Raw genomic sequence first — 57,671 nt, forward strand, 5'->3', positions numbered from 1 at the left:
GAGGCCAGCACGACGATCGAGGACCAGACCGCGGAGCAGGTGCAGGTGCGCGACGAGGCCGGCACCACGACCCGCAGCGTGTACGAGAAGGGTGTCGGCCTCGTCGGTGTCGAGGACCTCGACGCCGGCTGGACGGCCGTGCCGAGGGACTGACTCAGGGCACCGGCTCAGTCCGGGCGGCGCACCTGGGTGCGGCCGTCGTCGTCGCCGTCCGGGTTGCCCCAGTGGCCGGGCGCGCTCTGGCCGGGCTGCTGCTGGGGCTGCTGGGGTGCGCCCCACTGACCGGGCTGCGCCGGCGGCTGCTGCGGGGCGGGCTGGCCCCACTGGCCGGGCTGCGCCGGCGGCTGCTGCGGCGGAGCGGCGTACGGGTCGGGCTGCTGCTGCGGGGCGGGCTGGCCCCACTGCTGCTGCTGGGGCTGCTGCTGGGACTGCTGCGGGGGAGCGCCCCACGCGGCGCCGGGCTGGCCCCAGCCGCCCTGCTGGCCCTGGTTCCACTGGGCCTCGTAGTTGCCGGGGACGAACTGGTTCTTGCGCCCGCCGCCGAAGTTGAGGCCGGAGCCCGCGACCGGCTCGGCGCCCTGGCCGAACAGGATGGGGTAGGTGAGGCCGGCGATCGCCGCGCCCACCAGCGGGGCCACCACGAACAGCCAGAGCTGGACGATCGCGTCGGTGCCGGCGAAGACCCCGACGCCGATCGAGCGCGCGGGGTTCACCGAGGTGCCGGTCGCGCTCATCGAGGCGAAGTGGATCATCGCGAGGGCCAGGCCGATGGCCAGCGGGCCGAGGGCGACGTTGATCGCGTTGCGCTCGTCGGTCACCGCGAGGATGACCCAGAGGAAGACCGCCGTCATGAGGATCTCGAGGAGCAGCGCGGCCCACCAGGCGAAGCCGGTGCCCTGGTCGCCGAAGAAGTTCTGCGCCATGTTGCCCTCGGCGCTGAACCCCTCGAAGCCGTGGTTGAGGCCGAACAGCGCAGCGCCGGCGAGGAGGCCGCCGAGGAGCTGGGCGGCGAAGTAGATGCCGACCTGGTTCCAGGGGAGCCGGCCGCCGAGCACCGCGCCCAGCGTCACGGCCGGGTTGAAGTGCCCGCCGGAGATACGGCCCACGGCGTAGGCCATGACGACGACCGTGAGGCCGAAGGTCAGCCCGGTCGCGACGTAGTCGCCGCCGCTGCGCATCGCGGCGCCGCAGCCGAAGAAGACGAGCACGAAGGTGCCCAGCGTCTCTGCGGTGAACTTCTGCCCGGTGGTCGGTGTGTCTTCGACGGTGTCGCTCATCGCGAGTCCCCTCCAGAGTCGTGTGGCCGCCCCCCGGCGGCCACGGTGACTCTAGCGGCGTGGGGGACGGGGTGCGAAGGTAGGCGAGTCGCAACCCTTCCCCCGCATCAGGTATCTTGACATCAAGAGTTATGCCCGGATCAGATCGCGATCTACAGGAGCTGTCCTACCCATGGCCAAGATCATCTACACCCACACCGACGAGGCGCCGCTGCTGGCGACCTACTCGTTCCTCCCGATCATCGCCGCCTACGCGAGGACCGCCGGTGTGGACGTCGAGACGCGTGACATCTCCCTGGCCGGTCGCGTGATCGCCCAGTTCCCCGACCGGCTCACCGAGGAGCAGCGCCTCGACGACGCCCTCGCCGAGCTCGGCGAGCTGGCCACCAAGCCCGAGGCCAACATCATCAAGCTGCCCAACATCTCGGCCTCGATCCCGCAGCTCAAGGCGACCATCGCCGAGCTCCAGTCGCAGGGCTACGACCTGCCCGACTACCCGGAGAACCCGGGGACCGACGAGGAGCGCGAGACCCGCGCCCGCTACGACAAGGTCAAGGGCTCCGCGGTCAACCCGGTCCTGCGCGAGGGCAACTCAGACCGCCGCGCGCCCGCGTCGGTGAAGAACTACGCCAGGTCCCACCCGCACTCGATGGGCGCGTGGAGCAGCGAGTCGAAGACGTCGGTCGCCACGATGGGCCACGACGACTTCCGCAGCAACGAGCAGTCGGTCGTCATCGAGGGCGACGACACCCTCGCGATCGTGCACGTGGGTGCCGACGGCACCGAGACCGTGCTCAAGGAGGGCCTGGCGGTCCTCGACGGCGAGGTCGTGGACGCGACGTTCATGAGCGCGGCCAGGCTCGACGAGTTCCTCGAGGCGCAGGTCGCGAAGGCGGCGGCCGACGGTGTCCTGTTCTCCGCGCACCTCAAGGCCACGATGATGAAGGTCTCCGACCCGATCATCTTCGGCCACGTCGTGCGCGCCTACTTCGCCGACGTCTTCGCCCAGTACGGCGAGCAGATCGCCGCGGCCGGCCTGTCCGCCAACGACGGGCTGGGCGCGATCCTGTCCGGCCTCGACAAGGTCGAGAACGGTGCGGAGATCAAGGCGGCGTTCGAGAAGGGCCTCGCCGAGGGCCCCGCGCTCGCCATGGTCGACTCCGACCGGGGCATCACCAACCTCCACGTGCCGTCCGACGTCATCATCGACGCCTCGATGCCGGCGATGATCCGCACCTCCGGCCAGATGTGGAACGCCGCCGGCGAGCAGCAGGACACCCTCGCCGTCATCCCCGACTCGTCCTACGCCGGCGTCTACCAGGCCGCGATCGACGACTGCAGGACCCACGGCGCGCTCGACCCGGCCACGATGGGCTCGGTGCCCAACGTCGGCCTGATGGCCAAGGCGGCCGAGGAGTACGGCTCGCACGACAAGACCTTCGAGATCCCCGCTGCGGGCACGGTCGAGGTCCGCAACGGCGCCGGCGACGTGCTGATGTCGCACGACGTCGAGGCGGGCGACATCTGGCGCGCCTGCCAGACCAAGGACGCCTCGATCCGCGACTGGGTCAAGCTCGCCGTGACCCGCGCCCGCGCCTCGGAGACGCCCGCCGTCTTCTGGCTCGACGAGACCCGCGCGCACGACGCCAACCTCATCCGCCTCGTCCAGCGCTACCTGCAGGACCACGACACCGACGGCCTGTCGATCGACGTGATGGCACCCGCCGACGCGACGGCGTACTCCCTCGAGCGGATCCGCCGCGGCGAGGACACCATCTCGGTCACCGGCAACGTGCTGCGCGACTACAACACCGACCTGTTCCCGATCCTCGAGCTCGGCACCAGCGCCAAGATGCTCTCGATCGTCCCGCTGATGAACGGCGGCGGCCTCTTCGAGACCGGTGCCGGCGGCTCGGCGCCCAAGCACGTGCAGCAGCTCGTCAAGGAGGACTACCTCCGCTGGGACAGCCTCGGTGAGTTCTTCGCGCTCGCGGCCTCGCTCGAGCACCTCGCCGGGTACGCCGACAACGAGCGCGCGCGCATCCTCGGAGAGACCCTCGACAAGGCCACCGAGACCTTCCTCAACGAGGACCGCTCCCCGGGTCGCCGGCTCGGCACGATCGACAACCGCGGCTCGCACTTCTACCTCGCGCTCTACTGGGCCGAGGAGCTGGCGAAGCAGACCGACGACGCCGACCTCGCCGCCGCGTTCGCCGCCCTCGCCGGCTCGCTGCGCGCCGACGAGCAGACGATCGTCGACGAGCTCCTCGCCGTCCAGGGCAAGCCGGCCGACATCGGCGGCTACTTCCGTCCCGACCCCGAGAAGGCGGCCGCGGTGATGCGTCCGTCGGCCACGTTCAACGAGGCGCTCGCCTCGCTCTGACTGCCTCACTGAGGGGCGCGTCACAGGCGGGGCCTCCGGGGAATACCTCTCCGGGGGCCCCGTCTTGCATCCTGTGATGACCATGACGACCGCCGCCACCGACCGCCCCGACCAGCCGTCGGCGGCCGACCTCGACGTCCCCGCGGTCACCGCCCGCCACTTCACCCTCGCCGTCGTGGCGCTGGCGATGGGTGGCTTCGCCATCGGCACCACCGAGTTCGTCACGATGGGACTGCTGCCGCAGATCTCCGCGGGGGTCGCCGTGTCGATCCCGACCGGGGGACACGTCATCTCGGCGTACGCCGTGGGCGTGGTCGTGGGCGCCCCCGTCCTGGCGTTCCTCGGTGCCCGGCTCCCGCGCCGCGCGCTGCTGGTCGCGCTGATGGCGGCCTTCGCCGTCGGCAACGGGCTCAGCGCCCTCGCGACGTCCTACGAGCAGCTGATGCTCGCGCGCTTCGCGGCCGGGCTGCCGCACGGTGCCTACTTCGGCGTCGCCTCCCTCGTCGCAGCCAGCATGGCCCGCCCGTCCCGCAAGGGGCGCGCCGTCTCGCAGGTGATGCTGGGGCTGTCGGTCGCCAACGTGATCGGCGTCCCGGCGGCCACGGTGCTGGGACAGGCGCTCGGCTGGCGGGCAGCCTTCTGGGCCGCTGCCGGGCTCGCCCTGGTGACCCTGGCGATGGTGACCTGGTTCGTCCCGTCGTGCCCCGGCGACGGCGAGGCGAGCGGTCGACGCGAGCTCGCGGCGTTCCGGCTGCCGCAGGTGTGGCTGACGCTGCTGGCCGGCGCGGTCGGCTTCGGCGGCATGTTCGCCGTCTACTCCTACATCGCGCCCGTCGTCACCGGGGTCTCCGGGCTGGGCGAGGGCGCGGTGCCGGTCTACCTGCTCTCCTTCGGCCTCGGCATGATCGCCGGCACGTGGCTGGCCGGGATCATGGCCGACTGGTCGATCTTCCGCTCGCTCATCATCGGCGGCTCGGGCATGGCGGTGACGATGCTGCTCTTCTGGCTGGCCGCGCCCCACGGCTGGGCCGCGCTCCCGGTCGTCTTCCTCATCACCACCCTCGGCTCGGTGCTCGTCATCAACCTCCAGCTGCGGCTGATGGACGTCGCCGGCGACGCCCAGACGCTCGGGGCGGCGATGAACCACGCCTCCCTCAACATCGCGAACGCCCTCGGCGCCTGGCTCGGCGGCGTGGTCATCGCGGCCGGCTGGGGCCTGCGGGCGCCCGCGCTCGTCGGCCTGGGGCTCTCGCTCGCCGGGGTGGTCGTCCTGCTGCTCTCGGCGCGGCTGCACGTGCGCCAGCGCGCCTGACCCCTGGTCCACGTCCTCGGGATTCCCGTTCGTGTTGCACGGTGTTAACACGAACGGAACGGTTGTGTAGCCCACGCTTGGAACGATCCAATCAACAGAGGGCGGATCCGCCGCCCGAGATCTTCCGGAGGTGGAGTCATGGTGGACGAGAGCAAGGTCGTGCAGGAGGTCGAGCGCCGTCGGCAGCTCGCCGACCGCAACGTCGGGGACGTGGTCAGCCTGCTCCAGCGCCGCCAGGAGCTGCGCGGGGTCTACCCGGCCGCCGACCTCGTGGCCGACAACGTCGGCTGGGTCGTCTGAGCGGGCCCGGCCCGGTCAGACGAACCCGGGCAGGGGCTGGCCGCCCCACGTCGTCCCGTCGTCGGGCGAGCAGCTGAGGCGGTCGACCCGTCCGGCCTCGGCCACGACGCAGACCCGGTGGGACACCCCGAAGACCGAGCTGTCGTGCTGCGACTGGCGCACGGACGTGACGTCGCCCGTGGCGTCGACCCGCACCACCCCGGCTCCCGTCGCGACGTCGACCGAGTCCCCCTCGGCGACCTGCACCGTGCCGGTCGAGCCGGTCGTGAGGTAGGCGGAGCCCTCGTCGGAGACCGCGAGCCCGGACAGGTCGGCGAGCCCGTCCACCCCGCGCGCGGTCGTCCAGGTGCGCCCGGCGTCCTGTGAGGACGCGACGCCCAGGACGGGCACGGAACCGTCGGGTGCGTCGCCCAGCAGCGCGATCGCCACGCCGTCGTGGTGGCCGGCCATCTCCACGGCGGCGACCGCCCCGCCGCCCGGTCGCGACACCAGGCCCTGGAACCACAGCCCGTCACCGGTGGTCCACCTGACCTCGACGCCGCCCGTCCCCTGGGGGAGGGCCACGACGAGGTCCCCCGCTGCCGTGGCGTACGCCGCGAGGACCGGCGTGCCGTCGGGCGATGGGACGGGCAGCAGCGTGGTGCCGCGCAGGATCCGCAGCCCGTCGGTCGTGCGCACCACGACGTCGCCCGGCTCGGGCGGCACCGGGGTGCCGCCGGGGTCCACCACCGGGTCCCGCCGGCCGTCCGGGGAGATGCGGAAGGTGTCGCCGCCGTCCTGCACGAGCCAGCCGCCCGACACCTCCGCGATGGTGGGGGAGTCGCCCTCGAGCAGGGTGCCGTGCACGCGGTCCCCGAGCCGCGTCACCAGCGCGAAGCGGCAGCCGTCCGCGCAGTCGCCCCACACCGCGGCGACGGCGCCCGTGGATCCGACGACCTGCCACGGGTGGAGCATGTCGGAGGCGAGGACGTCGCGGACGTCCGCGGGCAGCCGGGGGTCCACGCCCGGGACCTGCTCCGACGGGGTGGGCGCGGGCGTCGCGGGCGCCGGGCCGGTGTCCCGCCCCGGCGCCACGCCCCAGGCCAGGCCGGTCACCGCGCAGGCGGCGAGGAGTCCCGCGACGGTCGTCGCGCGTCGACGCCGACGTGCCGCGCGCGCCCGGTCGAGGACGACGTCGAAACGGGGCGGGTCGACCCGCTCGGCGACCTCGCGGTGGAAGTCGGTGGGGAGGCTCATCGGGTGCTCCTCGCGCTCGGTCGGTAGGCGTCGGTGTCGGCGTCGGTGTCGGTGAGCAGCACGGCGAGCGCGGCGCGACCGCGGGCCAGCCGCGCCTTCACCGTCCCCACCGGGGCGCCGACCGCCTCGGCGACCTCGTGCACCGGCAGGTCGGCGAGGTGGTGCAGCGCGATCGCCTCACGCTGCGCCGCGGGCAGCGTCCGCAGCGCGGCGAGAAGGGCCACGCGATCGGCCGGGAGGTCGGCGTACGCCCCGTCCGCGGGCCCGTCCGCGAGCCGGTGGCTGACGTCGCGGAAGAAGCGGGCGCGACGCCAGCGCGTACGACTGACGTTGACCGCCACCGTGCGCAGCCAGGCCTCGGGGTTCTCGGCGGCCAGGAACGAGCGCGAGGAGTTCACCGCCCGGGCGAAGGCCTCCATCACCGCGTCCTCGGCCTCCACGGGATCGCCGGTCACGCCGGTGAGCTGCCCGACCAGGCGGCGGTAGGAGGTGGCGTAGACCTCCTGCACGCGGTCGACGGCGTTCGGTCGGGCCATGACCCACCTTCCCACTCGCCGCGCTCCGGGTGCTCTCGCCAGGGACGACTCGTGGGGAGGCCGTCCGGTTGCACCCGCACGCGAGCGATCCGTGCGTCAGCCCTTCACCGCACCGCCGCTCGTGTTCATGATGCGCTTCTGGAAGACCAGGAACACGATCGCGACCGGGATGGTCATCACCGCCGCGGCGGCGAGCTTGAGGGGGTACTTCGTGCCCTGCCCGAGCTGGTTGGAGGCGAGCTGGGCCACCCCCTTCGTGAGGTTGGTCAGCTCGGGGTCGTTGGCCGCCACGATGAAGTGGCTGAGCTCGTTCCACGAGCCCTGGAACGACAGGATGACGATGGTGACGAGCGCGGGGCGCGCCATCGGTAGCACGATCGACCAGAACATCCGGAACGTGCCGGCCCCGTCGATGCGGGCCTGCTCCTCGACGGCCACCGGGATGGACTCGAAGAAGTTCTTCATGATGAAGATCCCGGCGGCGTCGACCAGCAGCGGCACGATCAGCCCGGCGTAGGAGTTGTAGATCCCGAGCTGGTTGATCACGAGGAACTTGGGGATCAGCAGCACGACGTTGGGCACGGCCATGATGGCGACGAGGATGGCGAACATCAGACCCCGGCCGCGGAACGGGATGCGGGCCAGCGCGTAGCCGGCGAGCGAGTCGAAGAAGACCCGGCCGGCGGTGACGAACAGCGTGACCACGACGGAGTTCTTGAACCAGGTGGGGAACGCGACCTCGGTGAACAGCCGCTCGTAGGCGGCCGTGGTGAACGTCTGCGGGATCAGCGAGATCGGGTTGCTGGCCGCCTCGGGCTCGGTCTTGAACGACGTTGCGACGTCGATGAGGAACGGCAGGATGTAGAGAACGGCGAGCAGCACGAGGACGACGTACAGCCACCAGGCGGGGCGACGCGCGGTCATGACGGCCTCCTCATGACTTCTCCCTCAGCGCCCACCGCTGGAACAGCGTGAGGAGGACGATGATCGCGAAGAGGATGAACGCGATGGCCGCGCCCTCGCCCCAGCGCTGCGAGTTGAACGAGGCCTGGAAGGACAGGTACGCCGGGGTGAGCGTGGTCTTGGCCGGGCCACCCTGGGTGCCGGTGTAGATCTGGTCGAAGACCTGCCACGTGCCGATCAGGCCGAGGGTGAGGACGGTGAAGACCGTCGGGCGCAGCATCGGCAGCGTCAGGTGCCAGAAGCGCTGCCACGCGCCGGCGCCGTCGACCATCCCGGCCTCGTCCACCTCCTCCCCGATGTTGTTGAGCGCGGCGATGAACAGGAGCATGAACGTGCCCGAGGTGGTGAAGACGGCGAGCAGGATGAAGGCCGACATCGCGAACGACGGGCCGGCCAGCCACTCCCACCAGCTGATGCCGAGCATCCGGTGCTCGGTGAGCGCGGCCGGCGCGTCCACGCCGACCGCGCCGAGCGCGGTGTGGAAGATCCCGCGGGCGTCGCCGAACCAGTTCGGCCCGTCGATGCCCACCCAGCCGAGCGCCGCGTTGACGGCGCCCGAGCTGTTGAAGAGGAACAGCCAGAGCACGGTGATGGCGACGGCGCTGGTCACGGACGGGAAGTAGAACGCCGTGCGGAAGAAGCCGCGGCCCTTGAGCGCCCTGTGGTGCACCAGCACGGCGAGGGCGAGCGCGAGCGCCGTCTGGATCGGCACCACGAACAGCACGTAGTAGACGTTGTTGCGCATCGCCGTGCCGAAGTCGCGCTGCTGCAGGCTGCCCCCGGTCAGGATGTTGGAGTAGTTCTCCGCCCCGACGAAGCCCACGTCTCCCGAGAACGGGCTGCCCACGCCCCGCCAGTCCGACACGCTGACCCACAGCGCCATCAGGACCGGGAAGGCGAGGAAGACCGCGAGCAGGACGAACGCCGGAGCGACGAAGAGCCACCCGTCGCGCGTACGACCGCTGTTGATCGTGCGGGCCATCAGCAGGTCACTGCCCGACGACGGCCTGCATCGACTGCTGGACCGACTGGAGGATCGCCTCGGGGTCGCCGTCCTGCAGTCCCTCGAGCTGGGCGTTGAAGTCGCTGATCACGTCGGCGGCACCCTCCTGCGACGGCGGGTTCTGGGCGTACTCGGCCCCGTCGACGAACGGCTGGAAGGTGGGTCGGCCGTCGGCGTACTCCTGCGCGGCGCTCTGCACCGACGGGATCACGCCGAAGGCGTCGGCGAAGGCGAGCTGCTGGTCGGCGGAGGTGAGGGCCTCGACGAGCGAGATCGCGTCCTCCTGGTTGTCGCTCTGCTCGGCGATGCCCCAGCAGTTGGTGAAGGCCAGCGTGCCCTTGCCGGCCGGACCCTCGGGCAGCTCGGCCACGGTGTAGTCGACCTTGGGGAAGTCGTTCTCCATCGCCCCGGCGATCCAGTTGCCCTCGATGGTCATGGCCGCGAGCTCCTTGCCGAAGGCCTCGCCGCCCCAGCCGGCGCCGAGGTCGGAGGAGTAGGCGGCGACACCGTCGCGCATCATCCCCTGCACGAACTCGAGCGCCTCGAGGTTCGCCGGGCTGTCGACGGTCGCCTCCGTCCCGTCCTCGCTGACCATCGCGCCGCCCGCCTGCGGGAAGAACGAGCCGACCCGCTGGTACTCCGGGCCGAACGTCAGGCCGACGACGTCGCCCCGGGTGAGGGTCCCGGCGACGGTCTCGAGCTCGTCCCACGTGGTCGGGACGTCGGCGTCGGTGAGGCCCGCCTCCTTCCAGAGGCGGGTGTTGATGACCAGGCCGAGGGTCGAGAAGTCCTTGGGTGCGCAGTAGAACTGGTCGTCCACGGTGAAGGCGTCGACGAGCGTGGGGTAGAAGTCGTCGGCGTTGGACAGCTGGTCGCCGTACGCCAGGAGCGAGCCGTTGGCGGCGAAGCCGGCGAGGGTGTCGGTCGAGACGTAGAAGACGTCGGGCGGGTTGTTGGACGTGAAGCCCTGGCTGAGCTCCTGCGGCAGGTCGGTGGCGGCCTGCACGCTCGCCTCGGTGCCGCTCTCCTCCGACCACGCGGCGACGGCGTCCTGGACGGCCTTGGTCTCGGCGTCGCCGGACGAGCCGATGAGCACCTTGAGGGCACCGCCGCCCTCGGAGGAGGAGTCACCGGAGTCACCGGAGTCCTCGAAGCCGCTCCCTCCGCCGCACGCGGCGAGCGCCAGCGAGGTGGCGAGGGCCAGCGCGATCCCGGGAACGGCGCGGTGGGTGGTCTTCATGGTGTCTCCTCCTGGAAGGGGGCGGGTGGGGGTGGGGGTGGGGCTGGGGGTGGATCAGCCGGCCGGGCCGCGCAGGCTCGACTCGCGGACGACCAGCTCCGGGGGGAGCAGGCTCCGGTGGGGGTCGGTCTCGCCGTCGACGAGGGCCTCGACGGCGGCGACGAGGTCGTGGGCGACCTGCTCGAGCGGCTGGCGCAGGCTGGTCAGCCCCGGGGTGGTGAGGGCGGCGCCGGGGGAGTTGTCGAAGCCGGTCACCGCGACGTCCGCACCGGCGCGCAGGCCGCGCTCCGCGAGGGCGCGCAGGACGCCGAGGGCGAGCGTGTCGGACGCGCAGGTGATCGCCGTGGCCGGCTCGGAGAGGTCGAGCAGCCGGTGCGCGGCCGTACGACCCTGGTCGAAGTCGTCGGACACCCGGACGTGCAGGTCGTGGTCGAGGCCGAGCTCCTTGCAGGCCTCCTCCCAGCCGGCGGCGCGGTCGCGACCGGTCTCGGAGCCGTCGGGCCAGCCGACGTGGGCGACCCGGCGGTGCCCCTGGGCGGCGACGTGCTGGGTGGCCATCTGCAGCCCGGCGCGTCCGTCGACGTCGGCCCAGGCCAGGTCGGGGTCGCCGTCCCACGAGCGTCCGAAGGTCGCGAAGGGGACGCGCAGGTCGCGCAGCGCGGCGACCCGGGCGTCCGCGGCGTGCGCGCCGGACAGCACGAAGGCGTCGACCGAGGTGGTGCTGAGCAGCTCGCGGTAGGCCGCGATCTCCTCGGACTCGTCGTCGGCCTGGCAGAGGATCAGGTGGCACCCGGTGGCGGCGGCCGACTCGGCGAGGGCGTGGAGGAACTGGTCGAGGAGCAGCGCGGCGCGGTCGTCGCGCGAGCGCTCGACCTTGACGCCGATCAGGCGGGAGCGCTGGTTGCGCAGGGCGCGGGCCGATCGGTTGGGCCGGTATCCGAGCTCGTCGACCGCGGCGAGGATGCGCTCGCGTGTCTCGGGAGCGACCCGGCGCGGGTTGTTGAGGGCGTTGGACACCGACTGCGCCGACACGCCGGCACGGCGGGCGACGTCGCTGAGGGTGACGTGGCCGTGGGGGAGCGGTCCACGGCCGTCGGTGCGTCCGTCCACGGTGCCTCCTCACGAGCGTGCCGGAGCGACGTGCTTGCCATCCGGGCTGTGTTTAGCGATAAAATCATGAACGTGACGGAGGTTACACAGACCGACGAGGCGACGACAACCCCCCTCGGTGCGCCCGATCCGCAGCCCCACCTCCAGCCGCTGCTGCACGACCTCGCGTCGTGCGTGGCGGCGCCGGGCGTGCTGCTGACCGGCCTCGACGGGCAGCTGCGGCGCGGCGGCGTCAGCGGCTGGTACGTCAGCGACACGCGCCTGCTCGACCGCTGGGAGGTGTCGGTGGTCGGCTCCGCGCTCGACGTCGTCCGGGCCGAGCGGCGCGGCACGGCGCGTCACGCGTACAGCTGTGTCGCCCGGTCCGTCGGGGACCTCTCGACGCCCGACCCGACCGTCCGCATCGACCGCGTGCGCCGGCTCGAGGAGGACCACCTCGTCGAGGAGCTGACGGTCGAGTCGACCGGCGGTGAGCCGGTCGAGGTGCATCTGTGCGTCGACCTCGGCACCGACCTGTCGCCCATGGCCACGATCAAGCAGGGCCGGGCCGGGGACCCGGTCGGTGCCGCGGCCGTCCCGGACGGCCTGGAGTGGACCGCTCCCGAGGGCGCCGTCCGCGTGGTCGCGGAGGCCGGGGTCGAGACGGACGTCGACGCCGGCGCCGGGCGACTCTCCTGGCGCCTCGCCGTCGGTCGCGGGTCGCCGCAGACCGTTGCGCTGCGCGCGACGACGTCCGTGCCGGCGCTGTTCCCGGGTGGTCGTCCCCAGCCGTGGTCGACCGCGGTCGACGCGACGGACGTACGCCTGCGGCGGGTCGCGCGCCAGGGTCTGTCCGACCTGGCCGGCCTGCTCCTGCGCGACGGTGACGACCGGTTCCTCGCGGCGGGCAGCCCCTGGTTCCTCACCCTGTTCGGACGCGACTCCCTGTGGGCTGCGCGGATGCTCGTCCCGCTCGACACCGACCTCGCGCTCTCCACGCTGCGCACCCTCGCGCGCCGGCAGGGACGGACCGACGACCCGGCGACCGAGGAGCAGCCCGGCAAGATCCTCCACGAGGTCCGCAAGGAGACCCTCGACCTCGGGGAGCAACGGCTCCCGCCGCTCTACTACGGCAGCGTCGACGCCACCCCGCTCTTCGTGTGCGTGCTGGCCGACGCGCACCAGTGGGGCGCGGACCGCGCACAGGTGCGCGAGCTCGTTCCCGCGCTGCGCGGCTGCCTCGAGTGGATCCTCGACCAGTCCGCCGCGACCGGCTGGCTGACGTACGTCGACCACACCGGCCAGGGCCTGTCCAACCAGGGGTGGAAGGACAGCCACGACAGCATCCAGTTCGCCGACGGCCGGCTGGCCGAGCCGCCGATCTCGCTGAGCGAGGTGCAGGCCTACGCCCACGAGGCCGTGGTGCGCGGCGCGGCGCTGCTCGCCGACCTGGGCGCCGAGCCCGTGCCCGGCCTGGACGGGTGGGCGGCCGACCTGCGCGACCGCTTCGGCCGGGAGTTCTGGGTCGACGACGCCGACGGTGGGCACGTCGCGGTCGCGCTCGACCGACGCGGCGACCGGGTCGACTCGCTCGCCTCCAACCTCGGTCACCTCCTCGGGACCGGCCTCCTCGACGAGGACGCGACCGACCGCGTGGCGAGGCTGCTGGGCGACCCCCGGCTCGACTCGGGCTTCGGGCTGCGCACCCTGTCGGCCGCGTCGCCGCGCTTCTCGCGGCTCAGCTACCACGGGGGCACGGTCTGGCCCCACGACACCGCCATCGCCGTCCGCGGACTCGCCGCCGAGGGACGCTACGACGAGGCCGCCGCAATGGCCGCGGGGCTGGTCCACGCCGCGGAGGCCTTCGAGGACCGGTTGCCGGAGCTCTACGGCGGTGACGCCGCCAGTGACGTCGACCTGCCCGCGGCGTACCCCGCCGCCTGCCGCCCGCAGGCCTGGTCGGCCGCCGCACCGATCGCCTGCCTCGTCGCGCTCGCCGGGCTGCGGGCCGACGCGGCGAGTGCGACGCTGAGGCACCCGCCGCACACCAGCGCGCGACTCGGTGCCTGGTCGCTGCGCGGACTGCGACTGGGGGAGCACCCCTTCGACGTCGCCGTGGAGCCCGACGGCCGGGTGGTCGTCACCCTGCCGCCGGGCAGCCCGCTGCGCGTCGAGGTCCTGTAGCCCTCCGGCGGGGATCGCCTAGAGCAGCCAGCAGTTGCCGACCTGCGGAAGGCCGGCGAAGCGCGCCTCGAAGAACGGCAGCGCCTCGGCGGTCTGCGGCACGATGCCACCGACGTGGAGGGGCGCCAGGTTGGGCGAGAACCGGACGTTGGCACCCTTGGCGCACCACGACCTCGCCATCGACCGGCCGACGGCGTAGGGGATCACGTCGTCGAGCGTGGAGTGCGTGACCAGGACCGGGAACGCCGGCCTGATCGTCCCGATCCGCTGGGCCTCGACGATCGAGCGGAACGGCTCGCGGGCCATCAGCTCCGACATGGGGCGGCCGTCGGCGCTCAGCGTGGACGACCTCACGAAGGCGTGGTCGAGCAGGTCGAAGACGCACTCCTGCTCGACCTGGTCGCTCGTGGCGCGACCTCGCGCGTTGAGGTACGGCGACAGGTCGAGGTCGTAGCTCGCCGACAGGCCACGCAGCGCGAAGAAGGCGAACGCGGAGTAGAGGCCGCCGTCCAGGGTGGTCGCCACCCGTGACAGGTCGGCCGGCACGGCGCCGACGACCGCTCCCCGCACCCTGAGGTCCGGTGCGTACGACGCGGCGAGCTCGGCAGCGGACGCTGCCGCCCCGCCGCCCTGCGAGTAGCCCATGAGCCCGACGGGGCTGGCGCTGCTGAGCCCGGTGCCGGGCAGCCGCTGCGCGGCGCGGACCACGTCGAGCGTCGCGTGGCCCTGCGAGACGCGGTCCATGTAGGTGTGGACACCGGCCGTGCCGAGCCCCTCGTAGTCGGGCATCGCCACGGCGTAGCCGCGCAGCAGGAGGCCCTCGATGCCGATGCCCTCGTACTCGATGCCCTCGGAGAAGAGACGCGACGGCGCGCAGCGGTCGGCCATGCCCTGCGTCCCCGGCGCGTAGCCGATCACGGGGCGCGACCCGACGCCGACCCACGGCGCGTTCGGCACCAGCACCGTGCCCGACGCGGCGATGGCCTCGCCCGTGCGGTCGGTCGTGCGGTAGAGCACCCGCTGCGCGTTGCGGACCAGGCTCGTGGCGTCGAGGGGGTCGAGCAGGAAGCTCATCCTCTCGCTGCGGATCACGTCGCCGTCGGCGGGCGGCAGCGTGGCGGGCGCCTCGTAGAACGCGGGGCGCGGTGGCTCGTCGACCGCGGCGCCCGCCGCGGTCGTACCGGTGGCGACGACGGCCGACGTGATGGAGAGCGTGGCGGCGATCAGCGTGACGAGCGACGTGGTGGCACGACGGAGCATGGTGGGGTGTCCCTCCCTCGGGCCGGACCCGGACCGGCCGTTGGGGGGAACCTACTCGCGAGTAGTGTCAGTGGACATGTGACGTGCGTCACACGCGGACGTCAGGCGTAGACCATGCCCATCGCCGTGCGCACCTCGCCGAGCGTGGCCTCGGCGACCTCGTTGGCACGGTCGTTGCCGCGGCGCAGCACGTCGTCGAGGTAGCCCGGGTCGGCGAGCAGCTCGGCCCGCCGGGCCCGCAGCGGTGCGAGCTCGGTGTTGATCGCGTCGGTGAGCCGGCCCTTGAGCGCGCCGCCCCCGCCGTCGCCGATCTCCTCCGCCACGGCTGCCGGGTCGACGCCCTCGCAGAGGCCGATGAGGGTCAGCAGGTTGGCGACCTCGGGGCGGTTGTCCGGGTCCCAGGTGATGTGGCGGTCGCTGTCGGTCTTGGCGCCCTTGAGCTTCTTGGCGGTCTCGTCGGCCGTCATCCGCAGCTCGACGACGTTGCCCTTGGACTTGCTCATCTTGGTGCCGTCGGTCCCCAGGATCAGCGGCGCCTCGGAGAGGAGGGCGCCGGGCTCGGGGAAGACCTGGGCGTAGCGGTCGTTGAACCGGCGCGCGATGACGCGGGTCTGCTCGAGGTGGGGGAGCTGGTCGCGGCCGACCGGCACGACGTTGGCCTTACAGAACAGGATGTCCGCAGCCTGGTGGACCGGGTAGGTCAGCAGCAGGCCGCCGATCGTGGTGATGCCGGCCGTCTTAGCCTCGTCCTTGACCGTGGGGTTGCGCTGCAGCTCGGCCACGCTGACGAGGCTGAGGAACGGCAGCATCAGCTGGTTGAGCGCCGGGACGGACGAGTGGGTGAAGATCGTCGCCCTGTCCGGGTCGAGGCCGGCGGCGATGTTGTCGACGAGCAGGTTGCGCACGTTGCCCGCGATGTCGCCGGCGATCTCGCGGTCGGTGATGACCTGGTAGTCCGCGATGAGCTGCCAGATCTCGGCGCCGCTGTCCTGGAGGCGGACGCGGTTGCGGATCGAGCCGAAGTAGTGGCCGATGTGCAACGCGCCCGTGGGACGGTCCCCGGTCAGCATGCGCAGCGAGGCCGGGTCCTTCGCCATCTGTTCCTCGATGGCGTCGCTGCGAGCCTGGGCGGCGCGGAAGGTGTCACTCACGGCGTCGATCCTAATCAGGGGCGTCTCGGCGTCGCGAACGGGTTCTGTAGGGTTTCGGAGGTGCCCACCATCGGAGTAGCCATCGCGATCCCGGAGCCGTGGGCGAGCGATCTCCAGGACTACCGGACGAGCGTCGGCGACACCACCGCGACGCAGATCCCGACGCACATCACGCTCGTCCCGCCGGTCGAGGTGGACGAGCCCGACCTCGCCGCGGTGACGTCCCACCTCGAGGACGCGGCCACGACCGTGCAGCCGTTCGACATCCACCTGCGCGGCACCGGCACCTTCCGCCCGGTGTCGCCGGTGGTCTTCGTGACCCTCGCGGAGGGCATCTCGGCGTGCGAGCTCCTCGCCGACGCCGTACGCCAGGGGCCGCTCGCGATGGACCTCGACTTCCCCTACCACCCGCACGTGACGATCGCCCACCACCTCGACGACCCGACCCTCGACCGGGCCTTCGACGAGCTGGCCGGCTTCGACTGCCGCTTCGCCGTCGACTCCTTCAGCCTCTACGTCCACGACCAGCAGTCCGGCTGGCAGCCCACCCGCTCCTACGGTCTGGGCTGATCCGATGCCTCTCGTCCAGGACCTCAAGCAGCGCGTCGAGGACGTGCGCGAGCGCCGTCCGTTCGTCGACCACGTGGTGCGGACCGTGCAGCACTACGGCAGCGTCAAGGGCAGCGCGCTCGCGGGCGCGGTGACCTACTTCGGATTCCTGTCGTTCTTCCCGATCCTGGCCCTCGGGTTCGCCGTCGTCGGCTGGATCGCCGGCGTCTACCCGGACGCGAAGGACCAGCTCGTCGAGGGCGTCCAGTCGGTGCTCCCCATGGTCGTCCAGGGCGACGCGGGGTCGGGAGAGATCTCGATCGACGCCTTCGAGTCCGGCGCCGCGGCCGCGGCCGGGATCGGTCTCGTGGGCGTCCTCTACTCCGGCCTCGGGTGGGTCTCCGGCCTGCGCGACGCGCTCCAGATGACCTTCGAGACGCCGCAGCTCGAGCAGCCGAGCTTCGTGGTCGGCAAGGCCAGGGACCTGCTCTCCCTGGTCCTCGTCGGACTCACGCTGGTCGTCAGCGTCGCCGTGTCCGGCCTGGTCAACGCGATCTCCGGGCAGATCCTCGGCTGGCTGGGCCTCGACGCGGCCCTCACGCCGCTCCTCGCGGTGCTGGCGATCGTCGTCGGCCTCGGGGCCAACTCGCTGCTCTTCTACGCCATCTTCAAGATCCTGGCCGACCACGAGACGCCGAACCGCTCGCTCTGGAGCGGCGCCCTCCTCGGTGCGGTCGGCTTCGAGGCGCTCAAGCAGGGCGCGACCCTGCTGCTGGTCTCCACCCAGAACCAGCCCGCGTTCGCGGTCTTCGGCATCGCCCTCGTCCTGCTGATCTGGATCAACTACTTCTCCCGCGTCGTGGTGTACGCCGCGGCCTGGGCCCACACCACTCCCGAGGCCCGCGCCTTCCGCGAGGCCCGGACGGTCGCCGAGCAGACCGTCGAGGGCCCGCAGATCGACCTCGCGGCCGCCGCCGCGGTCGTACGCCCCGCCTCCTCGTCCCCCCTCGCCCCCGCCTCGCCCGCGTCCTCGCCGAAGGCCGCCTTCGCCGCGGGGGCCGCCGCGATGCTCGGGTTCGTGGCACTCGTCCGCCGGCGGCGGTAGGTCTGCTGCGGGAGCGGTCCTGCGGTGGAGCGGTGCGTGAGACACGTTCTGCGCCGTTGCAACCTGCCTCACCCACCGCCGGGGTGGCCGGCCACTGTCCACAGGCACCGTGACGCGGACGTCGTCCACAGCCCGTACGGCGACGATGAGCGGGGCGGGGGCCGAGGTGGCTCGATGGACCGATGTACGCCGTGCCCGAGGAGTTCCGCACCCGGCCGTTCCTCCGCGCCGAGGCGCTCGCGCGAGGGCTGCCGCGGGGCGTCCTCCAGGGCCCACAGTTCCGCAGGATCCACGAGGCCGTCTACTGCCACGTCGACCACGAGCCGTCCTTCGCGGACCGCGTCACTGCCGCGCGGCTGGCCCTGCCGGACGCGGCACGCACGACCGGCATCACGCGGATCCAGGAGCTCGGTGTCGACCACGGGCCCCGGCACCCACTGCACTTCGTGGTGGAGGGTGACCTGCACCTGGCGATCGACGGCGTGTTCCTGCACCGGACGGTGAAGGCCCCGCCGCAGGACGACTACAGCGTCACGGCCGCGGCAGCACTGGTGGCCTACTGCACAGGCGCCGTGGCCATCGACGCGATCAAGGTGGGGTGCGAGCTGCTCCGGAGCGGACTGCTCGACCTCGGCGAGTTGGAGGAGATCCTCCGGGAGGAACCGTGGCGCCGCGGCGTCCCCGAAGCGACGTACGTCCTGCCGTACCTCACCGACCGGTGCCGTTCCATGCCGGAGGCCGGGCTGCTGACGTACGTCACGGCCTGCGGGCTGCCGGTGCCCGAGGTCAACGTCCCCGTCGAGGTCGCGCCGGGGGTGCTGGTGACACCGGACCTCTGGTTCCGCCGCTGGCGGGCTGCCGCGGAGTACGAGGGGAGCCACCACCAGGAGGATCGCGCCCAGTACAACGCCGACATCGATCGCTACGCCGCCTACCGTCAGCACGACGTCGCCTACGCACTCGTCACCAAGGAGCGGTTGCGCACCCCAGCCGCGGCCATGCGGACCCTTCACGCTCTGCTGGCCAGCCGGGGGTACGACGGCCCGCGGGCGGTCTTCGGCGCCGAGTGGGACGCCCTGTTCCTCCGCCTGCCCGAGGTCGTGCGCCCGTCACCCCGTCGTCGGCGGTGAGTGACGCACGTTCTGCGGGCCCGGAACATGTCTCACGCACCGCTCGAGGGCCGGACGACCTGTCGGCGGTGAGTGACGCACGTTCTGGAGGCCCGGAACATGTCTCACGCACCGCTCGAGGGCCGGACGACCTGTCGGCGGTGGGTGACGCACGTTCTGCGGGCCCGGAACATGTCTCACGCACCGCCCGAGGGCCGGACGACCTGTCGGCGGTGGGTGACGCACGTTCTGCGGGCCCCGAACGTGTCTCACTCACCGCCCGAGGGCCGGACGACCTGTCGGCGGTGGGTGACGCACGTTCTGCGGGCCCGGAACATGTCTCACTCACCGCCCGGCCCGAGACGCACGAAGGGCCCGGGGGATCACCCCCCCGGCCCTCGGCGTGCGTACGTCCTCAGTGACCGTTGCGGATCGCGGTGCGCAGGTCCTTGTTGAGCTGGGAGATCACGTCGAGCGGGATCTCCTTGGGGCAGGCGGCGGTGCAGGCACCGATGTTGGTGCAGCCGCCGAAGCCCTCGTGGTCGTGCTGGGCGACCATGTTGACGACGCGCTCGTCGCGCTCGGGCTGGCCCTGGGGGAGCAGGCCGAGGTGGGTGACCTTGGCGCCCATGAAGAGGGAGGCCGAGCCGTTGGGGCAGGCCGCCACGCACGCGCCGCAGCTGATGCAGGTCGCGACGTTGAAGGCGCGGTCGGCGTCGTCCTTGGGCACGGGCACCGAGTGGGCCTCGGGGGCCGAACCGGTGTTGACCGAGATGTAGCCGCCCTGCTGGATGATGCGGTCGAACGCGCTGCGGTCGACCACGAGGTCCTTGATGACGGGGAAGGCGTCGGAGCGCCAGGGCTCGATGGTGATGGTCTCGCCGTCGGAGAACGAGCGCATGTGCAGCTGGCAGGTCGTGGTGACCTCCGGCCCGTGCGCCTCGCCGTTGATCATCAGGCCGCACGTGCCGCAGATGCCCTCGCGACAGTCGGAGTCGAACGCGATCGGCTCCTCGCCCTGGTCGTTGAGCTGCTCGTTGAGCACGTCGAGCATCTCGAGGAACGACATGTCCTCGGACACGTCGGCGAGCTGGTAGGTGTGCATCGCGCCCGCGGACGCGGCGTCCGGCTGCCGCCAGATCTTCAGGGTCAGGTTCATCACTTGTAGCTCCGCTGCTTCATCTCGATGGCGGTGTAGACGAGGTCTTCCTTGTGCAGGATGGGGATGCTGTCCTCGCCGGCCCACTCCCACGCGGAGACGTAGGCGTACTCCTCGTCGTGACGCAGCGCCTCACCGTCCTCGGTCTGCGACTCGCCGCGGAAGTGGCCGCCGCAGGACTCGCGCCGGTTGAGGGCGTCGATGCACATGAGCTCGCCGAGCTCGAAGAAGTCCGCGACGCGGCCGGCCTTCTCGAGCGACTGGTTCAGCGTCTCGGCGCTGCCGAGGACCTTCACGTTGCGGTAGAAGTCCTCCTTGAGGCCGCGGATCAGGTCGATGGCCTTCTTGAGGCCGGTCTCCGTCCGCTCCATGCCGCAGTACTCCCACATGATGTTGCCGAGCTCGCGGTGGTACGAGTCCACGCTGCGCTCGCCGTTGACCGTGAGGAAGTGCTCGATGCGGCTCGTGACGGACTCACGCGCCTCGACGACCGCGGGGTGGTCCTCGGAGATCCGCTCGAACGGGCCGTCGGCGAGGTAGTCGCGGATCGTGTGGGGCAGGACGAAGTAGCCGTCGGCCAGGCCCTGCATGAGGGCCGAGGCGCCGAGGCGGTTGGCCCCGTGGTCGGAGAAGTTGGCCTCGCCGGTCACGAACAGGCCGGGGATCGTCGACTGCAGGTCGTAGTCGACCCAGAGGCCGCCCATGACGTAGTGCACGGCCGGGTAGATCCGCATCGGGACCTGGTAGGGGTCCTCGCCGGTGATCCGGGCGTACATGTCGAAGAGGTTGCCGTACTTGGTCTCCACGGCCTGGCGGCCCAGGCGCTCGATGGCGTCGGCGAAGTCGAGGTAGACGCCACGGCGGGTGCCGTCGACCTCGGGGCCGACACCACGACCGTCGTCGCACTGGTACTTGGCGGCACGCGAGGCGATGTCGCGGGGGACCAGGTTGCCGAACGAGGGGTAGATCCGCTCCAGGTAGTAGTCGCGGTCCTCCTCGGGGATGTCGCGCGGGTCCTTGTCGCAGTCGGCCTGGTTCTTCGGCACCCAGATGCGTCCGTCGTTGCGCAGCGACTCCGACATCAGGGTCAGCTTGCTCTGGTGCGAGCCGGTGACCGGGATGCAGGTCGGGTGGATCTGCGTGTAGCAGGGGTTGGCCATGTAGGCGCCCTTGCGGTGCGCGCGCCACGCGGCGGTGACGTTGGAGCCCATCGCGTTGGTCGAGAGGTAGAAGACGTTGCCGTAGCCGCCGGAGGCGAGCACCACGACGTCGGCGAGGTGGGTCTGGATCTCGCCGGTGACCATGTCGCGGGCGATGATGCCGCGGGCCTTGCCGTCGACGACGACGAGCTCGAGCATCTCGTGGCGGGCGTACATCGAGACCGTGCCGGCCGACACCTGGCGCTCGAGCGCCTGGTACGCACCGATCAGCAGCTGCTGGCCCGTCTGGCCGCGGGCGTAGAACGTGCGCGAGACCTGCACGCCGCCGAACGAGCGGTTGTCGAGCAGGCCGCCGTACTCGCGGGCGAACGGGACGCCCTGCGCGACGCACTGGTCGATGATGTTGGTGCTGACCTCGGCCAGGCGGTAGACGTTGGACTCGCGCGAGCGGTAGTCGCCGCCCTTGACGGTGTCGTAGAAGAGCCGGTGGACGGAGTCGCCGTCCTCCTTGTAGTTCTTCGCCGCGTTGATGCCGCCCTGGGCCGCGATCGAGTGCGCGCGACGCGGGGAGTCCTGGTAGCAGAACGTCTTCACGTTGTAGCCGGCCTCGCCGAGCGTGGCCGCGGCCGAGGCGCCGGCCAGGCCGGTGCCGACGATGATGATGTCGAGCTTGCGGCGGTTGGCCGGGTTGACCAGGCGGGCCTCGAACTTGCGGTTCTGCCAGCGCTCGGCGATCGGGCCGGACGGCGCCTTGGCGTCGACGAGCGGCGCGCCCGGGGTGTAGTAGCCGGCGGCGTCGTCGTAGTCGCCGTCCAGCGACCCGCTGGCCGAGGCCTCCGTCGAGGTGACGGTGTCGGGCATGTCCATGTCGTGGCTCACGAGCGGTGACCCCTTACTTGGTGATGATGCCCGCGAGGACGGCGAGCGGGACGAGGGAGTAGCCGAGCGAGATGATCACCGCGGTGACGAAGCCGATGACCTTCCAGCGCTGGCGCTTGGCTGCGGTGCCGGTCCAGCCCAGCGTCTGCGCGGCGCTCCAGATGCCGTGGTGCAGGTGGGCACCGAGGGCGAGCATCGCGACGAGGTAGATGATCGTCATCCACCACACGTCGAAGGTGTCGACCATCAGGTTGTAGGGATCGTTGGTGGCGCCGCCCTGCGGGTTGACCTTGCCGATGGTGAAGTTCAGCAGGTGCCAGACGAGGAACACCAGGATCGTGACGCCGCCCCACCGCATCATCAGGCTGGCCCGCGTGACGCCGGAGTTCTTCTTCACGACGTACTTGGTCGTCCGCGCGCGGGCGGCCCGACGCCACAGCAGGACGCCCGTCGTCACGTGCACGACGAGCGAGATGATCAGGCCGAGGCGCAGGATCCACAGCGCGCCCTCGTGGGGCAGCAGCGGCTCGCCGAGCTCGCGCAGGTGGTGGGCGTACTCGTTGAACGCGTCGTGCCCGGCGAACGCCTTGAGGTTGCCGTACATGTGCGCGAACACGAAGGCGACGAAGATGAAGCCGCTGGCGGCCATCGCGAGCTTGAGCGCGACGGTCGTGCGCGAGGCCCGCGCACCCTTCACCAGCTGCGGCCGCGGGGGAGTGAGTTGGGTTGCCACCCGGCCACGGTATCGCGCGGTCCGCGCGCACGACGCGCCGAGGCGGTGTGAGGTTTCCCCGGGTGCGGTGTCTTCCGCTCAGGCGTGACACAGGTCATAGTCGGGAGCGTTGACCGGACCACGTGCCGGGCTGCCGGATGACCTTCACGGAGGACGCATGGCATCGACCGACCTGCCCACCGACCTGCCCACAGATCGAGGCGTGACGAGCCCGGCCCGCGCCCGCATCGAGGCGCGGACCCTGAGGCAGGACCGGTGGTGGCTCCAGCCCCTGGCGACGTTCGTCGTCTTCTCGGCCTTCATCGTCTACGCCACCGTGCGGGCGTTCATGGGGCGCGACTACTACGCCTCGCCCTACCTCTCGCCGTTCTACTCGCCCTGCCTCGGCGACTGCGTCGAGGGGGCGTCGGACTTCGGACAGCCGTTCGCGTGGTGGCCCCTGTCGGCGGCGCTGATCATCCTGGTCTTCCCGCTCGGCTTCCGGATGACCTGCTACTACTACCGCAAGGCCTACTACCGGGCGTTCTGGCTGAGCCCCCCGGCGTGCGGCGTCGCCGAGCCGCACCGGTCCTACTCCGGCGAGACCCGCTTCCCGCTGATCGTCCAGAACGTCCATCGCTGGTTCTGGTACGCCGCGGTGCTGGTCGGCCTGGTGCTCACCTTCGACACGCTGCTCGCCTTCCGCCCGATGCCGGCCGAGTACGCCGTGGGTGACGGTGAGACGAGCGGCGTCCACATGGGGCTGGGCACCCTGCTGATGATCGCCAACATCGTCTTCATCTGGCTCTACACGCTCTCGTGCCACTCGTGCCGCCACATCGTCGGCGGGCGGCTGCGGCACTTCTCCAAGCACCCGGTGCGCTACCGGCTGTGGACGTGGGTCTCCCGGCTCAACGAGAACCACGGCCGCTGGGCGTGGTACTCGCTGTTCTCGGTCGCGATCGTCGACCTCTACGTCTTCCTCCTCGCCACCGGCACGATCCAGGACGTGAGGTTCTTCTAGTGACGGAGACCAGGCACCCGATGACGGGCAACGAGATGTCCCCCGAGTCCGCAGGCGGGATGGAGCGCCACGCGTACGACGTCGTGGTCGTCGGCGCCGGCGGGGCCGGGCTGCGGGCCGCGATCGCCGCACACGACGCGGGCGCCCGGGTGGCGGTGGTGTGCAAGTCCCTGCTCGGCAAGGCGCACACCGTGATGGCCGAGGGCGGCATCGCGGCCGCGATGGGCAACCGCTGGCCCGAGGACAACTGGGAGGTCCACTTCCGCGACACCATGCGCGGCGGCAAGATGCTCAACCACTGGCGGATGGCGCAGCTGCACGCCCAGCAGGCGCCGGAGCGGGTGATGGAGCTCGAGGACTGGGGCGCCCTGTTCGACCGCACCGACGACGGGCTGATCAGCCAGCGCGACTTCGGCGGCCACAGGTACGCCCGCCTGGCCCACGTCGGCGACCGCACCGGCCTGGAGATGATCCGCACCCTCCAGCAGCGCACGGTGCAGCTCGGCATCGACGTCTTCATGGAGCTGACGGTGACCGACCTGTTCCAGGACGACGGCCGGATCTCCGGGGCGTTCGGCTACTGGCGCGAGACGGGCCGCTTCGTGCTCTTCGAGGCGCCCGCGGTGATCCTGGCGACGGGCGGCATCGGCAAGTCGTTCAAGGTCACGTCGAACTCGTGGGAGTACACCGGCGACGGCCACGCCCTGGCCCTGCGCGCCGGGGCCAGCCTCATCAACATGGAGTTCGTCCAGTTCCACCCGACGGGCATGGTCTGGCCCCCGTCGGTGAAGGGCCTGCTCGTCACCGAGTCGGTGCGCGGCGACGGCGGTGTCCTGAAGAACTCCGAGGGCACGCGCTTCATGTTCGACTACATCCCCGACTTCTTCCGGGCGGAGACCGCCGACACCGAGGAGGAGGCGGACCGGTGGTATGACGACAAGAAGAACAACCGCAGGCCACCCGAGCTGCTGCCTCGTGACGAGGTGGCCCGTGCGATCAACTCCGAGATCAAGGCCGGTCGCGGCACGCCCCACGGCGGGATCTACCTCGACATCGCGTCGCGGCGCACGCCCGAGTTCATCCGCAAGCGGCTGCCGTCGATGTACCACCAGTTCAAGGAGCTGGCCGACGTCGACATCACCGCCGAGCCGATGGAGATCGGGCCGACCTGTCACTACGTGATGGGCGGCGTCGAGGTCGACCCCGACACCCAGGAGAGCGCGGTCACCGGCCTGTACGCGGTGGGCGAGTGCTCCGGCGGCATGCACGGCTCCAACCGGCTGGGCGGCAACTCGCTCGGCGACCTGCTGGTCTTCGGCAAGCTGGCGGGCGAGGCCGCGACGGCGTACGCCACGGGGCTCGGCCGGGCGCGCCCGGCCGTCGCGGAGGACGACCTGAGGGCTGCCTCGCACAGCGCGGTGGCGCCCTTCGAGGTCGAGGGCGGGGACAACCCGTACGCCATCCAGTCCGACCTGCAGCAGTCGATGAACGACCTCGTCGGCATCATCCGCACCGCCGGCGAGCTCGAGCGGTCGCTGGTCGAGATCGAGGCCCTCAAGGAGCGGGCGCGGTCGATGGCCGTCGAGGGCCACCGGCAGTACAACCCCGGCTGGCACCTCGCCCTCGACCTCCGCAACATGCTGCTCGTGTCGGAGTCGATCGCCCGGGCGGCGCTCGCGCGCGAGGAGTCGCGCGGTGGCCATACCCGCGACGACTTCCCGCAGACCGACCACGAGGTCTGGGGCAGGAAGAACCTCGTGGTCAGCCTCGATGCCGCGGGCACGGGTGTGGAGCTGAGCGAGAGACCCCTGCCGGAGATGCCCGACGAGCTCAAGAAGTACTTCGACGAGCCCAGGAAGGAGTCCTGATGGCCTACGACCTGAAGATGCGTGTCTGGCGCGGCGACGCGGACGGCGGCGAGCTGACCGACTACACCGTGCAGGTGTCCGACGGCGAGGTGGTGCTCGACGCGCTCCACCGGCTGCAGGCCACCCAGACGGGCGACCTCGCGATCCGCTGGAACTGCAAGGCCGGCAAGTGCGGGTCGTGCAGCGCGGAGATCAACGGGCGGCCCCGGCTGATGTGCATGACCCGGCTGTCCGACTTCGACCAGGCGGAGACGATCACCGTCACGCCCATGCGCACCTTCCCGGTGATCCGGGACCTCGTCACCGACGTGTCGTTCAACTACGAGAAGGCCAAGCAGCTGCCGTACGCCGAGCTCGGGCCCCGCGACGCGGACGGCAAGCGCCGGATGATGCAGGTCGACGTCGAGCGCAGCCAGGAGTTCCGCACGTGCATCGAGTGCTACCTGTGCCAGGACGTGTGCCACGTGGTCCGCGACCACGAGGACAACAAGCAGCACTTCGCCGGCCCGCGCTTCTTCATCCGCTACGCCGAGCTCGACATGCACCCCCTCGACACCCACGACCGCCGCGCCCTGGCCCAGGACGCCGCCGGGCTCGGGATGTGCAACATCACGAAGTGCTGCACCGAGGTGTGCCCCGAGGGCATCCACATCACCGACAACGCGATCATCCCGATGAAGGAGCGCGTGGTCGACCGCAAGTACGACCCACTGGTGTGGCTCGGCAACAAGATCGGCCTGCGCTCCCAGGACGACGAGGGCCGTACGGAGGTGTGAGGGCGGGCGGTCAGCCCTTCACCTTGCGCGCGCTGGGGCGTCGACCGGTGTGCCGGACCGCGATCCGGCTGCTCTCGCTCTCCGCGGCTGCGCCGGAGACGGTGATGGTCACCAGGCCGTCCTCGAAGGCGGCCTCGATGTCGTCGGCGGACACCGCCTCGGGGAGCGTGATCGCGCGGCGGAACTCGCCGTAGTACCTCTCCCGGACGAGGAACACCGAGCCGTCCTCGCCGTCGGCCTCGGCGAACCGTGCGCCCGACACGGTGAGCACGCCGTGGTTGAAGCGCAGGTCGACGTCGTCGGGGTCGACGCCCGCCAGCTCGATGCGGATCAGCAGGTCCTCGCCGCGGGCGAGGATGTCCGTGCTCGGCACCCACGCCGAAGCGTGCGTACGCTCCGCCGTCTCGGCGCTCTCCGGCGCGCCGTGCACGCCGAGCGAGCGCAGGCGCGACAGCTCGCTGACGAAGTCGGTCACGCCCTCGAACGGGTTGCGACGGTCGGGCATCGGTTCCTCCTGGGTCGGTGGTCGCAGTCTGGTCTAGCTGCGCAGTGGCGTCATCAGGCCGACGCGGCGCAGGAACGACCGCGCGACCTCGCCCTCGCTGCGGCCGTCGGTCACCTCGGCGTTCAGGTCGACCATCGCGTCCACGCTGAGCTCGGCGTTGACGGCGTCGATGACCCGCATGAAGGCCTCGGAGTCGATCGAGTCGAGCTTGTCCTCGTCGACGACCATCACGACGTTCTGCGACCCGAACAGCAGCTCCGGGTCGTTGAGGAGGGTGTAGCGCCCGCCCCGCAGCTGCGGGTCGGTGGTGAACGCGTCGACCGCGTCGGCGTCGCCGTCGTCGAGCATCGCGTACTGCGTGCCGAGCTCGGCCGGGACGAACTCGGCGTTGTCGAGCCCGTAGACGTCGCGCAGACCGGCCAGGCCGAGCTGCAGGTCCTCGAACTCGGGTCGGGCGCCCAGGACGAAGGAGTCGAGGTCGGCCAGGTCGGCGATCGAGTCCAGCCCGTTGTCCTCGGCGAACGCGTCGGTCACCGCGATGGCGTCCTTGTTCTCGAACGGGGTCTGCTCGCTGACGACCATGCCCTGCGACTCGTACCAGGCCTCGACCGCGTCGTAGGTCTGGTCCGGGTCGAGGCCCGAGACCTCCTCGCCGGCGACGATCGAGAGCACCGTGCCGGTGTAGGCGACGTAGCCGTCCACCTCGCCCTCGCGCAGGGCGTCGTCGAGGTCCTCGGCGGGACCGACGCCCTTGCGCAGGTTGACCGTGTAGCCGTTGACGGCGAGGGCCTGTCGCCACAGCTCGCCGAGCACCAGCGCCTCGGGAAACTCCTGGGTGCCGATGGTGATGCGCAGCGTCGCCCCCTGGGGCTGCTGCGAGGCGTCGCGCTCGGTGTTCTCGCCGCAGGCGCCGAGCAGCAGCGTGGCACCGGCGACCGCCACGAGCACCGCGCGGCGCATCCGGGTCACGAGGAGCCCCCGGACCGGGCGCCCTGCTGGGACCTGTCCCGCGGGCGTACGTCCGGCTCCGGAGCGCCGCCGGTCTCCTCGCGCAGCGCCTTGATCCAGCACCAGGCGACACCGACGAGCACGAACGTGAAGGGCACCGAGCCGAGCACCGCCGCCTGCTGGAGCGCGGTGAGCCCACCGACGAGCAGCATCGCGCACGCGATGCCGCCCATGAGCAGGCCGAGCACCACGACGACGAACCTGGAGGGGTTGATCGAGCCGCGCGAGGCCATGGTGGCCATCACGACCGAGGCGGCGTCCGCGCCGCTGATGAAGAACAGGGCGATGAGGACGATGCACAGACCGGTGCTGATGACCGGCAGCGGCAGCACGTCGAGGGCCGTGAACAGCGACAGCTCGGGGGTGGAGAGGGAGCCGACGATGTCCGCCTTGCCCGAGCGCTGCAGCTCGATGCCCGTGCCGCCGACGATCGCGAACCAGAGGAAGCCGAAGCCGGTCGGGGCCGCCGCCACCCCGATGACGAACTCGCGGATCGTCCGGCCGCGGGAGATCCGGGCGACGAACATCCCGACGAAGGGCGCCCACGAGACCCACCAGGCCCAGTAGAAGATCGTCCAGCCCGCCATCCACTGCTCGTCGCCGACGCCGGTCTGCAGCGACATCGGCAGCACCTGCAGGACGTAGTTGCCGATCGACTCGATGCCCTGGGAGATCACCAGCACCGTCGACCCGCCGACGACGAGGAAGAAGAGGAACAGCCCGATGGTGGCGAAGGCGCCGAGGTTGGCGAGGAAGTTGATGCCCTTCTCCACCCCGGACGTCGCCGACACCACGAAGAGCAGCGTGACCACGACGATGATCGTGACCGCGACGGCGTTGGACTTGGGCACGTCGAGGAGGTAGTTGAGCCCGCTGTTGAGCTGCAGCCCGTTGAGGCCGAGCGCGGTGGCCGTGCCGAACAGCGTCGCCACGATGGCCAACGCGTCGATGAGCCGGCCGACCGGGCGGTTGGACGCGTCGGGGCCGAGGACCGGCGTGAAGGTCGAGCTGACCAGGACGGGCAACCCCCTGCGGAAGCTGAAGTAGGCCATCGCGCCGCCCATGACGGCGTACATCGCCCAGCCGTTGAAGCCCCAGTGGAAGTAGGTGTAGCGCAGTGCCACCAGCGCGGCCGCCTCCGACTCCGGCTCGGCGAGGCCGTGCGGCGGGGAGGTCCAGTGCGAGACGGGCTCGGTGATGCCGTAGAACAGCAGCCCGGCCCCGAGCCCGGCGGCGAACATCATCGAGACCCACGAGAACGTGCCGAACTCGGGCCGGGAGTCGTCGGGGCCGAGCCGCAGCCGGCCCCACGGGTGCAGCACCAGGAAGATGCACAGCACCAGCACCGAGAACGCGATCAGCACGAACACCCAGCCGAAGTTGCCGATCACCCAGCCGAGGGCGGTGCCCATCACCGAGCCCAGGCTGGCGGGGCCGAGCAGCCCCCAGCCGACGAAGGCGGCGATCAGGAGGGCGGAGCCCCAGAAGACCACGGGGTCGACGTCCTTGAGGGTGCGCTTCACGTGGTCTCCCGCCCGCTGCACGGGCGACGACTCACCCGAGGTCGATCCACGATCGTGGCGTGCGGGCCACCCTGTCAACGGCATTGGACCGTTTGTACATCACTTTTCACCAGTTTGGGACGGCTCCACGGGGTCGACCCAGATCGGCGAGGACCAGGCCATCTCGCCGTCCACCTGGAACACGCGGGCGTAGTAGAACGCCGCCGTGGGCCGCTGAGGCGCGGGGTCCGACCACGTCAGGTCGAGCGAGGTCGAGCCCAGCGACGACAGCCCGCCGATGCCCGGCTGCAGGCGCAGGTGCCCGGGCCCGTCGCCGGGGACGTCGTGGAGCGGCGTCTCCCGCAGGTCCGACAGCGTCACCTCCAGCCGTCGCTCCCCGACCTCGACGACGACCACGGCGTCGGGTGGCCCGACGACGGTGACCTCCACGCCCCCGCGCTGCGAGCCGTAGGGCTCGCCGAAGCTGGCCGTGGTGCACGCCCAGCCGACCGAGGTCTCGCCGACCTCGACGACCTCCGGGCTCCAGAACGGCGCCTGCACGACGCGGCCGCCGCGCACCTCGAGGGTGCCGTCCCACGCGGTGGTCCGGTCGCTGCCGCCCCACTCGACGCGGACCGGGACCGCCACCTCGCCCTCGGCCACGTCGTGCCCGTCCACGGCGTGGACGACCACGCCGTCGCGGAGGATGTCGACGCGGGCGAGGTCGGCGTAGCCCTCGGCGTGGATCGACAGCGTGACGGGACCGTCGACGGTGACCTCCTCGCCCATGAGCGCGTCGTCCAGCCGTACGTCGAGCAGCACGTCGCGTGTCGTGGCCGCGAAGGTCCGGCGCGCGTGGAGGGCCTCGAAGACCGAGGCCCGGTCGAGTGACTCGGCGAACGCGCCGACGTAGCTGGCACCGTGGCCGTGGTCGGAGGAGGCGATGAAGCCGAAGCGGTGCCCGCGGTGCAGGCCGTCGAGGACGAACGTGCCCTCCTCGGTGGCGTCGCTGTACTGGCGGAACGCACCGAGTGCCTCGTAGTTGCCGCGGCAGGCCTGGAAGATCTCGACGAGCCGGCTGTAGTCGGGGTGGTGGTAGTCCCAGTCGTTGTGGACCATCGCCGAGCCCGGGTGGTGCGGGATGGTGATGGCGGGGAAGTCGGGGTGCTGCTCCATCCGCTCCCAGAGTCCGGCCGGGTCGGTCGTGCCCTCCGCGAACGCGGAGAAGATGGGGGCTCCGCGGGCGACGTCGCCGAAGATGACGTTCTGGTGACCGGTGTCCGCAGAGGTCCACTCGAAGCCGTAGAGCGGCACGAAGCGGTCGTCGACCTTGAAGAGGTCCGCGATCTTCTGGATCGACCACCACTGGTGGTCCGAGGAGTTCTCCGAGTGGTCGGTGACCGCCCAGAAGTCGTACTCGCAGACGTCCCACGCGTAGCGGTAGAAGTCCTCGAGCGAGGGCTCGTCGCCGGCGGTGCAGCGGCTGACCAGCGAGTGGCGGTGCAGGTCGCCCCAGTAGAGCTGGTAGGTCCGGTCGCCGGAGGTGACCGTGTAGCGCTCACGGCGCCCACCGCGGGCGGTCGGCTCGGCCCAGCGGCGTGCGTCCGCGCGCTCGCCGGCGTGGACGCGGGTGGTGCGAGATCCCGACGGCGCGGGTGCGCTCGCGGCGCCGGCCGACGCCGTACGGCCGAGCACGACGGTGCCGATGCCGTGCACGCCGTGCCAGACGACGGACCCGTGGTGCTCGTGGAGGTAGGGGCACTCGCGCCCGCCGAAGCCCTCGGTCCAGTCGAGCGCGACCTGCAGCCGCTCGTCGGTCTGCGCCGCGACGACGACCTGCGAGCCGGGGCCGGCCGCGGCGGAGACCTCCTCGAGGGTGCCGTCGGTGCCGCTGAACGTGGTCGGCGGCAACCAGCCCCCGGGGCCGAGGGCCTGCGCCGCGACCTCCCAGTAGTAGGTCATCAGCGGCAGCCGCCGGTGGATGCGGTAGGCGACGACGAGCCCGCCGTCCTCGGTCGCGACGAGCTTGGGCAGCCCCGCCGGGACCACGTCGAGCGTGGGGGACAGCTCGCCGGGTGCGTCCAGGATGCCGTGCTCGGTGACCGCCACGACCCGGATGGAGGCAGAGACGTCGGGCAGGAGCTCGGGCGGCACGTTCTCGCTGCCGGGGCGCATCCCCTCGACCACGGCGGGGGCGGCGCCGACCTCGGCCAGCGGGCGCAGCTTGGTGGGGCCGCTCCCGCCGTGGCCGACGACCGTGATCAGGTCGAACGCGCACCACAGCTGCTGGTCGCGGGTGACGGCGAGGTGCGGGTGGAGGGCGTAGTCGCTGCCGGACGTGAGCCGCTGCGGGTCGCCGAGGTCACCGTCCGCCGTGCGACGCCGCACGACGACGCGGTAGGCGCCGTCGGCGTACTCCGACCACGCGTACGCCGTCGCGCCGTCGGCGAACGCGGCCACGCTCGGGTCCCACACGTTGGCCTCGACGCCGCTGCTGACCCGGGTGGTGTTGCCCCAGCCGCCGGTCGGGGACCAGCGGCGCGCGAAGATCGCGAAGCGGTCCTCGTGACGGGCCTGCCAGCAGACCTCGAGGCCGCCACCGGGGAGCGCGACCGCCTCCTGGTTGAAGGCCGGGTGCCCGCCCTCGGTGACGGGTTCCGGTGCCGTCCACTCCTCGCCGGTCCAGCGCACGCCCCAGACCGCGACGTCGCCGTCGTCGCGCCGGCCGAACAGCACCCAGACGACGCCCTCGGTGGTGATGACCGCGGTGGGGCGGTAGACGTCGGCGAGATCGCCGGACACCACGGTGGATCCACCGGAGCGGACCTGCTCGCCGAGGGCGACGTGGACCTGCTCGCCCCGGTCGGGCACCCACTCGGTCCACGCGACGACCTGCGTGCCGTCGGGGCCGACCGCGACCGTGGGGCGAGCCGCGTCGTGCGCACCGGGCAGGGCGTCGACCCCGGCGCGGGCGTGGCCGTCGTGCCGGGGCGCCTGGTCCAGCACGGCGTGGGCGGTCGCGATCATCTCGGCGACCCGCCCCTTGCCCTCGTCGACCCACATGAAGCGCAGCGGGTCGGGGTCGAGCACCTCCTCCACGGCCCGCACGTCGAGGCGGGCGTTGATCGCCTCGGACATGCGGCGGTTGAAGGCCAGCACGAGGTCGAGGTCGGCACGCTGCTGCGCGGTGTAGTCGCCCCGGTGGTGGTCGGGACCACCGCAGACGTGGGCGTGGGAGTGGGCGTGCGAGTGGCCATGGTCGTGACCGTGCATGCCCGACAACCTAGCCAGCCGGCGGCGGCCTGACGACCAGCCGACGCAGCGTCACGAGTCCACCCGGTCGGCCCCCAGGCGCCAGGACGGCGAGGTCCGTCGGAGGTACGCCCACGACGCGCGGGCGAGCGCGGGGTGCCGGTCCGCGTGGTGCAGCGCCCGCTTGCGCAGCCAGAACGCTCCCGCGCGGACCTCGCTCGCCAGCACCTCGGCGGCGTCGGGCAGGCGACCCTCCGCCTCGACGAACGCCGCGCGGTAGCGCTTGAACAGCCGGCCGTGGTCGAGCGCGAGCGACTCGAGCGCGGCCCGGGTCGCCGCGAGGAGCTCGGCGTCGTCGTGCTCGTCCAGGTCGCGCCCGGTGGGGGCAGGTCCGGAGGGGACGAGGTCGGCGAGGTCACCGTGGACGGTGGTCCCGCGGTGCTCGAGCTCGGCGACGAGCCGCTCACCGTGCTGCCGTGCCCACCCGAGGTGCCGCGCGGGCAGCTCCAGCGGCCGGTCGGTCGAGCCGGCGAGCCGGGAGCGGATGCCCGCCTCGATGACGAAGCGGTGCTGAGCGGTGTTGAGCCGCCCCGCCACCGCGGCGTTGAGCCGGCGCACCACCTCGAGCTCTGCGGCGCCGAGCGACACGTTGCGCAGAGCCCGCTGCTCGCCGGGCCACCCGTCCGACCACCCGGCGGGCAGGCACGCCGCCTCGGCGAAGCGGTCCAGCAGCAGGGTCGAGGGCGCCCCGCGGGGTGGCACGGTGACGACCCGGACGCGCTCGGGCGGCACGACGGCTGCCCAGGTGTCGATCACCCGCAGGAGGTCGTGGCGCCAGTGGAAGGAGACGCCCTCGCTGGGCGCGGCACCGTCCTCGCCGCGCACCGACGCCACGAAGTCCGCCCACGTGCAGCTGCCGCCGTTGACGATCGTCTGCTGCCAGGAGGAGACGAGGGTGCGCGCCATGTCACGGGCGCCGACGACGACGAAGACCCGGTGACCGTCGAGCGCGCGGACGAGGCGCCGCGCCTGGCGCGGCCGGGCGAGCGAGAGCTCCTCCTCCGACACCACGACCGCCGGCCCGTCGTGGGCGTCGACGAGGGCGACCAGCCGCCCGAGCGCACCGGCGGCCTCGCCCCGCCGCTCGCCGCCGACGCGCTGGCCCAGCAGGTCGTACGCCGCGAGTCGCTGGGCGCGATGCCCTCCCGGGAACAGGACTCCCCGGGCCGCGAGGTCGTCAGCCCTCGCCCCGAGTGCGGCCTGGATGGTGGTGGTGCCGGTCTTGTAGAGGCCGACGTGGAGGAAGACGTCCGACATGCCGCGACGCTAGGTTTCCGGGCCCGCCCGGGGGATGGGTCTGGAGACCCGCAGGACCGGGACGTGGGTGACCTATCCCATACCCCACGGCGGTGACCAGCGCCACGTCCCGCCCTATTGTGCGGCGTATGACGGACGTCGAAGGTGGCCTGGACGAACCCGTGGAGCTGCAGCCCGCCGAGGGCCAGCTCGAGCTCGTCGGCGCCGACGACACCTACGACGCGGCGGCCTGGGAGGCCGCCGCCGCGGCGGTGCTGCGCAAGGCGCGCAGGCTCCCCGACGACGCCCCCGACTCCGACGTGTGGGGCGTGCTGACCCGCACCACGCTCGACGGCATCGAGGTCGCCCCGATCGGCCAGCCCGCGGACCTCGAGGGCCTCACGACCTCGGGTCGCCCGACGCGGGCCGGTGCGTGGGACGTACGCACGCAGGTCGAGGTCGTCGACGACAGGGCCGCCAACGAGGCGGTCCTCCAGGACCTCGAGAACGGCGCGACGTCGCTGCTGCTGCACGTCGACCCCGAGCGCGACCACGACTGGGCCACCGTGCTCGACGGGGTGCTGCTCGACCTCGCGCCGGTCGTGCTCGACCGCGCCTCGACCGACCAGGTCGAGGCGTTCGCCGACTTCCTCGAGGGCGTCGAGGGTGCGCTGCACCCCGGCACGAACCTGTCCCTGGACCTGCAGACCCTGGAGATGCTGTCCCAGCCCGTGCGCGACGACGGCGCCACGGCCCGCGACCTCGTCGCACCTGTCGCACGCCGTGCCTTCCAGCTCGGCGTCCGCGGCCTGCTGGTCGACGCGACGGCTCTGCACGACGAGGGCGCGAGCGACGCCCAGGAGCTCGGCTGGGCGATCGCGACGGGCGTCGCCTACCTCCGGCTCCTCGCCGACGAGGGCTTCGACGTCGAGTCGGCCGCCCGCCTCATCGAGTTCCGGGTGGCCGCCACCGACGAGCAGTTCCCGACCATCGCCAAGACGCGCGCCGCCCGTCGCCTGTGGGCGCGGGTCCTCGAGGCGTCCGGGGGGACCGGTGAGATGGCCCTCCACGCGGTCACCAGCCGGCCGATGACCAGCAGGCGCGACCCCTGGGTCAACATGCTGCGCGGCACCGTCGCGGCCTTCGCCGCGGGCGTCGGCGGAGCGGACGCGGTCACCGTCGTGCCGTTCGACGAGCCGCTCGGCCTGCCGGACGCCTTCGGTCGTCGGATCGCCCGCAACACCTCCTCGCTGCTCATCGAGGAGTCGCACGTCGGCGCCGTCACCGACCCCGCCGGCGGTGCGTACGCCGTCGAGAGGCTCACCGACGACCTCGCCGTCGCCGGCTGGGCCGAGCTCGGCCGGATCGAGGCGGCCGGGGGTGCGCTCGCCGACGAGGCCCGCGCCGGGGTGAAGGAGCGGGTGGCGGACGTGCGCGCGGCGCGGGACGCACAGGTCGCCGACCGGTCGCGCCCGCTGACCGGCGTCTCGGAGTTCCCCGACCTCGCGGAGGTGCTCCCCGAGCGCGAGCAGCGTCCCCACCGCCACGTCCGTCGCTACGGCTGGGCGTTCGAGGACATGCGGGCCGAGCCCGCCGAGCGGGCCGTCTTCCTCGCGACGATGGGCCCGGTCGCCGCCCACACGGCGCGGGCCACGTTCGCCACCAACCTCCTCGCCGCGGGCGGGGTGGCGGTGGAGTCGGCCGGTGCCACCGCCGACGTCGCCGCCGTCCTCGCGGCGTACGCCGGCCAGCCCGTCGTCTGCCTCGCCGGCACCGATGCGGCCTACGCCGAGTGGGGTGCGGACCTCGTCGCTGCGCTCCGCGCGGCAGGGGCGACCCACGTCGTGCTCGCCGGGAAGCCGGGGGAGCGGACCGTCACCGACGTCGACGACTCGTGCGCCATGGGGGTCGACGCGCTCGGCTTCCTCGGCCGGATCCGAGAGGAGCTCGCCCGATGAGCACTACGAGACGGTCGCAGGGCGACCTCCGCAGCACAGGCATCCCGAAGAGCTTCGCCGAGGTGGGACTGGGTCCCGCCACGCCTCGTTCCCCGGCTGCTCGAGCAGCGGCAACCGAGCCGTGGGCCAGCCCCGAGGGGATCGACGTGCTCCCCGTCTACGGCCCCGAGCACCTCGAGGGCCTCGACGGCCTCGACACGTGGCCGGGCATCGCGCCCTTCCTGCGCGGCCCCTACCCGACGATGTACACCACGCAGCCCTGGACGGTCCGGCAGTACGCCGGCTTCTCCACCGCCGAGGAGTCCAACGCCTTCTACCGCCGCAACCTCGCCGCGGGACAGAAGGGCCTGTCGGTCGCGTTCGACCTCGCGACGCACCGCGGCTACGACTCCGACCACCCGCGGGTGCGCGGCGACGTCGGGATGGCCGGCGTGGCGATCGACTCGATCTACGACACCAGGACCCTCTTCGACGGCATCCCGCTCGACGAGATGTCGGTGTCGATGACGATGAACGGCGCGGTGCTGCCCGTCCTCGCCCTCTACATCGCGGCGGCCGAGGAGCAGGGGGTGCGGCCGGAGCAGCTCGCGGGGACCATCCAGAACGACATCCTCAAGGAGTTCATGGTCCGCAACACCTACATCTACCCGCCGGCGCCGAGCATGCGGATCATCAGCGACATCTTCGCCTTCACCTCGCAGAACATGCCGCGCTTCAACTCGATCTCGATCTCCGGCTACCACATCCAGGAGGCCGGGGCGACGGCCGACCTGGAGCTGGCGTACACCCTCGCCGACGGCGTGGAGTACATCCGCGCCGGGCTCGACACGGGCATGACGATCGACCAGTTCGCCCCGCGCCTGTCGTTCTTCTGGGCCATCGGGATGAACTTCTTCATGGAGGTCGCCAAGATGCGCGCGGCCCGCGCGCTGTGGGCGCGGCTGGTCGACGACTTCGGTCCGCAGAACCCGAAGTCGCGCTCCCTGCGCACCCACTCGCAGACCTCCGGCTGGTCGCTGACCGCGCAGGACGTCTTCAACAACGTCGGCCGCACGTGCATCGAGGCGATGGCCGCGACCCAGGGCCACACCCAGTCGCTGCACACCAACGCGCTCGACGAGGCGATCGCCCTGCCGACCGACTTCTCCGCGCGGATCGCCCGCAACACCCAGCTGCTCCTGCAGCAGGAGAGCGGCACGACGCAGGTCATCGACCCGTGGGCCGGCTCCTACTACGTCGAGAAGCTGACGCACGACCTCGCCGAGCGCGCCTGGGCCCACATCCAGGAGGCCGAGCGGGCCGGCGGCATGGCCGCGGCGATCGAGCAGGGCATCCCGAAGATGCGCATCGAGGAGGCGGCCGCGCGCACGCAGGCGCGCATCGACGCGGGCCTGCAGAAGGTCATCGGCGTCAACACCTACCGCCTGGCCGCGGAGGACAGGCTCGACGTCCTCAAGGTCGACAACGACGACGTCTACCGCCAGCAGGTGGCCAAGCTCGAGCGGCTGCGCGCCGAGCGGGACGACGACGACGTACGCCGCGCGCTGGAGGCGCTGACCGCCAGCGCCGACCGCGGACCGGTCGGCGGAGGCTCCCTCGAGGGCAACCTGCTGGCCCTGGCCGTGGACGCCGCCCGGGCCAAGGCGACCGTCGGCGAGATCTCGGACGCGCTCGAGAAGGTCTACGGCCGCCACCAGGCCGTGATCCGTACGATCAGCGGCGTGTACCGCGACGAGGCAGCCAAGGCCGGCACCGGCGCCGAGGGTGGCGCCGTCGCCGCCGTGCTGGAGGCCACCGCGGAGTTCGAGGCCGAGGAGGGCCGCCGCCCGCGCATCCTCGTCGCCAAGATGGGCCAGGACGGCCACGACCGCGGCCAGAAGGTCGTCGTCACCGCCTTCGCCGACCTCGGCTTCGACGTCGACGTGGGCCCGCTGTTCTCCACGCCCGAGGAGGTCGCCCAGCAGGCGGTCGACGCCGACGTGCACATCGTCGGCGTCTCCTCGCTCGCCGCCGGCCACCTGACCCTGCTGCCCGCCCTCAAGCAGGCCCTCGCCGACCAGGGGCGGCCCGACATCATGGTCGTCATCGGTGGCGTGATCCCGCCCGACGACGTCCCGATCCTCCAGGAGATGGGCGCCGCGGCGGTGTTCCTGCCGGGCACCGTCATCGCGGAGTCCGCGCTCGACCTGCTGGCGCGGCTGCGCGACTGATGGCCCGGCCCGCCCGGCAGGTCGACGTCACGGCGCTGGTCGACGGCATCCGCTCCGGCCGGCGCGCCGACGTCTCGCGCGCCATCACGCTGGTCGAGTCGTCGCGCGCCGAGCACCGTGCCGCCGCCCGGGACCTGCTGACGCAGCTGGCGACCTTCGACCTCCCGCCCGCGACCCGGGTCGGGATCTCCGGCGTGCCGGGCGTGGGCAAGTCCACCTTCATCGAGAGCCTCGGGACGCGGCTCACCGCGGCCGGCCACCGGGTCGGCGTGCTGGCGGTCGACCCGTCCTCGGTCCGCACCGGGGGCTCGGTGCTCGGCGACAAGACCCGGATGGCGGCGCTGTCGGTCGATCCGAGGGCGTTCATCCGGCCCTCGCCCTCGGCCGGCACCCTCGGCGGCGTCGCGCGCGCCACGACGCAGGCGATGCTGGTGCTGGAGGCCGCCGGCCACGACGTCGTGCTGGTCGAGACCGTCGGCGTCGGGCAGTCCGAGGTGACGGTGGCCGGGATGGTCGACACCTTCCTCTTCCTCACCATCGCCCGCACCGGCGACCAGCTCCAGGGCATCAAGAAGGGCATCCTCGAGATCGCCGACGTGGTGGCGGTCAACAAGGCGGACGCGCAGGGCGGCGACCACGAGGGCGAGGCCCGGGTGGCCGCCCGCGAGCTGGCAGGCGCCCTGCGGCTGGTGCGCGGCCATGCCGAGTGGGCACCGCCGGTGGTCACCTGCTCGGGGCTCACCGGCGCCGGCGTCGACGACGTCTGGGACCGGGTGGGCGCGCACCGCGACCACCTCGGCGCGGACGGCCTGGCCCACAAGCGGGCGGGCCAGCAGCTGGAGTTCACCTGGGCGCTGGTGCGCGACGAGCTCGACCAGCGGCTGCGGTCCTCGCCCGGCGTCGCCTCGGTGCGCGACGACGTGCGCCGCGCGGTCCTGTCGGGCGACCTCCCCGCGCCGCTGGCCGCTGACCGGATCCTCGCCGCGTACGACGGCGACTCGACCTAGACTGGGTCGGTCATGCCGATCCCCGCCACCTCCGTCATCGCCGAGACCGTCGACAAGTACGCCGACGAGCTCGTCGCACTGCGCCGCGACCTGCACGCCCACCCCGAGCTCAGCTGGGCGGAGGAGCGCACCTCCGGTGCGGTGGTGTCCGCGCTCGAGGGTGCCGGCTGGGCGATCACCCGGCCCGAGGGCGGGGGAGTCCTCGCCGAGATCGGTCACGACGGTCCGCTCGTCGCCCTGCGCGCCGACCTCGACGCGCTGCCCGTCGACGACCTGATCTCCGACCCGTGGAAGAGCCAGAACCCCGGTGTCGCGCACGCGTGTGGCCACGACGTCCACACCGCCGGGCTCGTCGGCGCCGGGCTGGCCCTCGCGGAGGTCGCGACGCGCGGCCTGCTGACGGGGCGCGTACGCCTGCTCTTCCAGCCCGCCGAGGAGGTCATGCCCGGCGGCGCGCTGCACCTGCTGTCCTCCGGGGCGCTGGAGGGCGTGTCCCACGTCTTCGGCCTGCACTGCGACCCCAGCCTCGACGTCGGCCGGGTCGGCCTGCGCGAGGGCCCCCTCACCGGGGCGGCCGACGCGCTGACCGTGCGGCTCATCGGCAAGGGCGGGCACACCTCGCGCCCGCACCTGACCGAGGACCTCACCTTCGCCCTCGGGAAGGTCGTCACCGAGCTGCCGGCGATCCTCAGCCGCCGCCTCGACCCCCGCGCGGGCGTCAGCGTGGTCTGGGGCATGGTGCGCGCCGGGTCGGCCCACAACGTCATCCCGCACGGCGGTGTCGTCGCCGGGACCGTGCGGATGCTCGACGCGGTCGCCTGGGCGGACGCGGAGCACCTCATCCGCCAGCTGATCACGTCCATCGTCGCGCCCTACAGCGTGACCGCCGAGGTGACCTACCAGCGCGGCGTGCCGCCCGTGGTCAACCACCCGGTCTCGACGGCCCTGCTCGGCGTCGGCGTCGAGAACGTCCTCGGCCCGCACGGCCACGTCTCGACCGCGCAGAGCCTCGGCGGCGAGGACTTCGGCTGGTACCTCGACTCCGTCCCCGGCGCGATGGCCCGGCTCGGCACCCGCACGCCCGGCGGTCCGACGTACGACCTCCACCAGGGCAACCTGCGCGTCGACGAGGCCGCGACCGGGATCGCCGCGCGGGTGCTCGCCGAGGCGGCGGTGACCGCGCTCGACGCGTCCTGAGCCGCCTCAGGCGTCCGCCGCGACCTCCAGCGGCACCCCGAGGGTGAAGGTGCTGCCCGTGCCGGGCTCCGACCAGACCTCGAGGCGACCGCCCATCAGGTCCGCGAGGTCGCGTGAGATGGCCAGTCCGAGCCCGGCGCCGACCCGCCCGCCCGAGCAGGGTCCGGCCTGCGCGAACGGCTCGAACAGCGAGCCCTGCTGCTCGGGGCCGATGCCGACGCCGGTGTCGATGACGGTGAACTCCGCCCAGGTCCCGGAGCCGATCTCCGCGTCACCACCACCCAGGCCTCGCGCACTGACCACGAGGCTGATCCCGCCGCGCTCGGTGTACTCGACGGCGTTGCGGACCAGGTTGGTCACGACCTGCGAGACGCGCATCCCGTCGCCGAGCGTCGTGCGCGGGACCGAGGCGTCGACGCTGACGGTGAACGAGATCCCGCGGCACCGGGCGAGGGGAGCGGCCCACTCGGCGATGTCGTCGACCAGCGCGCGCACCTCGAACGGCCGGGGCCGCAGCGTGGTGCGCCTCGCCTCCAGGCAGGAGAACTCGAGCATGTCGTGCACCAGCTCGGCGAGCCGGGTGCCGGACCGGTGCAGCATGTCGACGTAGTGGCGCGAGTCGTCCTGGAGGTCGGACTCCCGGAGCAGCTCGGTGGCCCCCACCAGCGCCGCGAGGGGCGTACGCAGCTCGTGGCTGACCGTGGCGAGGAAACGGGTCTTCGCCGCGTTGGCGTCCTCGAGCTCCTCGAGCACCTGCCGGGCGTGTGTGACGTCCTCGGCCACCCCGTGCACGCCGACGATCACCTCGTCGACCACCACCGGGATCATCGTGGTGCGGAAGTGGACGATCGTGTCGTCGGTGCGCACGACCCGCGCCTCGACGACCTGCGGCAGACCTGCCATGGCCCGCTCGAACCCGTCCTCGACCAGCGGCAGGTCCGCCGGGTGGACCACCTGCGCGAAGTGCGCGTGCCGGAGCTCGTCGAGGGTGAGGCCGGTCATCTCCAGCGCCCGGGGGTTCGCGTCGGTGTAGAAGCCCCTCGGGTCGAGCGAGTAGGCCGCGTGCGGGTGGTAGGTGAACAGCGACGCGTAGCGCTGGCGGCTCTCCGCCAGCGTCTCGTCGCACACCCATTCCTGCGGTGACGTCTCCACGGAGCTCCCCCGATCCTGCGATGGCTGTGACCGTGCAACGACAAGGTGTGTACATCGTTACGGACAACGTACGTCGCGGTAACACCCGGGGGTGAGGGTCGCCGCGACCGCAGCTACTGCTTCCTGTAGGGCACTCCGTCCGCCGCCGGCGGGCGGGAGCGGCCGACGAGGCCGGCCACCGCGAGGATCGTCACCAGGTAGGGCAGCATCAGCATGAACTGGCTGGGCACGGGGGAGCCGATGGACGACAGCACGCCCTGGAGGTTGGTCGCGAAGCCGAACAGCAGCGCGGCCAGGGTGGCGCGGATCGGGTCCCACTTGCCGAAGATGACCGCGGCGAGGGCGATGTAGCCGGCACCGCCGGTCATCTCGCGGTTGAAGGCCGCCACGGACACCAGGCTGTAGTAGGCGCCGCCCATGCCGGCGATCGCGCCCGCGAGCAGGATGGTGCGGTAGCGGGTGCGGTTGACCTTGATGCCGACGGTGTCGGCAGCCTTGGGGTGCTCGCCGACGGCGCGGACCCGCAGGCCCCAGCGGGTGCGGTAGAGCGCCCAGGCCACGAGGGCGACCACGGCGTAGAGCACGTAGACGAGCGGGGTCTGGCGGAACAGCAGGGGCCCGATGAGTGGGATGTCGCCCAGGATCGGGATCGGGAGCCGCGAGAAGCCCTCGGGGGAGTTGAGGGACTCGGCGTTGGGGGCGAGCACCTGGCGGAACATGAAGTTGGTCAGGCCCAGCACCAGCACGTTGAGCACCACGCCGACGATGACCTGGTCGACGAAGTAGGTGATGGCGAACAGGCCGAGCACCAGGGCGACCAGCGCGCCCGCGACGGCAGCCGCGACGAGCCCCGCCCAGGGGGAGCCGGTCGTGGACGCGGCGATCGCGGCGGCGAACGCGCCGAGCAGGAGCTGTCCCTCGATCGCGATGTTGACCACGCCGGCGCGCTCGCCGAGCACGCCGCCGAGCGCGCCGAAGACGAGCGGCACCGCGAGGGCGACCGCGCCGCCGAGCAGGCTGACGATGAGGATCCGGCTGTCGGCGGCCGCCCAGCTCAGGAAGCCGATCATCCACGCGACGGCGAAGGCGATCGGGATCCACATCGGCTGACGCAGGTGGCCGAGCATCCGGCGTACGGCCTCCGCGGTGAGGGCGAGGCAGATCACCACCATCACCCAGGCGGTCGGGCCCGAGGGCACGACGACGTCGGGAAGGGTCACGAAGTCGGTCTCGGCGGCCAGGCGGAACGTCGTGTCACCGGAGTGGGACGAGCGCAGGAGAACGATCGCGAGGCCCAGGACCAGCACGCCCAGGACCACCGGCAGCTTGCGCGCGCCGGAGCCCGCGGTCGGCGTCACGACCGTGTCGGGCGCCAGCCCGCCGCTGTCGGGCGTGGGGTTGTCGGTGGCGGTGCTCACTTGGCCTCCTGGGCGGGGAGCCGGAAGATCGCGCGCACCAGGGGAGGGGCGGCGAGGAACAGGACGATCAGCGACTGCACCACGAGCACGAGGTCGACCGAGATGTTCTCGGAGGCCTGCATCGTGAAGCCGCCGGCCTTGAAGGCGCCGAAGAGGAGCCCGGCGGCCAGGATGCCGAGCGGTCGCGAGCGACCGAGCAGCGCGACGGTGATGGCGTCGAAGCCGATCGAGGCGTCGAGGTCGAGCGAGACGCCGCTGGACACGGTGCCGAGCACCTGGTTGACGCCGGCCAGCCCGAGCAGCGAGCCGGCGATCATCATCACGACGGTGTACGTCCTGCCGACGTTGATGCCCGACGCGCGGGCGGCGTGCGGGTTCTCGCCGACCGCGCGGACGCGGTAGCCGAGCGTCGAGCGGTTGAGCAGCCACCACACGACGGCCACGGCGACGAGCGCGAGGACGAAGCCGAGGTGGAGGTTGAACTTCTCGCCGAGCACCTTCGGCAGCACCGCCGAGCTGTCCATCGGCGGGGACTTCGGGTTGACCGAGCCGGGCGTCTTGAGCAGCCACTCCTTGGTGAGCGCCCAGAACAGCAGGTAGTAGCCGACGTAGTTGAGCATGATCGTCACGATCACCTCGTGGGCGCCGGTGCGGGCCTTGAGGAGACCGGCGATGCCGCCCCACAGGGCTCCGAACACCATGCCGACGAGGATCGCGAGGGGCAGGTGGACGGCCATGGGCAGGTCGAGCTGGAAGCCGACCCAGCCGGCGGCCCCACCCGCGACGAGCATCTGCCCGCGACCGCCGATGTTGAACAGCGCCGCCCGGAAGGCGATGCCGACGCCGAGACCGCCGAGGATGAGCGGCCCGGCGAACTTCAGCGTCTCGGTGAGGGGACGCCACTGCTGGGCCGGGTCGTCGAGGTTGTAGTTGAAGATCGCGCCCCGGAACATCGCGGTGTAGGCGCCGGAGATCGACTCCCACAGCGCGGAGAAGAAGTCGGAGGGACGCGCGGTGACGTAGCCGAACGTCTCGCGCACCGTCTCGTCGGTCGCGGCGATCATCACCGAGCCGACCAGCACGGCCAGGAAGACGGCGAGCACCCCGGCGAGCGCGTCACCGGCGGCGATCTCGCGCAGCAGCGACCGCGAGCGCTCGCCCTCCTCGACGCTGGCGTCCTCGGCCGCGTCGACCTCGGGCGGGCCCACGTCGGGCGCCGTCGTGCGTCCCGCCTCCGGGTGCTCCGGGGTGGGCTTGTCCTCGTCGCTCACGCGACCACGTCCTTCAGGTCCTTCGGGCGTTCGCCGGTCATCATGAGTCCCAGGGTCTGGCGCGGGGTGTCGGCAGGCACGATGCCGACGATCTGGCCGCGGTAGAGCACCATGATCCGGTCGGCGAGGGCGACCACCTCGTCGAGCTCGGTGGAGACCACCAGCACCGGGATGCCGCTGTCGCGGGTCGCGACGACCTGCTTGTGGATGAACTCGATCGAGCCGACGTCGACGCCGCGGGTGGGCTGCGCCGCCACGAGCAGGCGGAGGTCGCGCGAGAGCTCGCGGGCGACGACCACCTTCTGCTGGTTGCCGCCCGACAGGTTGGCGGCCAGCGAGTCGATGTCGCGGGCGCGCACGTCGTACTCCTTCAGCTTCTGCTCCGCGAAGGCGCGCAGGGCACCGATGCGGAGCGAGCCGTTCTTCACGAACGGGGACTTGAAGCTGCGGTTGAGCATGAGGTTCTCGGCGATGGTGAAGTTGGGGACGAGCCCGTCGACCTGACGGTCCTCGGGGATGAAGCCCACGCCGGCGTCGAGGATCTTGCGGGTCGAGCGGCCCACCAGCTCGGTGCCGTCGAGACGGATCGAGCCGCTGACGTCGTCCTGGAGGCCGAGGATGGCCTCGGTGAGCTCGGTCTGCCCGTTGCCCTGCACGCCGGCGACTGCCAGGACCTCGCCGCCGCGGATGGTGAAGCTGATGCCGTCGACCTGGGCGTGGCCGGCCGGGTCGACCACGCGGAGGTCCCGGACGACGAACGCGTCATCGCCGACCCGCGGTGCGTCCTTCTGCACGACGAGCTCGACGGGCCGTCCGACCATCATGGAGGCGAGCTCGGCGTTGCTGGCCTTGGGGTCGGCCTCGCCGACGACCTTGCCGTGGCGGATGACGGTGATCCGGTCGGCGACCTCACGGACCTCGCGGAGCTTGTGGGTGATGAAGACGATGGCCTTCCCGGACTCCCGGAGCTGGCGCATGATGTCCATGAGCTCGTCGGTCTCCTGCGGCGTGAGGACCGCGGTGGGCTCGTCGAAGACGAGCAGCTCGGCGTCGCGGGACAGGGCCTTGATGATCTCCACGCGCTGCTGGACGCCGACGGGCAGGTCCTCGACGACCGCGTCGGGCTTCACGTCGAAGCCGAAGCGCTCGGAGATCTCGGTGACCCGACGGCGGGCGGCATCGATGTCGAGGGTGCCGGCGAAGCCGGTCGACTCGTTGCCGAGCATGACGTTCTCGGCGACGGTGAAGACCGGGACGAGCATGAAGTGCTGGTGGACCATCCCGATGCCGGCGGCCATCGCGTCGCCGGGGCCGGTGAAGTGCTGGACCTCGCCGTCGAGCTCGATCTCCCCCTCGTCGGCGCGGTAGAGGCCGTAGAGGACGTTCATCAGGGTCGACTTGCCGGCGCCGTTCTCGCCGAGGAGGCAGTGGATCTCGCCGGGCTCGACGGTCAGCGAGATCGAGTCGTTGGCCACCACGCTGCCGAAGCGCTTGGTGATGCCTCGCAGGACGAGTCTCATGGCATCGCATCCTAGGGGTGGGTTCGGTCAGGTGGTCTGGGCCGGGGGCCGGTTGCGACCGGCGCGCGGGAGCCCGGGAAGCCAGAGGGAGGCCGACGGAACCGTCGGCCTCCCCCGTGGATCGAGCTGGGTGGAGCTGGGTGGAGCTGGGTGCTGCCCGGTGGAGCCCGGCGAGGCTCAGTTCAGGTAGGAGTTCACCGTGATCGAGCCGTCGATGATGCCGGCCTTGACCGTCTCGAGCTCGTCGGCGAGCTCGGGGCTGACCTTGTCCTCGAAGTTGTGGAACGGCGCGATGCCGACCCCGTCGTTCTCGAGGGTGCCGATGTAGGGGGCGAAGTCGAAGTCGTCGCCGTCGGCCGACATCACGGCCTCGTAGGTCGAGACCTTCATGCCCTTGAGGATCGAGGTCATGACGTAGTCCTGGGTGGACGGGTCGGTCTCGTAGAGGTCGGCGTCGACGCCCACCATCGCGACGTCCTTGCCGGAGTCCTTGATGGCCGACACGGCACCCTGGTAGATCGGGCCGCCGACGGGGAGGACCACGTCGACGTCCTGGTCGAGGATCTGCTTGGCGGTGTTGGTCGCGGCCTCGTTGGCCTCGAAGCCACCGGTGAAGGAGCCGTCCTTGCCGTCCCAGCCGACGACCTCGACGTCCTTGCCGTTCTCCTCGGCGTAGTACTCGGCGCCCTGCTTGAAGCCGTCCATGAAGATCGTCACGGTCGGGAAGGGCAGACCGCCGTAGGTGCCGACCTTGCCGGTCTTGGTGTAGTCGGCGGCGGCGTAGCCGGCGAGGAACGCGGCCTGGGCGGTGTCGTAGAGGAGGGGCTTGATGTTGGGCTGGTCGGCCTTGCCGTCGAAGGTCTCGCCGTCGTCGCCGCCGTCGGCGGAGTCGTCGATGAGGACGTACTCGATGTCGGGGTTGGCGGCAGCGGACTCCTTGGTCGCCGCGGCGAGGGCGAAGCCGACGGTCACGATGACCGTGCAGCCCTGGCCGACGAGGCTCTCCAGGTTGGGGGCGTACTCGTTCTCGCTGTTGGACTCCACAGCGATGAGCTCGACGCCGAGCTCGTCGGCGGCCTGCTCGGCGCCCTCGAAGCCCAGCTGGTTGAACGACTTGTCGTCGAAACCACCGGCGTCGGAGACGATGCACGGCACGACGTCGCTCGTGGCCTCGCTGCTGCCGTTGTCGCTCCCGCTGTTGGTGTCTTCCTCGGGCGCGTCACCACACGCAGCCAGGGTCGCGGCCGTGAGCATGGCCACGAGGCCGCTCGCGACGACCTTCCTCGTCTTCAACACAAATGCCTCCAAGTTCGTGTCCCCTGGGTGGGGGCGCTTTCCGGGAGCATGATGCCTGCAGCGGGGCACCCCGTCACGGGGTTGGGGCCGTTCGAAACACGTTTGAGACCTAAAAGTCGCAGGACGACTTTCGGCGGAACCTGCCGATGACCGGCGCTTCGCCGTATGCGCCATAGTGTCGGCGTGGACGACAGTGCGCACGACCGGCTCGACGACGGCTTCGACCAGGCCGACTGGGACGCGCTCCGCGCGCAGGCGGTCGAGGTGATGGGCCGGGCCTACGCCCCCTACTCGACCTACCCGGTGGGCGCCGCGGCCCGCGTCGACGACGGGCGGGTCGTCGTCGGCTGCAACGTGGAGAACGCGGCCTACGGCGTGGTCCTGTGCGCCGAGTGCGGCGTGGTGTCGCAGCTGCACGCCACCGGCGGCGGGCGCCTGACCCACTTCGTGTGCGTCAACGGCGCGGGCGACATCATCATGCCGTGCGGCCGGTGCCGCCAGCTGCTGTTCGAGCACGGCGGCCGCGACCTGCTGCTGTGGACCGTCTCGGGCATCAAGCCCATGTCCGAGGTGCTGCCCGACGCCTTCGGACCCGATGACCTGGAAGGGATCAAGTAGTGGCCGCACACGACGCCGTCGAGGTCATCCTCGCCAAGCGCGACCAGCACGAGCTCACCGACAGCCAGATCGACTGGGTGATCGACGCCTACACGCGCGGCGACGTCGCCGACGAGCAGATGTCGGCCCTCGCGATGGCGATCCTGCTCAACGGGATGAATCGCAGCGAGATCTCGCGCTGGACCGCGGCGATGATCGCGTCGGGGGAGCGGATGGACTTCTCCGCGTTGTCGCGCCCGACCGCCGACAAGCACTCGACCGGCGGCGTGGGCGACAAGATCACGCTACCGCTGGCGCCGCTCGTCGCCTCGTGCGGCGTCGCCGTGCCGCAGCTGTCCGGGCGGGGCCTCGGCCACACGGGCGGCACCCTCGACAAGCTGGAGTCGATCCCCGGCTGGCGCGCGGCGCTGAGCAACGAGGAGATGTTCGCGATCCTCGAGGACGTCGGCGCGGTCATCTGCGCCGCCGGCGACGGGCTCGCGCCGGCCGACAAGAAGCTGTACGCCCTGCGCGACGTCACCGGCACCGTCGAGGCCATCCCACTGATCGCCAGCTCCATCATGAGCAAGAAGATCGCCGAGGGCACCGGAGCGCTGGTGCTCGACGTCAAGGTCGGCAGCGGCGCCTTCATGAAGGACCTCGACACCGCGCGCGAGCTCGCCGAGACGATGGTCGCCCTGGGCACCGACGCGGGCGTCCACACGGTCGCGCTGCTCACCGACATGGCGACCCCGCTCGGCCTGACTGCAGGCAACGCCGTCGAGGTGCAGGAGTCCGTCGACGTCCTCGCCGGGGGCGGACCCGCCGACGTGGTCGAGCTGACCCTGGCGCTGGCGCGCGAGATGCTCGCAGGCGCCGGGCGCGACGACGTGGACCCGGCCGACAAGCTCGCCGACGGCTCCGCGATGGACGTCTGGAAGCGGATGATCCGCGCCCAGGGCGGTGACCCGGAGGCGGCACTGCCGCAGGCGAGGGAGTCGCACGTCGTGACGGCGCCCGAGAGCGGCACGCTGACCCGTCTCGACGCGATGGCGGTCGGGATGGCCGCGTGGCGGCTCGGCGCGGGCCGCGCGCGCAAGGAGGACCCGGTGCAGGCCGGGGCGGGTGTGGTGTGGCACGCGCGTCCGGGCGACGCGGTGACCGAGGGCGAGCCGCTCTTCACGCTGCTCACCGACGAGCCGGAGCGCTTCGAGCGGGCGCTGGCCTCCCTCGAGGGCGGTTTCGACATCGGCGGCGGGGGCTCGTCCACCGCCGGCGACATCGTGCTCGACCGGGTCGGCTGACCCGCTCCCGCCGAGCCCGGACGGTCGTCAGCGGCCGGCACGGACCGTCACCAAGTCTGGCGAGTACCCGCGAGTAGCCGACCCCAGGGCGTGCGGGCGCGCGTACGTTCACCCGATCTCAGGGATCGGGGGATCTCGTATGTCCTTCCGCACACACGACCGGCACGGCTCCGTCGGAGCCGTGACCCCGGCGCTCGTGGCACTCCTGCTCGTCGTCGGCATGGCGTCCGGTGGGGCCGCCTCGTGGTTCGTGCTGACCCGCGACGACCCCGCCGCCACCGATCGCGTCCAGTGCGAGCGCGTCCACGACGTCGACCTGGCGGTCGCCGCGGAGATGTACGCCACCGTGGTGGCGGTGCTCGACGACCTCATCGCCGACTGCACGCGCGTGGAGCCCGTGATGCGTCCGGGGATCGAGGTCGCCGGCAGCGCGTCCCTGGGCGGCGGGCTCCCCGACATCTGGATCCCCGAGGCTCGGTTCCTGACCAGCAGGGCCTACCTCGGTGACGCGGCACGGGTGCGGGTGGTCGCGCGCAGCCTGGCCCGGACGCCCGTCCTCCTCGTCGGTGGCGCCGAGGCCACCCGGTACGCCTCGTGGCGCCAGGCCGAGTCGTCCGGCACGGTCTCCGTCCCCGACCCCCAGACGTCCGCCGTGGGCGCGCTGGCGGTGCTCGCTCCCCAGGCCGAGGCCCGCCAGAGCGGCGCGGACCCGGTGGAGGCGCGCTCCGCCCTGGTTCCGTTCGCCCAGACGTACGGCGCGCGCCGCTCCCGCGGGGCCGACGAGTCCGTGCGCCCGGGCATGTTCCCCCGCCGCTCGACGCGCCTCGTCGTGACCACCGAGCAGGCCCTGGTCGAGGTCGCCGGTCGCACTGACCTGCGGGACCTGACGCCGGGCACCGGCGCGCCCGTCCTCGACTTCCCGCTCGCCGTCGACGCCGACGCGGAGCCCGAGGCCCGCGAGGTCGCCCGCGAGCTCGCGGCGGCGCTCGCCGCGCCCGAGGGCCGCGAGGAGGTCCGGGGCGCCGGCCTGCGCCCGACCGCGGCGGCCGCGCCCCCCGGCGGCTCGGCGGTCGCAGCGACCCTGCAGCCGCCCTCCGCCGCCTCCATCGTCGCGACGGTGCAGTCGTGGCGCAGCTGGGCGATCCCCTCGTCGATCCTCACCGTCGTCGACGTGTCCGGCTCGATGGACGCGGACGCCGGGGGGCGCACCCGGATGGAACTGCTGGCCGAGGCGGCCGGGATCGGGCTGTCGTTCCTGCCCGACCACGCCCGCGTCGGACTCTGGGTCTTCTCCATCGACAAGGGCGGTCCGGGCCGCGACTGGCGCGAGCTCGAGCCGCTGCGGCGCCTCGACGACCTGCGCTTCGGGCGTACCCAGCGCTACGCACTGCGCGAGCGGGCCGCGGAGCTCCCGGCGCTCACCAGCGGCGGGACCGGGCTCTACGACACGGCGCTCGCGGCGTACGAGGAGGGGGTCAGGAAGTACCGCCCGCACTACTCCAACGCCGTCGTGCTGATGACGGACGGCCGCAACGAGGACCCCGGCTCCATCGGCCTCGACGCGCTCCTGGCCCGGCTGCGGGAGCTGCGCGACCCGCAACGACCGGTGCGCCTGGTGGGCATCGCGATCAGCCAGGACGCCGACCTCGCGGCACTGCGCCGCATCTCGCACACCACGGGTGGCGAGGCCTACCTCGCCGAGCGCCCGCAGGACGTGCTGGACGTGTTCGCCCAGGCGGTGCTGTCGCGGTAGGGGCGCAGCAGGTCAGGCGAGGAGCAGCACGACGTGCTGGGCCACGCAGGCCGGCTTGTCGTGACCCTCGATCTCGATCGTGTGCTCGATGACGAGCTGCTTGCCGGCGGGCAGGTCACGCACCTCGCCGAACCGCACGTGGGAGCGCAGGCGGCTGTCGACCGGCACCGGGCTGGGGAAGCGGACCTTCTCCAGGCCGTAGTTGAGCCGCGCGCCCGTGGTCTCGAACGCGAACACCTGGGACGCGAAGTGGGGCAGCAGGCTGAGGGTGAGGAAGCCGTGGGCGATGGTGGTGCCGAACGGCCCCGCGGCGGCGGCCTCGGCGTCGACGTGGATCCACTGGTGGTCGAGGGTGGCGTCGGCGAAGGCATCGATGCGGGCCTGGTCGACGGTGAGCCACTCGCTGGTGCCGATGTCGGTGCCGGAGGCAGCCGAGACCTCGTCGAGCGTGGTGAAGGTGCGCATGCCACGAACATAGTGCGCACTGGTTGGATGTGCCGGTGAGCACTCCCACCCGCGACCAGGTGCACGCGGCCCCCAAGGTCCTCCTGCACGACCACCTCGACGGCGGGCTGCGGCCCGGGACCATCGTCGAGCTCGCCGCGCAGATCGGCCACGAGCTGCCGGCCCCCGACGCCGCGTCCCTCGGGCAGTGGTTCGCCGAGTCCGCCGACTCCGGCTCGCTCGTGCGCTACCTCGAGACCTTCGACCACACCGTGGCGGTCATGCAGAACGGCCCGGCGATCTCCCGGGTCGCGCGCGAGTGCGTGGAGGACCTCGCCGCCGACGGCGTCGTCTACGCCGAGGTCCGCTACGCCCCCGAGCAGCACGTCAGCGGCGGGATGACCCTCGACGAGGTCGTCGCCGCGGTGCAGGAGGGCTTCGAGGCCGGGATGTCCGCCAGCGGCGGCCGCATCGTCGTGCGCCAGCTGCTGACCGCGATGCGCCACCAGGCCCGGTCCATGGAGATCGCCGAGCTCGCGATCGCGTGGCGTGACCGCGGCGTGGCCGGCTTCGACATCGCCGGGGCGGAGGCGGGCTTCCCGCCCACCCGGCACCTCGACGCCTTCGAGTACCTCCAGCGCGAGAACGCCCACTTCACCATCCACGCCGGTGAGGCGTTCGGGCTGCCGTCCATCTGGGAGGCGCTGCAGTGGTGCGGCGCCGACCGGCTCGGCCACGGCGTGCGCATCATCGACGACATCACCGTGGGCGACGACGGGTCCGTCGAGCTGGGCCGGCTCGCGGCCTACGTGCGCGACAAGCGCATCCCCCTCGAGATGTGCCCGAGCTCCAACATCCAGACCGGCGCCGCGGAGTCCTTCGCTGAGCACCCGATCGGGCTGCTGACCGAGCTCCGGTTCCGCGTGACGGTCAACACCGACAACCGCCTGATGAGCGGCACCTCGATGACCCAGGAGATGTTCGGCCTGGTCGAGGCGTTCGACCACACGCTCGAGGACCTGCGCTGGTTCACGATCAACGCGATGAAGTCGGCCTTCCTGCCCTTCGACGAGCGCCTCGCGATCATCGAGGGCGTCATCAAGCCGGGCTACGCCGAGCTCATCGCCGCCCGGCCGTGAGCTCGGCGTAGGCCTGGTCGCCGGTGGCCTTCCGGCAGCCCTGCCGCAGCGCGTGCGCGACGACGCGCTGCTGGTCGCGCATCAGCGCCAGCCCACGACGTACGAGCACCAGCGGCGGCTTGCGGTGCTCGCGGAGGTCGCGGGTCAGGCGCCGCCAGAAGGTGACGAGCGGGTGCTGGGTGATGCAGTACGCCGCGGCGAGGATCCCCGCCTCGCGGCACGCCGCCACCACCTCGGGCGCGAAGATGCCCTCGGCGACGAAGAGGTCGCTGCCGGCGAGGTCGACCGTGCGGGAGCCGCACCGGCCGTTCTGGGCGATCTCGTAGATCGGCACCTCGCTGCGCCCGGTCGCGCAGAGCTCGCGCAGCGCCGCGAGCGCGTCGGCCTCGTGCCACGAGTCGGGGTGGTCCCAGTCGACGAGGCCCGCGTTGGCGCCCGTCGTGATGCGGGGGAGCGTGGGGTCGTCGCCGTCCTTGTAGAAGTCGTCGAGACGGAGGACCGGGAGCCCGAGCCGCTCGGCGAGACGGGACTTCCCGGCCCCGCTGGGTCCGGCCAGGACGACCACCTGGGCAGTGCTCATTTCGTTACGAACTCATTTCCTCGTTCGGCCACGCACGCTGGGACTGGAGATTAGTGTCGCCCAGACCTTTGTTTTGACAGTTCCTGTGGGAGGACTGATATGAGTCTTGACGACTCGACCACGCCCGAGAGCACGACGTCCGGCGACGCCAACGGCCGCTCCGGCCGGACCTGGCTGCTCGTCGGCCTTGCCTTGGTGCTCGTCGCCGGCCTGGGCGGCTGGTTCGCGCTCAACGGCGGCGGAGCCGAGGCCGACGGCCCGGACTGCGTCAAGGACGAGGTCTCGCTGACCACGGCCCCCGTGATGGAGCCGCTGGTGCGCAAGGCCGTCAAGACGGTCACGGACGCCGAGCCGTGCATCGACATCGAGGTCACCGCGGGCACCGTGAAGGACGTCGTCGCGCTGCTCGGCGACCCCGAGGCCCAGCTCCCCGAGATCTGGATCCCCGACAGCCCGACCTGGAAGGGCCAGCTGACCAGCGCCGGCTGGAGCGGCACCCCCATCTCCGAGGTGCTCGCGCAGACCCCGGTCGGCCTCATCGGCGGCCCCGCCGCCAAGGCGCCGGCGTCGTGGGCGGGTGCCCTCGACGGCGGCAACCTCGCGATGGCCGACCCGAGCGCCGAGGGCGCCTCCGCCCTCGCGCTGCTCGCGCCGTACGCCGAGATGAAGAAGACCGGCGAGACCCCGGTCTCGATCGAGGAGAAGACCGTCCCGGTCGCCCAGACCTACGGCGAGCGCGCCGTGTCCGGTGGCTCGACCGAGACCGACCTGTCGAGCATCACCGCCTCGAGCACCGCCCTCGTGCCCGCGACCGAGCAGGCCTACCTGGCCGCGCGTCGCGGCAACGACCAGCTCAACCTCGTGGCGCCGCAGACCGGCGTGCCGATGCTGAAGTTCCCGCTGGTGTCGGTCAACCGGGCCAACTCCGACATCCTCGCCTCGCGGCGTGACGTCTCGGCCCGTGTCGGTCGCGCGCTGACCCGCTGGTTCGAGTCGAGCGCCGGCGTCGCTGCCGTCGCCGAGGCCGAGCTCCGCGGCCCGGACGGCGCCGCGCTGCCCAACGAGATCGGCCTGGGCAACGCCCAGGTGCTCAGCACGGTCGCGCAGAAGACCACCGACGACACCCTGCGCCAGTGGCGCGTGCTGTCGGTGCCGTCGAGCATCCTCGCGGTGGTCGACCTGTCCGGCTCGATGAAGATGATGCTCGGCGACGTCTCCCGCGTGCAGCTGGCGGTCAACGCTTCGCAGATCGCCCTCGACGCCTTCCCGGCCCAGGCGCGCATCGGCATCTGGGGCTTCTCGAAGAACCGCGGCGAGAACGGCGCCTCGTGGGCCGAGTACGCCGCGCTGGACCGCCTCGACGCCCCCGCCGAGAACGGCCAGACCCACGGCGACGTGGTGCGGGCCGAGGCCGACGCCCTCGTCGGTCGCGTCAAGGGCGGCACCGGCGTCATGGACACGACGCTGGCCGCGTACAAGCACGCCCAGGAGAAGTGGGACCCGGCGTGGTTCAACTCCGTCGTGATCTTCACCGACGGCGCGAGCGACGACACCAGCTCGCTGTCGCTCGACGCACTGGTCAACCAGCTCAAGTCGCTGCGCGACCCGGCCAAGCCCGTGAAGGTGATCATCATCGGCATCTCCGAGGACGCCGACACCGGTGAGCTCGAGCAGATCGCCGCGGCGACGGGGGGCCAGAACTACCTGGTGAACAACCCCAACGAGATCCTCGGCGTGCTGGCCTCGGCCCTGCTGAACCGCTGACCGACCTCAGACCCGCCACGTACGAAGGCCCCCGGAGACTCCTCCGGGGGCCTTTGTCGTGACCAGCTGCGGCACCTTGTCAGGCTCTCGCTGACGTTGTCGGCCGGTGCAACGCCTGACAACGTCAGCGATCCCCGGTCGGCCGGGGATCCCTCCACCCGCGGGTCAGGGCCGCGCTCAGACGCCGATCGGGTGCCAGACCGTCTTGGTCTCGAGGAACTGCGTCATCCGGTCGAGCCCGGGCTCGGCGAGCCAGTCGGTGTCCGGGGCGGGTCGGCGCACGCGCTTGAGGTTGTCGGCGGCCGCGACCTCGAGCTCGGTGGCGAGCTCGGCGTCCTCGACGCCGGTCAGGTCGATGCCGTTGACGTCCATGTGCGAGGCCAGCCACGGCGCGATCTCGGCCTGCGAGCCGGTCAGCACGTTGACGACGCCGCCCGGCAGGTCGCTGGTGGCCATAACCTCGCCGAGGGTGATCGCCGGCAGCGGGTGGTCCTCGCTGGCGATGACGACCACCGTGTTCCCGGTGACGACGAGCGGAGCGACGACGCTCACCAGCCCCAGGAGCGGACCGCGCGGGGCGACGACGGCGATGACGCCGCTGGGCTCGGGGGTGGAGAGGTTGAAGTAGGGGCCGGCGACGGGGTTGGCGTTGCCGACGACCTGGGTGATCTTGTCGGCCCACCCGGCGTACCAGACGAGGCGGTCGATCGCGGCGTCGACCGCGGCGCGCGCCTTGGCGGGGCTCACGCCCTCCGAGGCGCGGATCTCGGCCTCGAACTGCTCGCGGCGGCCCTCGAGGACCTCGGCGATGCGGTAGACGACCTGCGCGCGGTTGTACGCCGTACGCCCGGACCAGCCGCCGAAGGCTGCGCGGGCGGCCACGACGGCGTCGCGGGCGTCCTTGCGGGAGGCCTGGGCGGCGTTGGCGAGGAGCTTGCCCCTGGCGTCGTTGACGACGTAGGAGCGCCCCGACTCCGAGCGGGGGAACTGACCGCCGATGTAGAGCTTGTAGGTCTTGCGGACATCGATGCGCGACATCAGCGGTCCCCTCCCGTCGTGATGGGCTTGAGGTAGCCCTCGAGCCCGTGGCGCCCGCCCTCGCGGCCGTAGCCGGACTCCTTGTAGCCGCCGAACGGCGAGGTCGGGTCGAACTTGTTGAACGTGTTGGCCCACACCACGCCGGCCCGGAGGCGGTTGGCCATGGACAGGATGCGCGAGCCCTTGTCGGTCCACACGCCGGCGGACAGGCCGAACGGGGTGTTGTTGGCCTTCTCGACCGCCTCGGACGGCGTGCGGAAGGTCAGCACCGACAGGACGGGGCCGAAGATCTCCTCGCGGGCGATCCGGTGGGCCTGCGAGACGCCGGTGAAGACGGTCGGGGCGAACCAGTAGCCGTTGGCGGGCAGCTCGCACGGCGCGGACCACCGCTCGGCTCCCTCGGCCTCGCCGATCTCGGAGAGCTCGCGGATCTTGGCGAGCTGCTCGGCGGAGTTGATCGCGCCGACGTCGGTGTTCTTGTCGAGCGGGTCGCCCACGCGCAGCGTCGCCATGCGGCGCTTGAGGCGGGCCATCACCTCGTCGGCGACGGACTCCTGCACCAACAGGCGCGAGCCGGCGCAGCAGACGTGGCCCTGGTTGAAGAAGATGCCGTTGACGATGCCCTCGACGGCCTGGTCGAGCGGCGCGTCGTCGAAGACGATGTTGGCCGCCTTGCCCCCGAGCTCGAGGGTGACCTTCTTGTCGCTGCCGGCGACCGCACGCGCGATGGCCTTGCCGACCTCGGTCGAGCCGGTGAAGGCGACCTTGTCGACGTCGGGGTGCGACACGATCGCCCGGCCGGTGTCGCCGGCGCCGGTCACGATGTTGACGACACCCGGAGGGAGGTCGGCCTGCTGGCAGATCTCGGCGAAGAGCAGCGCCGTCAGCGGCGTCGTCTCGGCGGGCTTGAGCACGACCGTGTTGCCACAGGCCAGGGCGGGGGCGATCTTCCACGCGAGCATCAGCAGCGGGAAGTTCCAGGGGATGACCTGCCCGGCGACGCCCAGCGGGGTCTCGCCGTAGCCGGCGTACTTCAGCTTGTCGGCCCAGCCGGCGTAGTAGAAGAAGTGCGCGGCGACGATCGGCACGTCGACGTCGCGGGACTCCTTGATCGGCTTCCCGTTGTCGATCGACTCCAGCACGGCGAGCTCGCGGCCGCGCTCCTGGATGATCCGGGCGATGCGGTAGAGGTACTTCGCGCGCTCGGCCCCGGACATCCGCGACCAGACGCGGGTGTACGCCCGGCGGGCGGCCTTGACGGCCTCGTCGACGTCGGTGTCGCTGGCCTCCGCGACCTCGGCGAGCACCTCCTCGGTGGCCGGGTTGACGGTCTTGAAGGACGTGCCGCGCCCGTCGGTGAACTCGCCGTTGATGAACAGGCCGTAGGACGGCTTGATGTCGACGACGGCGCGCGACTCGGGTGCGGGGGCGTACTCGAACACGTTGCTCATCGGCCTCAGTCCAGCGTGAAGTAGTCGGGACCGGAGTAGCGGCCGGTCGTCATCTTGGTGCGCTGCATCAGCAGGTCGTTGAGCAGCGTGGAGGCGCCGAAGCGGAACCAGTCGGGGTCGAGCCAGTCCTCGCCGCAGATCTCGTTGACCATCACGAGGTACTTGATGGCGTCCTTGGTGGTCTTGATGCCGCCGGCGGGCTTCACGCCCACCATCTGGCCGGTCTGGTCGCGGAAGTCGCGGACCGCCTCGAGCATGATCAGCGTGACGGGCAGCGTCGCGGCAGGCTGCACCTTGCCGGTGGAGGTCTTGATGAAGTGGCCGCCGGCCATCATCGCCAGCCAGCTCGCGCGCCGGACGTTGTCGTAGGTCTGCAGCTCGCCGGTCTCGAAGATCACCTTGAGGTGGGCGCTCGTCCCGTCGGGCCTGGCACAGGCCTCGCGGACCTGGGCGATCTCGTCGTGGACGTCGAGGTAGCGACCGGAGAGGAACGCGCCGCGGTCGATGACCATGTCGATCTCGTCGGCCCCGGCCTCGACGGCGTCGCGGGTGTCGGCGAGCTTGATGTCCATCGCCGCGCGCCCGCTCGGGAACGCCGTCGCGACCGCCGCGACGTGCACGCCGCTGTCGCCGAGGGTCTGCTTCGCGGTGGCGACCATGTCGGGGTAGACGCACACGGCCGCGGTGGCCGGGCACGTCGGGTCGGCGGGGTCGGGGCGCATCGCCTTGGAGGC

Annotated in this window: 47 protein-coding genes (2 of these 47 running past the window's edge); 20 read left to right on the forward strand and 27 right to left on the reverse strand. The window is 71.9% G+C overall.

The annotated features are described in order from the left end of the window. On the forward strand, positions 1–153 hold the final stretch of the coding sequence (locus F4692_RS12160) for a hypothetical protein (RefSeq protein ID WP_179619889.1). Its footprint begins 498 nt before the window's first position; the window shows 153 of its 651 coding nt (coding positions 499–651); its start codon lies off the left edge, out of view; its stop codon occupies positions 151–153. A 14-nt stretch (positions 154–167) separates the two neighbouring features. On the opposite strand, the gene F4692_RS12165 is transcribed toward F4692_RS12160, so the two are convergent. Next, the gene (locus tag F4692_RS12165) at positions 168–1,277 is read right to left on the reverse strand and encodes an aquaporin (protein ID WP_179619890.1); all 1,110 of its coding nucleotides are present in this window, start codon (positions 1,275–1,277) and stop codon (positions 168–170) included. A 172-nt stretch (positions 1,278–1,449) separates the two neighbouring features. Between F4692_RS12165 and F4692_RS12170 the strand changes: the two genes are divergently transcribed. The 3 genes from F4692_RS12170 (at position 1,450) to F4692_RS12180 (ending at position 5,272) form a co-directional block, all read left to right on the forward strand. Next, positions 1,450–3,660 carry an NADP-dependent isocitrate dehydrogenase gene (locus F4692_RS12170; RefSeq protein WP_179619891.1) on the forward strand — a complete coding sequence of 737 codons (2,211 nt, stop codon included), beginning with the start codon at positions 1,450–1,452 and terminating at the stop codon, positions 3,658–3,660. Positions 3,661–3,736: 76 nt separating this feature from the next. Further along, positions 3,737–4,972: an MFS transporter gene (locus tag F4692_RS12175; protein WP_257029754.1), complete on the forward strand. Its 1,236-nt coding sequence runs from the start codon at positions 3,737–3,739 to the stop codon at positions 4,970–4,972. Between the two features lie 138 nt (positions 4,973–5,110). After that, entirely contained in the window at positions 5,111–5,272 is a 162-nt protein-coding gene (locus F4692_RS12180) for a hypothetical protein (protein ID WP_179619892.1), read from the forward strand. A 15-nt stretch (positions 5,273–5,287) separates the two neighbouring features. Here F4692_RS12180 and F4692_RS12185 read toward each other — a convergent pair whose 3' ends face one another. The 6 genes from F4692_RS12185 to F4692_RS12210 all read right to left on the reverse strand — a co-directional run bounded on the left by F4692_RS12185 (position 5,288) and on the right by F4692_RS12210 (position 11,360). Beyond that, positions 5,288–6,508 carry a hypothetical protein gene (locus F4692_RS12185; RefSeq protein WP_179619893.1) on the reverse strand — a complete coding sequence of 407 codons (1,221 nt, stop codon included), beginning with the start codon at positions 6,506–6,508 and terminating at the stop codon, positions 5,288–5,290. Then, a complete protein-coding gene (locus F4692_RS12190; RefSeq protein WP_179619894.1) occupies positions 6,505–7,044 on the reverse strand; it encodes a sigma-70 family RNA polymerase sigma factor in 540 nt (179 codons plus the stop codon). The genes F4692_RS12185 and F4692_RS12190 overlap by 4 nt, the downstream gene beginning before the upstream one ends. A 96-nt stretch (positions 7,045–7,140) precedes the next feature. Further along, the gene (locus F4692_RS12195; RefSeq protein WP_179619895.1) at positions 7,141–7,968 is read right to left on the reverse strand and encodes a carbohydrate ABC transporter permease; all 828 of its coding nucleotides are present in this window, start codon (positions 7,966–7,968) and stop codon (positions 7,141–7,143) included. Between the two features lie 10 nt (positions 7,969–7,978). Further along, positions 7,979–8,989, reverse strand: a complete 1,011-nt coding sequence (locus F4692_RS12200) for a carbohydrate ABC transporter permease (RefSeq protein WP_179619896.1) — start codon at positions 8,987–8,989, stop codon at positions 7,979–7,981. Positions 8,990–8,996: 7 nt separating this feature from the next. Continuing rightward, a complete protein-coding gene (locus F4692_RS12205) occupies positions 8,997–10,250 on the reverse strand; it encodes an extracellular solute-binding protein (protein WP_179619897.1) in 1,254 nt (417 codons plus the stop codon). Between the two features lie 54 nt (positions 10,251–10,304). Beyond that, positions 10,305–11,360: a LacI family DNA-binding transcriptional regulator gene (locus tag F4692_RS12210; protein ID WP_179619898.1), complete on the reverse strand. Its 1,056-nt coding sequence runs from the start codon at positions 11,358–11,360 to the stop codon at positions 10,305–10,307. Positions 11,361–11,432: 72 nt separating this feature from the next. Here F4692_RS12210 and F4692_RS12215 point away from each other — a divergent pair, with 72 nt between their 5' ends. Further along, positions 11,433–13,523 carry a glycogen debranching N-terminal domain-containing protein gene (locus F4692_RS12215; protein WP_179619899.1) on the forward strand — a complete coding sequence of 697 codons (2,091 nt, stop codon included), beginning with the start codon at positions 11,433–11,435 and terminating at the stop codon, positions 13,521–13,523. A gap of 18 nt (positions 13,524–13,541) precedes the next feature. On the opposite strand, the gene F4692_RS12220 is transcribed toward F4692_RS12215, so the two are convergent. Both F4692_RS12220 and trpS read right to left on the reverse strand, forming a co-directional pair. Next, positions 13,542–14,783: a lipase family protein gene (locus tag F4692_RS12220; RefSeq protein WP_179619900.1), complete on the reverse strand. Its 1,242-nt coding sequence runs from the start codon at positions 14,781–14,783 to the stop codon at positions 13,542–13,544. Positions 14,784–14,884: 101 nt separating this feature from the next. Further along, positions 14,885–15,943 carry a tryptophan--tRNA ligase gene (gene trpS / locus F4692_RS12225; RefSeq protein WP_374757300.1) on the reverse strand — a complete coding sequence of 353 codons (1,059 nt, stop codon included), beginning with the start codon at positions 15,941–15,943 and terminating at the stop codon, positions 14,885–14,887. Between the two features lie 51 nt (positions 15,944–15,994). On the opposite strand from trpS, the gene F4692_RS12230 reads away from it, so the two are divergent. The 3 genes from F4692_RS12230 to F4692_RS12240 all read left to right on the forward strand — a co-directional run bounded on the left by F4692_RS12230 (position 15,995) and on the right by F4692_RS12240 (position 18,718). Next, complete coding sequence (locus F4692_RS12230; RefSeq protein WP_179619901.1) at positions 15,995–16,504, forward strand: 2'-5' RNA ligase family protein; 510 nt, start codon at positions 15,995–15,997, stop codon at positions 16,502–16,504. A gap of 4 nt (positions 16,505–16,508) precedes the next feature. After that, a complete protein-coding gene (locus tag F4692_RS12235; RefSeq protein ID WP_179619902.1) occupies positions 16,509–17,588 on the forward strand; it encodes a YihY/virulence factor BrkB family protein in 1,080 nt (359 codons plus the stop codon). Positions 17,589–17,770: 182 nt separating this feature from the next. Then, the gene (locus tag F4692_RS12240; protein ID WP_179619903.1) at positions 17,771–18,718 is read left to right on the forward strand and encodes a hypothetical protein; all 948 of its coding nucleotides are present in this window, start codon (positions 17,771–17,773) and stop codon (positions 18,716–18,718) included. Positions 18,719–19,112: 394 nt separating this feature from the next. On the opposite strand, the gene F4692_RS12245 is transcribed toward F4692_RS12240, so the two are convergent. From F4692_RS12245 to F4692_RS12255, 3 genes are read right to left on the reverse strand one after another with little or no spacing between them, the layout of a single operon-like run. Beyond that, entirely contained in the window at positions 19,113–19,856 is a 744-nt protein-coding gene (locus F4692_RS12245) for a succinate dehydrogenase/fumarate reductase iron-sulfur subunit (RefSeq protein ID WP_179619904.1), read from the reverse strand. Then, positions 19,856–21,877: a fumarate reductase/succinate dehydrogenase flavoprotein subunit gene (locus F4692_RS12250; protein WP_179620482.1), complete on the reverse strand. Its 2,022-nt coding sequence runs from the start codon at positions 21,875–21,877 to the stop codon at positions 19,856–19,858. The genes F4692_RS12245 and F4692_RS12250 overlap by 1 nt, the downstream gene beginning before the upstream one ends. A gap of 31 nt (positions 21,878–21,908) precedes the next feature. Beyond that, the gene (locus tag F4692_RS12255) at positions 21,909–22,628 is read right to left on the reverse strand and encodes a succinate dehydrogenase cytochrome b subunit (protein ID WP_308645277.1); all 720 of its coding nucleotides are present in this window, start codon (positions 22,626–22,628) and stop codon (positions 21,909–21,911) included. Between the two features lie 157 nt (positions 22,629–22,785). Between F4692_RS12255 and F4692_RS12260 the strand changes: the two genes are divergently transcribed. From F4692_RS12260 to F4692_RS12270, 3 genes are read left to right on the forward strand one after another with little or no spacing between them, the layout of a single operon-like run. Beyond that, positions 22,786–23,631 (forward strand): hypothetical protein, encoded by an 846-nt coding sequence (locus F4692_RS12260; RefSeq protein WP_179619905.1) that lies wholly within the window; start codon positions 22,786–22,788, stop codon positions 23,629–23,631. Continuing rightward, positions 23,631–25,499, forward strand: a complete 1,869-nt coding sequence (locus F4692_RS12265) for a fumarate reductase/succinate dehydrogenase flavoprotein subunit (RefSeq protein WP_308645278.1) — start codon at positions 23,631–23,633, stop codon at positions 25,497–25,499. The genes F4692_RS12260 and F4692_RS12265 overlap by 1 nt, the downstream gene beginning before the upstream one ends. After that, positions 25,499–26,275, forward strand: coding sequence for a succinate dehydrogenase/fumarate reductase iron-sulfur subunit (locus F4692_RS12270; RefSeq protein WP_179619906.1), 777 nt, complete (start codon positions 25,499–25,501; stop codon positions 26,273–26,275). The genes F4692_RS12265 and F4692_RS12270 overlap by 1 nt, the downstream gene beginning before the upstream one ends. A gap of 10 nt (positions 26,276–26,285) precedes the next feature. On the opposite strand, the gene F4692_RS12275 is transcribed toward F4692_RS12270, so the two are convergent. The 5 genes from F4692_RS12275 to F4692_RS12295 all read right to left on the reverse strand — a co-directional run bounded on the left by F4692_RS12275 (position 26,286) and on the right by F4692_RS12295 (position 33,859). Then, positions 26,286–26,780, reverse strand: a complete 495-nt coding sequence (locus tag F4692_RS12275; protein WP_179619907.1) for an Hsp20/alpha crystallin family protein — start codon at positions 26,778–26,780, stop codon at positions 26,286–26,288. Between the two features lie 33 nt (positions 26,781–26,813). Then, entirely contained in the window at positions 26,814–27,740 is a 927-nt protein-coding gene (locus tag F4692_RS12280; protein ID WP_257029890.1) for an ABC transporter substrate-binding protein, read from the reverse strand. Between the two features lie 5 nt (positions 27,741–27,745). Continuing rightward, a complete protein-coding gene (locus F4692_RS12285; RefSeq protein WP_218858406.1) occupies positions 27,746–29,311 on the reverse strand; it encodes a BCCT family transporter in 1,566 nt (521 codons plus the stop codon). A gap of 99 nt (positions 29,312–29,410) precedes the next feature. Then, positions 29,411–32,563 (reverse strand): DUF3604 domain-containing protein, encoded by a 3,153-nt coding sequence (locus tag F4692_RS12290; RefSeq protein WP_179619910.1) that lies wholly within the window; start codon positions 32,561–32,563, stop codon positions 29,411–29,413. A gap of 51 nt (positions 32,564–32,614) precedes the next feature. Further along, positions 32,615–33,859, reverse strand: a complete 1,245-nt coding sequence (locus F4692_RS12295) for a hypothetical protein (RefSeq protein ID WP_179619911.1) — start codon at positions 33,857–33,859, stop codon at positions 32,615–32,617. Positions 33,860–33,987: 128 nt separating this feature from the next. Here F4692_RS12295 and F4692_RS12300 point away from each other — a divergent pair, with 128 nt between their 5' ends. From F4692_RS12300 to F4692_RS12315, 4 genes are read left to right on the forward strand one after another with little or no spacing between them, the layout of a single operon-like run. Then, on the forward strand, positions 33,988–35,796 hold the full coding sequence (locus F4692_RS12300) for a methylmalonyl-CoA mutase family protein (RefSeq protein WP_179619912.1): 1,809 nt from the start codon (positions 33,988–33,990) through the stop codon (positions 35,794–35,796). Beyond that, positions 35,793–38,006, forward strand: coding sequence for a methylmalonyl-CoA mutase (gene scpA / locus F4692_RS12305; protein WP_179619913.1), 2,214 nt, complete (start codon positions 35,793–35,795; stop codon positions 38,004–38,006). Before F4692_RS12300 ends, scpA begins: the two co-directional genes overlap by 4 nt. After that, positions 38,006–39,013, forward strand: coding sequence for a methylmalonyl Co-A mutase-associated GTPase MeaB (meaB, locus tag F4692_RS12310; RefSeq protein ID WP_179619914.1), 1,008 nt, complete (start codon positions 38,006–38,008; stop codon positions 39,011–39,013). The genes scpA and meaB overlap by 1 nt, the downstream gene beginning before the upstream one ends. Before the next feature lie 12 nt (positions 39,014–39,025). Next, positions 39,026–40,210 carry an amidohydrolase gene (locus F4692_RS12315; protein WP_179619915.1) on the forward strand — a complete coding sequence of 395 codons (1,185 nt, stop codon included), beginning with the start codon at positions 39,026–39,028 and terminating at the stop codon, positions 40,208–40,210. Positions 40,211–40,216: 6 nt separating this feature from the next. Here the strand turns inward: F4692_RS12315 and F4692_RS12320 are convergent, their stop codons facing one another. The 5 genes from F4692_RS12320 to F4692_RS12340 all read right to left on the reverse strand — a co-directional run bounded on the left by F4692_RS12320 (position 40,217) and on the right by F4692_RS12340 (position 46,867). After that, positions 40,217–41,362 carry a sensor histidine kinase gene (locus F4692_RS12320; RefSeq protein ID WP_179619916.1) on the reverse strand — a complete coding sequence of 382 codons (1,146 nt, stop codon included), beginning with the start codon at positions 41,360–41,362 and terminating at the stop codon, positions 40,217–40,219. A 113-nt stretch (positions 41,363–41,475) separates the two neighbouring features. Next, entirely contained in the window at positions 41,476–42,780 is a 1,305-nt protein-coding gene (locus F4692_RS12325; RefSeq protein WP_308645279.1) for an ABC transporter permease, read from the reverse strand. Continuing rightward, positions 42,777–44,051 carry an ABC transporter permease gene (locus tag F4692_RS12330; protein WP_308645280.1) on the reverse strand — a complete coding sequence of 425 codons (1,275 nt, stop codon included), beginning with the start codon at positions 44,049–44,051 and terminating at the stop codon, positions 42,777–42,779. The genes F4692_RS12325 and F4692_RS12330 overlap by 4 nt, the downstream gene beginning before the upstream one ends. Beyond that, a complete protein-coding gene (locus F4692_RS12335) occupies positions 44,048–45,571 on the reverse strand; it encodes an ABC transporter ATP-binding protein (RefSeq protein ID WP_179619917.1) in 1,524 nt (507 codons plus the stop codon). The genes F4692_RS12330 and F4692_RS12335 overlap by 4 nt, the downstream gene beginning before the upstream one ends. 177 nt (positions 45,572–45,748) lie before the next feature. Next, positions 45,749–46,867, reverse strand: coding sequence for a BMP family lipoprotein (locus tag F4692_RS12340; RefSeq protein ID WP_308645281.1), 1,119 nt, complete (start codon positions 46,865–46,867; stop codon positions 45,749–45,751). Between the two features lie 183 nt (positions 46,868–47,050). On the opposite strand from F4692_RS12340, the gene F4692_RS12345 reads away from it, so the two are divergent. The 3 genes from F4692_RS12345 to F4692_RS12355 all read left to right on the forward strand — a co-directional run bounded on the left by F4692_RS12345 (position 47,051) and on the right by F4692_RS12355 (position 50,521). After that, entirely contained in the window at positions 47,051–47,485 is a 435-nt protein-coding gene (locus F4692_RS12345) for a cytidine deaminase (protein WP_308645282.1), read from the forward strand. Then, positions 47,485–48,768 (forward strand): thymidine phosphorylase, encoded by a 1,284-nt coding sequence (locus F4692_RS12350; protein WP_179619919.1) that lies wholly within the window; start codon positions 47,485–47,487, stop codon positions 48,766–48,768. Before F4692_RS12345 ends, F4692_RS12350 begins: the two co-directional genes overlap by 1 nt. A 139-nt stretch (positions 48,769–48,907) precedes the next feature. Further along, on the forward strand, positions 48,908–50,521 hold the full coding sequence (locus tag F4692_RS12355; RefSeq protein WP_179619920.1) for a VWA domain-containing protein: 1,614 nt from the start codon (positions 48,908–48,910) through the stop codon (positions 50,519–50,521). A 12-nt stretch (positions 50,522–50,533) separates the two neighbouring features. Here F4692_RS12355 and F4692_RS12360 read toward each other — a convergent pair whose 3' ends face one another. Beyond that, positions 50,534–50,986, reverse strand: coding sequence for a MaoC family dehydratase (locus tag F4692_RS12360; RefSeq protein WP_179619921.1), 453 nt, complete (start codon positions 50,984–50,986; stop codon positions 50,534–50,536). Between the two features lie 35 nt (positions 50,987–51,021). On the opposite strand from F4692_RS12360, the gene F4692_RS12365 reads away from it, so the two are divergent. After that, positions 51,022–52,104: an adenosine deaminase gene (locus F4692_RS12365; protein WP_308645283.1), complete on the forward strand. Its 1,083-nt coding sequence runs from the start codon at positions 51,022–51,024 to the stop codon at positions 52,102–52,104. On the opposite strand, the gene F4692_RS12370 is transcribed toward F4692_RS12365, so the two are convergent. Next, complete coding sequence (locus F4692_RS12370) at positions 52,085–52,684, reverse strand: ATP-binding protein (RefSeq protein ID WP_179619923.1); 600 nt, start codon at positions 52,682–52,684, stop codon at positions 52,085–52,087. The genes F4692_RS12365 and F4692_RS12370 overlap by 20 nt on opposite strands. A gap of 99 nt (positions 52,685–52,783) precedes the next feature. Between F4692_RS12370 and F4692_RS12375 the strand changes: the two genes are divergently transcribed. After that, positions 52,784–54,448: a substrate-binding domain-containing protein gene (locus F4692_RS12375; RefSeq protein WP_179619924.1), complete on the forward strand. Its 1,665-nt coding sequence runs from the start codon at positions 52,784–52,786 to the stop codon at positions 54,446–54,448. Between the two features lie 177 nt (positions 54,449–54,625). On the opposite strand, the gene F4692_RS12380 is transcribed toward F4692_RS12375, so the two are convergent. The 3 genes in view from F4692_RS12380 to deoC are tightly spaced (at most 5 nt apart) and all read right to left on the reverse strand, a layout consistent with a single transcriptional unit that may run on beyond the window. Further along, a complete protein-coding gene (locus F4692_RS12380) occupies positions 54,626–55,486 on the reverse strand; it encodes an aldehyde dehydrogenase family protein (protein WP_179619925.1) in 861 nt (286 codons plus the stop codon). Next, complete coding sequence (locus F4692_RS12385; protein ID WP_218858407.1) at positions 55,486–56,937, reverse strand: aldehyde dehydrogenase family protein; 1,452 nt, start codon at positions 56,935–56,937, stop codon at positions 55,486–55,488. The genes F4692_RS12380 and F4692_RS12385 overlap by 1 nt, the downstream gene beginning before the upstream one ends. A 5-nt stretch (positions 56,938–56,942) precedes the next feature. Continuing rightward, positions 56,943–57,671, reverse strand: partial view of a deoxyribose-phosphate aldolase gene (gene deoC / locus F4692_RS12390; RefSeq protein WP_179619926.1) — the 3' portion only. The gene runs 246 nt beyond the window's last position; 729 of the gene's 975 nt are visible here — the last part of the coding sequence; its start codon lies beyond the right edge, outside the window; it ends in the stop codon at positions 56,943–56,945.

This window comes from Nocardioides cavernae (assembly GCF_013410035.1).
Taxonomy (GTDB): domain Bacteria; phylum Actinomycetota; class Actinomycetes; order Propionibacteriales; family Nocardioidaceae; genus Nocardioides; species Nocardioides cavernae_A.

Bases quoted from the DNA above. Each gene is read 5' to 3' on its own strand.
- F4692_RS12245 (WP_179619904.1), bottom strand. From the start codon at position 19,856: ATGAACCTGACCCTGAAGATCTGGCGGCAGCCGGACGCCGCGTCCGCG.
- F4692_RS12180 (WP_179619892.1), top strand. From the start codon at position 5,111: ATGGTGGACGAGAGCAAGGTCGTGCAGGAGGTCGAGCGCCGTCGGCAG.
- F4692_RS12275 (WP_179619907.1), bottom strand. From the start codon at position 26,780: ATGCCCGACCGTCGCAACCCGTTCGAGGGCGTGACCGACTTCGTCAGC.
- F4692_RS12295 (WP_179619911.1), bottom strand. From the start codon at position 33,859: ATGTCGGACGTCTTCCTCCACGTCGGCCTCTACAAGACCGGCACCACC.
- F4692_RS12360 (WP_179619921.1), bottom strand. From the start codon at position 50,986: ATGCGCACCTTCACCACGCTCGACGAGGTCTCGGCTGCCTCCGGCACC.
- F4692_RS12335 (WP_179619917.1), bottom strand. From the start codon at position 45,571: ATGAGACTCGTCCTGCGAGGCATCACCAAGCGCTTCGGCAGCGTGGTG.
- F4692_RS12205 (WP_179619897.1), bottom strand. From the start codon at position 10,250: ATGAAGACCACCCACCGCGCCGTTCCCGGGATCGCGCTGGCCCTCGCC.
- meaB (WP_179619914.1), top strand. From the start codon at position 38,006: ATGGCCCGGCCCGCCCGGCAGGTCGACGTCACGGCGCTGGTCGACGGC.
- F4692_RS12235 (WP_179619902.1), top strand. From the start codon at position 16,509: ATGCCTCTCGTCCAGGACCTCAAGCAGCGCGTCGAGGACGTGCGCGAG.
- F4692_RS12165 (WP_179619890.1), bottom strand. From the start codon at position 1,277: ATGAGCGACACCGTCGAAGACACACCGACCACCGGGCAGAAGTTCACC.
- F4692_RS12240 (WP_179619903.1), top strand. From the start codon at position 17,771: ATGTACGCCGTGCCCGAGGAGTTCCGCACCCGGCCGTTCCTCCGCGCC.
- F4692_RS12300 (WP_179619912.1), top strand. From the start codon at position 33,988: ATGACGGACGTCGAAGGTGGCCTGGACGAACCCGTGGAGCTGCAGCCC.
- F4692_RS12270 (WP_179619906.1), top strand. From the start codon at position 25,499: ATGGCCTACGACCTGAAGATGCGTGTCTGGCGCGGCGACGCGGACGGC.
- F4692_RS12315 (WP_179619915.1), top strand. From the start codon at position 39,026: ATGCCGATCCCCGCCACCTCCGTCATCGCCGAGACCGTCGACAAGTAC.
- F4692_RS12175 (WP_257029754.1), top strand. From the start codon at position 3,737: ATGACCATGACGACCGCCGCCACCGACCGCCCCGACCAGCCGTCGGCG.
- F4692_RS12195 (WP_179619895.1), bottom strand. From the start codon at position 7,968: ATGACCGCGCGTCGCCCCGCCTGGTGGCTGTACGTCGTCCTCGTGCTG.
- F4692_RS12190 (WP_179619894.1), bottom strand. From the start codon at position 7,044: ATGGCCCGACCGAACGCCGTCGACCGCGTGCAGGAGGTCTACGCCACC.
- F4692_RS12380 (WP_179619925.1), bottom strand. From the start codon at position 55,486: ATGTCGCGCATCGATGTCCGCAAGACCTACAAGCTCTACATCGGCGGT.
- F4692_RS12375 (WP_179619924.1), top strand. From the start codon at position 52,784: ATGAGTCTTGACGACTCGACCACGCCCGAGAGCACGACGTCCGGCGAC.
- F4692_RS12185 (WP_179619893.1), bottom strand. From the start codon at position 6,508: ATGAGCCTCCCCACCGACTTCCACCGCGAGGTCGCCGAGCGGGTCGAC.
- F4692_RS12385 (WP_218858407.1), bottom strand. From the start codon at position 56,937: ATGAGCAACGTGTTCGAGTACGCCCCCGCACCCGAGTCGCGCGCCGTC.
- F4692_RS12170 (WP_179619891.1), top strand. From the start codon at position 1,450: ATGGCCAAGATCATCTACACCCACACCGACGAGGCGCCGCTGCTGGCG.
- F4692_RS12355 (WP_179619920.1), top strand. From the start codon at position 48,908: ATGTCCTTCCGCACACACGACCGGCACGGCTCCGTCGGAGCCGTGACC.
- F4692_RS12370 (WP_179619923.1), bottom strand. From the start codon at position 52,684: ATGAGCACTGCCCAGGTGGTCGTCCTGGCCGGACCCAGCGGGGCCGGG.
- F4692_RS12200 (WP_179619896.1), bottom strand. From the start codon at position 8,989: ATGGCCCGCACGATCAACAGCGGTCGTACGCGCGACGGGTGGCTCTTC.
- F4692_RS12290 (WP_179619910.1), bottom strand. From the start codon at position 32,563: ATGCACGGTCACGACCATGGCCACTCGCACGCCCACTCCCACGCCCAC.
- F4692_RS12250 (WP_179620482.1), bottom strand. From the start codon at position 21,877: ATGCCCGACACCGTCACCTCGACGGAGGCCTCGGCCAGCGGGTCGCTG.
- F4692_RS12220 (WP_179619900.1), bottom strand. From the start codon at position 14,783: ATGCTCCGTCGTGCCACCACGTCGCTCGTCACGCTGATCGCCGCCACG.
- scpA (WP_179619913.1), top strand. From the start codon at position 35,793: ATGAGCACTACGAGACGGTCGCAGGGCGACCTCCGCAGCACAGGCATC.
- F4692_RS12260 (WP_179619905.1), top strand. From the start codon at position 22,786: ATGGCATCGACCGACCTGCCCACCGACCTGCCCACAGATCGAGGCGTG.
- F4692_RS12280 (WP_257029890.1), bottom strand. From the start codon at position 27,740: ATGCGCCGCGCGGTGCTCGTGGCGGTCGCCGGTGCCACGCTGCTGCTC.